This is a genomic window from Salipiger thiooxidans, assembly GCF_900102075.1.
GTDB lineage: Bacteria > Pseudomonadota > Alphaproteobacteria > Rhodobacterales > Rhodobacteraceae > Salipiger > Salipiger thiooxidans.
Genome location: NZ_FNAV01000007.1, coordinates 1 through 55,377 on the forward strand (window position 1 = coordinate 1; position 55,377 = coordinate 55,377).

Genomic DNA, 55,377 nt, shown 5'->3' on the forward strand with positions numbered 1-55,377 from the left:
ACCAGTCGCAGCAGACTTTCGACGAACCCGGTTGTCTGCCGGAGCGCCATGCCGAACAAAACCTTCATCGAAAGGCACGTCTGGATAGCGGCATCGCTGTAGGTCTGCTGTCGGCCACCCCGGCCTGTCGCCGCGCCATCCCAGCTCATCTCAGGGTCGAACCAACCTCTCGTGACATTGCTGCGCAATGCACTGCCGGTCAGTGGATCGTCAGCGAACCCCGGCGCTTGAGCGCTTCGTTATAGGCTGGCCAGTTCCTGGTCCTGTAGGTCGCGGGTATGGGTCTGCTCATGCATCCCGGCTACCACGCTGGATTCACGAGATGAATCCCTCACGCGATTTGTGCAACAGAGCCGGTTCGCTATGTACAGGGGAGCGGGCAAGTTCCCGAGCGGGCTGCGATCACGCCTCCTGACGCTCCCGGCCGAGGCTGTGTGAAAACTCGAGGTTCAGGTATACTGCCTTCACCAAGTGGAGGTTGGAATGTCGGGCTATATTAAAGCAGTGGACCGGGAACAGACGACCATGTTCCCGGATCGGCTGGAGGACTGGATCTGCGACGACCATCCGGTTCGGGTGATGGATGCTTTCATCGACGCGCTCGACTTTGTCGCTTCCGATTTCAACCGTTGTGCGCCTGCTCAGACCGGGCGGCCTGGCTACCATCCGGCCGTGCTCCTCAAGCTTTTCATCTACGGTTACATGAACCGGGTGGCGTCCAGCAGGCGACTCGAGAAAGAGGCCGGGCGCAATGTCGAGGTCATGTGGCTGACAGGCAGGCTGGTGCCAGACCACAAGACGATCGCTGATTTTCGGAAAGAGAACGGGCCCGCGATCCGCAAGAGTTGCACCGGGTTTGTCGAACTCTGCCGCCAGATCGGCGTGGTGGCCGCCGGGACAGTGGCCATTGATGGCAGCAAGATGAAGGCGGTGAACAACCACGACCGGAATTTCACGGCGGGCAAGGTTCAGCTTCGGATCACTCACCTCGAGCAAAGCGCGGCCCGGTATCTCGAGGAAATGGACAGAACCGACCGGCGAGAGCAGTCCGAGCGAAAACTCCGCAAGATCGAGCGGCTGAAGGAGAAACTGTCCAGGATCCGCCAGGAAGTCCAACGCCTCCAGGGGATTGCCACTCAGCTGAAAGAAACACCAGAGGGCCAGATATCACTGACCGATCCCGACGCGAGATCGATGGCAACCTACGGCAAGGGCGCAGCTGGCTCCCATGGCGAAGATGGCCAAGACAGCCTTGCAGACGGAAAGCCTGAACGCCATCTCTGACCGGGGCTACTTCAACAGCCCTGAACTGCTTGCCTGCGAAGAGGCCGGGATCACCGCGACGGTCCCGCGACCGGAGACATCGGGCAACCGCAAGAGGGGCATGTTCGTGAAGGCCGACTTCTTTTACGACGCCGCCAGCGACACCTATACCTGTCCAGCCGGCAAGGTTCTGACCTACCGCTATACGCGGAAGGAAAACGGTTTGATGCACCGACGCTACTGGCAAAACGATTGCCAGTTCTGTCCGCTAAGCGCGCGCTGCACGACGGGGAAAGAGCGCCGCATAACGCGCTGGGAGCACGAACATCTGATCGAGAAGATGTGCGAGCGCATGGACAAGACCCCGGGCTTGATGCGCACCCGGCGCTGCACGGTCGAGCATCCGTTCGGCACGATCAAAGCTGCGATGGGCGCTACCCACTTCCAGATGCGGAGGCTCCGGAACGTGCGCACCGAGATGGCGCTGCACGTCCTCGCCTACAACATCAAGCGCGTGATGAACATCATCGGGTCAAGGGCGCTTCTGGAAGGGATCAGACTGTGAAAACGGTCTAATTCGGCCCTGAGCAAGAGCAACACGCCCCTCACTGCCGGAGAGCACGCCACCAGAACGCGATCTGAGCCAGAATGAGAAAGCTCGACTGAACTCCGGCCCTCCGACGAGTACAGCAGTTCCCAGAGGCCCCGAGCTTCCGTTTCCACACAGCCTCGGCCCTGATCTGCCGTTCAAGTCCACACCCGTTGAGGCGGTGCAGCTTTACCGAACCAGATGGGGTGGATGGCTCCCGCTCCCCGGCGTCGCAATGCGCCATAGTGCAGGTGTCAGAATCTGCGATCGAGAGGAGCTACCCCATGCAGGTTACCACTGTCGGCCTCGACCTGGCCAAGACCATCTTCCACGTCCACGGAGTGACAGAAGGCGGCGAAGTGGCCTTCAACCGACCTTTGCGCCGAGCGCAGGTTCTGGGTTTTTTCGAGAGACTGTCGCCCTGCCTCATCGGCATCGAAGCCTGCGCATCGAGCCACCACTGGGGCCGTGAGCTTTCGAAGCTGGGTCTCACAGTCCGGTTGATGCCGCCAATGTACGTCAAACCCTACGTGAAACGGGGCAAGTCCGATGCGGTCGATGCAGAAGCCATTTGCGAGGCCGTGACGCGGCCGACGATGCGGTTTGTCGAGATCAAGTCCGAGGACCAGCAGGCGCTTCTCTCCTTGCATCGCGCACGGGACTTCGTGGTTCGACAGCGCACTCAGTTGATCAACATGCTTCGGAGCCGGCCCGCGGAGTTCGGCATCGCCATCGCTCGGGGCGTGGCGCGGGCCATCGATTTTGCGAAGGGGATCATCGATGGCAAGCAGTCCGGACTCCCCGAGCTCGCCCAGGACGTTCTGCGGGGTCTCAGCCGTCAGCGGGTCGAGCTCCACAACCGCCTTCGCTGGTACGAGATCACGATGCGCATTCAGGCTCGTCTCAGCCGCCAGGCGCAACTCTTGCAGACCATTCCCGGCGTCGGACCGGTGACCGCCTCGGCCGTGGCCGCCACGATTGGGTCCGGTCACCAGTTCAAGAGTGGTCGGAAATGTGCGTCATTCCGACGGAACAGGGCTGGTAAGACGTTGGGGCGGTCGGCCACGCGCCGTCCCCCCCCCAAAGCGAACTGCGGCGATGCTGGATCACATCGGTGGCGGTCGCATCGGGGCGGACGGCGATATTTTCGACGAATGCGAACGTCTGATGATCTGGCGCCATCTCAACAAAGCCTGATGGAGGGGATGAATAGCCCCGATGACCCGGGCAACCTCACGTTGATCGGGAACCCGCCTTCAATACGATGATCCTCGACCTGGACAGCCTGTGCCGTATTTTCGAGGAGGAAAGACCGAAAGACGATGGTCCTGACGTTGGCCATAACCGGCGAGCGGGCTTCCGGACGGCAAAAGTGGTGTCTCTTATGAGCCCAGTTCCTTGGCCACCAGGTTGGTCCAGTACGAGACACCAAACGGTATCAGTGCGTCGTTGAAGTCATACTTCGGCGTATGAACGAATACCGCATCGGGACCGTCACCGTTGCCGATCATGACATATGCACCTGGGACCTTTTCCAGCATGAAGGAAAAATCCTCGGACCCGCCGGCACGGGGAGCTTCCGGATCAACCATGTCTTCGCCAACAACCTCGGTCGCCGCGGCAACCGCCTGCTGAACTTCCTCAGCAGTATTGACGAGTGGCGGATACCGACGCGTGTAGATCAACCGGGCGGTCACCCCGTATGGCGCGGCGCAGCTTTCGGCAAAGGCGCCGATGCCGCGCTCGAGGGTATCGCGGATCGGAGCGCGGTACGAGCGTGCCGTGCCGCGCACGACGACCCTGGAGGGTATGATGTTGGGGCTTCCGTAGTCGCCGGCATCGATATGCCCGACTGAAATCACTGCCGCATCGGCTGCGGGGACCTGACGCGACACGATTTGCGCCAGCGAAGCGATGAACTGTCCCGCCGGGATCGTGGGATCGGTCGCCATGTGGGGCATGGCACCATGGCCGCCGCTGCCTTCGAAGATCACTTCCCATGTGTCACCCGCGGCCATGAACGACCCTGTCCGGGTCTGCACGCGTCCAAGGGGTTCTTTCGGCGCGTTGTGAACGCCATATACCGCGTCACAGGGGAAAAGATCGAACAACCCATCCTCGATCATCACCCGAGCCCCGCCAAGCCCCTCTTCCGCAGGCTGGAAGATGAAATGCACGGTGCCCGCGAAATCAGGATCTGCGGCAAGAAGCTCGGCAGCCCCAAGAAGCATCGTCGTATGTCCGTCGTGACCGCAGGCATGCATCTTGCCCGGCACCTCGGAAGCGTAGGGGAGCCCTGTCTGCTCCTCGATATGCAGGGCGTCCATATCGGCGCGCAGCGCGATCACCCTTTGACCGGGACGGTTGCCTTTCAGCGTTCCGACGACGCCTGTCCCGCCAAGCCCGCGATGGATCTCGATGCCCATGTCTGTCAGTCGCTGAGCAACGATATCGGATGTGCGGAATTCCTCGAAGGCCGTTTCGGGATGGCGGTGGATATCGCGACGCAGTTCGGTCAGGCGGTCGATGAAATCGGTATCGGCGCGAAGCGCCTCAGGCGTGATCTTGGGCATTCGGCTCTCTTGGCTGGTCATCCGACTGCATGGAGGCAAGGGCGCATGCGCAGCGTGCGATCCCGTGCAGGAAGATGGCAATGATAAAGATCGGCACGGTTATGGCGACGAAGATCGTCGCCATGTCGAAAGTTTCGGCCGTGGTGTAGAGGTTGCGCGTCAGGAAAGACCGGGCCGGATTCAGGCCGGGCCCGTAGAAGCAGTAGAACAGGATCGGCCCGAGGAACACGAGCACGGCAGCCCCCCGCAGCAGCGCGCCCAAGGCCAAGATCGGCCTCGGGAAGGTCGCGGGGAGCTTGACCAGTTTCGGGTCGAATCCGGCACGAAACGATATGGACGCCCCCAGCAGGCCAACCCACACCATGGCGTAGCGCGCGGCCTCTTCCGTCCAGGCGGGAGGCGCGGCAAAACCGTAGCGTGCCACGACCTGGAGCACGATGAAGCAAACCATCAGGACCAGGCAGACGAGGGCAATCAGTCGCAGGACGCGGTCGACGCCGAGGCTGAGCCGATCGAGAAAGAGTGCAAGGGATCTCATGTGAGGCTCCGGCAAGGATGAAGGGCCATTAAAGGCAGGGCTGGCGCCCTGCCCCGACGGGTCAATCGGCATATTGCGAGATGAAATCGACGTCGTCTTGCGGCACGATCTGGTTCCAGACCGAGCGGGACGCCGCGACGAACTTGTCGCGCTCGCCCTCTTTCAAGGGCGTGATCTCGATGCCGCCGTCCTGAATGGTCTGCTCGAAATAGGGAACCTGCTCCAGCGCCCATTCACGGTTCACCGAGATGCCCTCGGCGATGGCGTCATCGACCCAGCCCCGCTCTTCCTCGGTCAGGAAGCTGTACCAGTCGTCCGACAGCATGATGACCTTGGGAACAGGCCCCGCGTCCAGGGGCGTGAAATAGTCGAGCAGTTCGACCTGTCCCGCCGCCACGACAGTCGAGGGCGGGTTGAAATGTCCCACGGCCACACCGGTCTGAAGCGCGTTCGGGGTCTCGGCCCAGCTGACAACCGTGGGCTTGGCGCCCCAGGCCGACATGTAGGTCACCTGGTCGCCGTTCTGGGCACGAAGACGCATGTCTTTCAGGTCCGCCAGTGTCGTCACCGGCTTTTCCGTGTTGAACAGGCCAAGGGTGCCCCCGCGCATGGCGAAACCCGCCACACGGACGCCAAGCCGCGACGCCTCCTCGTTGATCCTGTCGAGCGCCCCGCTCTCCTCGACCATGCGATCGAAAGAGGCCTCATCCGAGCTCAGGAAGGGCAGGAAGAGGGTCGAGGCCCACTTGGACGCCTTCATCAGGGACCCGCCATTGCCGATGTTGACCTCGATCAGCCCCTGGCTGGTCTGGTCGAAACGATCGCTTTCCTTGCCAAGAGTGTTCGAAGGGTGAACGGTCACATCGACGCCATGCTGGGCCATGCTTTCCGCAAAGGCATGGATGAAGACGTATTCGGCGTCGTTCTTCAGATCCTCTGTCCCGGCGAAGGCGACGACCACGTCATCCATGGCCATGGCGGCGGTCCCGGTCAGCGCGGCAAGGCTGACGGAGGCGGCGAGAAGTGTCTTTTTCATTGGTTCTCTCCTGTTGGTTTGGTCAGTTCATGAGGCCGAGGTATCGCGGCAGGGTCAGCGAAATCGCCGGGACGTAGATCAGCACCCCCAGCAGGATCAGCTCGACGATCAGGAAAGGCATGGTCGCGCGCACGAGCCGCCAGTATCCGATGTCGACCACCGTCGAGAGGATCAGCAGCACGCCGCCCAGCGGCGGGGTCAGCAGGCCCACGGTCAGGTTGAAACCTACCAGGATGCCCATGTGGACGGGGTCCACCCCAAGCGCGATGGCCGGGGGGATCAGCAAGGGCCCCAGCAGCGCGACCGCGGCCTTCACGTCCATCACCATGCCCGCCGCAAGGAAGATCAGGTTCAGGACGATCATGTAGCCGGTGGCACCCAGGCCGACTTCTCCGATCAGCTCGGCCAGCTTGCGCGGCAGCTGTTCGACCGAGGTGAGGTAGCCGAAGGTCGCCACCGCGACGAGGATGATGAAGACGGCCCCCGACAGCATCACGGTGCGGCTCAGCGCCTCGTGCACGTCCCGCAGGGTCAGCTTGCCGTAGAACATCCCCACAGCCAGCGCCGCGACGCAGGCCACGCCCGCCGCCTCGGCCGGTGTCATGAAGCCGAACAGGATACCCGACAGGATGATGACCGGCAGCGACAGTGCGGGAAGCGCCTGGAAAAGCGAGGACCAGAACGGGGGGATCTCGGATCCCTTGCCACCGGGGTGCCCGTACCGATGTGCCATGATCGCATTGACGATCATCAGAACCCCAGCCAGCATCAGCCCCGGCACGACACCCGCGGCAAAAAGCGCCACGACAGAGGTGTTCAGCAGCGCGCCGTAGAAGATCAGGATGATCGACGGCGGGATGATCGGGCCGATGATCGAGGAAGCGGCCGTGATGGCCGTGGCGTAGTCGCGCGAATACCCTTGGCGCTCCATCTCCGGCACCAGAGTGTTTCCAAGCGCTGCGGCATCAGCCGTCGCCGATCCCGAGATGCCGGCAAAGAAGACCGACGTTGCGATGTTCACATGCGCCATTCCCCCCTTGAACCTGCCCAGCATCGACAGGGAAAAACGGATAAGCGCCTGCGTCACCCCGCCCCGGTTCATCAGTTCGCCGGTCAGGATGAAGAGGGGCATCGCCAGGAAGGCGAAGACGTCGAGCTGGCTCATCGCCCGCTGGGGCAGCGCCGCGAGGTATCGCGCCTGGTCCTGCACGACAAAGCCCACGATCGTTGCCCCCCCGACGAAATAGGCGATGGCAGAGCCCGAAAGCAGCGTCGCGAAGAGAAAGAGGAAAGGTAGGATCGGCATCTGAGTCTCCTTTCCGGGGAGACAATTGAACCGACGACCCATAGGCAATACAATAAATATTGCCCATCCTATACGTATTAGCTATGGCTCTCACTGACCGGCCACGACAATTTGCTGTCGGCTCGTGGTGATCAGGCGCCGCATACGCGCATGAGCGAGCCCCGCGTCAGGTCTCGGAAACCGAAAATGACCAATAATTGTGCGCATCGGAACGACACATGGACCGCATGAATCTGCATAGACTTCAGGTCTTCCGCACCGTTTTCGAGACTGCCAGCGTCAGCGCCGCGGCCCGGAGCATGCGACTGTCGCAACCCACTGTCAGCCGCCACCTTCAGATTTTCGAAGACGAACTTGGGTTTGTCCTGTTCCGGAACAACGCCGGTCGGCTTCATCCCACCTGGGAAGCGCAGCGCCTCTATGCAGAGAGCGGCGGGCTTTTCGACAGACTGAGCCAGGTCGAACAATCGGTCGAATCCATCCGGAGAGGCCAGCAGGATGCGCTCCATATCATGGCAACGGCGGCCCTCTCCCATTCCGTCCTTCCCCAGGCGGTCGGAAAGCTCTACCGGCACTTTCCGGAACTTGAGATCGTCGTGGATTCCGGTCGCCAGAGCCAGCAGCTACCGGCCCTCCGCGAGGGCGCGATCGATCTCGGTGTAGGGGGCGTCTGGGAAAATCGGCCAGAGCTTCAGCAGTGGGTCATCGGAAAAGTGCCCCTCGTCGCCATGGTGCCCCATGATCACCCGCGCGCGGAGAGCGAAGCCTTTGATCTCGAATGGCTGGAAGGCGAAGACTTCGTCAGTCACAACAGCCATGCCCCCCTTGGGTCAATTGTAGAAACGGAACTCAGGACACGCGGGATCACACCGCGTCGCCGACTGACTGCGCTGAGCATCCCCTTCGCCGTCGCGCTCGCCAGGGGTGCGCGCGTCTGCACCGTGATAGATCATCTCTCGGCAATCGGGATCAACGACGACGGCATGCGCGTGCTGCCGCTGTCCAGTGCTCTTACGCTGGATCTTGGGATCACCCAGCTTGCGACAAGTCCCGACCGAACCCCCGTCCGCGCATTTGTTGACGCCATGCGATCTGCCTATGCCGCCTCTCTTTCGGGCATGATCCGATAGCCGCGCGTTGTAGCTTGGCTTGGAAGTGCTAGGCTCGGGGCAAATGTATTGGTCGTTCCCCGCATCCCAGTCAAAGTCGGCGCGGGTCCAGGTCCCGTCGCTGCGCCCCGATTTGTCGAAGACGGGAATGTGCGGGATAATCTCGCGCTCGACCAGCCAACCCAGCATCGGCCCGGTGCCGTAGGCCGTGTGGGCGATCAGGCGCTCGGGGTGCGGGTCGAGTGATCCGGGACCCGGTCACTCAGATCCAGGCGGCAAAACCACCGATACGCCAGGTTCAGATGCACCTCCTCGCAGAGCTGCCGCTCGGACCGGAGACCGAAGCAATAGCCAACCGATCAGCAACTCGGGATCCACCGACGGGCGCCCGGTATGGCTGTAGAAATCGGAAAGGTAGGCGCGGAGGCCGGACAGGTCCACGAACCGGTCGATGGAGCGCAGGAGGTGGTTCTGCGGGACATGATCCTCGAGCGAGAACTCGTAGAACAGCGCCGGTTGCGCCTCCTGCCGAGGTCCCATCATCGTCGATCCTCCCACCCATTGCGGGAATTGGATCAGCCGACGGCCCTGCGATCAAGCGCGAGTTTTTCAACGAAATAGGCTCAAAGCGGTCATTGCTCCAATGTTCGAAGGGTCGAACTAACGACCGATCCTGCAAGGAACCTTCGGCACTGCACCGGGCCTTTTCGTTCCGCAATGTCCCGCCGGCTCAGCCCAGACTCGCGCGGCCGCCGGTAAAGACCACATTGTCCGCCCCTGTCCGGGCCTCGAACAGATGCCCGGCGTCGTCCTTCCACAAGCTGACACTCAGCGTGTCGCCCGGATAGACTGGGCGTGTGAACCGGCCGGACAGCGCGTTGAGCGCGCCGGGATCGTCCGGGCAGAACGCCTCGATCACGGCGCGGCCCATCATCCCGAAGGTGCAAAGCCCGTGCAGGATGGGACGCTCGAACCCGACCGCCCTGGCCCGTTCGGGATCGGCATGAAGCGGGTTCATGTCGCCGCTCAGCCGATAGATCAATGCGGCCTGCGGCAGGGTCGGCAGGACGATCTCTGCATCCGGCGCGCGCTCGGGCAGGGTCCAGGCGTCGCGCGGCGGGGCCTCGCCGCCGAACCCGCCGTCGCCGCGCAGGGCATAGGTCGCCACCATCCGCGCAACGACCGTGCCGTCTTGGTCCGCAATGACCCGCTCCACGTCGCAAACCGCGCCCTTCTCGGCGCCTTTGTCGTAAAGCCCGACGACCCGGGAGGTCGAGGTGAGCGGCGTGCCCAGCGGCACCGGACGCTCCAGGTGCAGGGCCTGCGCCCCGTGGACGAGCTTGCGGAAATCGAGCCCCGCATCCGCGAACCACGGCCCGGGAGAGCCGAGGACGACCGGCATCGTCGGAAAGACCGCCAGGGCCTTTTCATAGACATGGCGCAGCTGGCGCGGGTCCAGCGGGTCGGACCCGATGCCCAGCCCGAGGGCATAGAGCATCGCATCCTTCTCGGTGACCTCGAAGCGCGGCGCGGGAAAGTCGTAGGTCCTGACCCGTTCGGGATCCAATGGCATGACAGCGCCTCCTTACAGCTTCTCGGTCAGTTCCGGCACTGCGGTGAAAAGATCGGCCACCAGGCCGTAATCCGCGACCTGGAAGATCGGCGCCTCTTCGTCCTTGTTGATCGCCACGATCACCTTGCTGTCCTTCATGCCGGCCAGGTGCTGGATCGCCCCCGAGATACCGACTGCGATATAGAGGTCCGGCGCCACGACCTTGCCGGTCTGGCCCACCTGCCAGTCGTTCGGCGCATAGCCCGAATCGACCGCCGCGCGGGACGCGCCCATCGCCGCGCCCAGCTTGTCCGCCAGCGCCTCGATGATCTTGAAATCCTCTTCCGAGCCCACGCCGCGCCCGCCCGAGACCACGATCCCGGCCGAGGTCAGCTCGGGGCGGTCGCTGACGGCCACCTTGTCCTCGACCCAGGACGACAGGTCCGACGACGCGCCGCCGATGGTCTCGACCGGGGCCGAGTTGCCCGTGCCGGCCGCGTCGAAGGTCGAGGTGCGGAACGTGATCACCTTCTTCGCATCGCCCGTCTTCACGGTCTGGATCGCGTTGCCGGCGTAGATCGGCCGCTCGAAGGTCGATGCGTCCACCACGCCCGACACGTCCGACAGCACCATCACGTCCAGCAGCGCGGCGACGCGCGGCATGACGTTTTTCGCATCGGTCGTGGCCGGGGCAACGATATGTTCATAATCACCGGCCAGGCTGACGATCAGGTCCGCCGTGGCCTCGGCCAGGCGATGCGACAGGCCGGCATCCTCGGCGACCAGAACCTTGGCGACACCCTCGATCGTCGCCGCTTCGGCGCCCGCTGCGGCGGCCGACCCACCGGCGCACAGCACGGTCACGTCGCCAAGCGCCTTGGCCGCCGACACGGCCTTGGCCGTGGCGTCCATCGACAACGCGCCGTCATTCACTTCGGCAAGCAGGAGAACAGCCATCACACGAGTCCCTTCTCTTTGAGTTTCGCCACCAGCGTGTCCACATCAGGCACCATCTCGCCGGCCTGGCGGGCGGCGGGTTCCGACGTCTTCACGATCTCGAGCCGCGGCGCCACGTCGACGCCCAGATCGGCCGCGGTCTTTTCATCCAGCGGCTTTTTCTTGGCCTTCATGATGTTCGGCAGCGAGGCATAGCGCGGCTCGTTCAGACGCAGGTCGACGGTCACGACCGCCGGAATCTTTACCTTGATCGTCTGCAGGCCGCCATCGACCTCGCGGGTCACGACCGCGCTGTCGCCGTCGACGCTGAGTTCCGACGCAAAGGTCGCCTGGGACCAGCCCAGCAGCGCCGAAAGCATCTGTCCGGTGGCGTTCATGTCATTGTCGATGGCCTGCTTGCCGCAGAGCACCAGGCCGGGCTGTTGCTCGTCGACGATCGCCTTGAGGATCTTGGCCACGGCCAGCGGTTCGATATCGGTGTGCACATCGTCTGACGCGATCACCAGGATCGCCCGGTCCGCGCCCATGGCCAACGCGGTCCGCAGGGTTTCCTGAGCCTGCTTGACGCCGACGCTGACAGCGACGATCTCTTCCGCCTTGCCGACTTCCCTCAGCCGGATGGCCTCTTCGACGGCAATCTCGTCGAATGGGTTCATCGACATCTTCACGTTCGCAAGATCGACACCGGAGCCATCGGATTTCACCTTGGCCTTCATGTTGTAGTCGATCACGCGCTTTACGGGCACGAGCACCTTCATCGCAGACTTCCTTTCCTGTCACATGGACACGAGACGAGTGCTAATGTCAATGGTCCTACCTTTCAACCAGAAAAGCACCCCGACCCCGATCAAAGTGCCAAAGTGCGCGCCACCGCGACCAGCGCCGGGGCCTCGGACCCTTCGAGTTCCATCAGGAAGGTGCGGCAGATCATCAGACCGCCGCGCTCGTCATGCGCCTCGTCGACACTCATGTGCAGCCGCAGGCGCGAACCCACGGGGACCGGCGCGGGGTAGCGCACCTTGTCGTAGCCGTAGTTGAAGGCGCGCCCATGGGCGGACATGCGAAAGATCTGCTTGGACAGGCCGGGCACCAGCGACAGCGTGTAAAGCCCATGCGCGATGGTCTTGCCGCCCGGCAATTCGCGGGCGGCCCGTTCGATATCCACGTGATACCAGTTGTCGTCCAGCGTCAACTCGGCGAACCGGTCGATGGTCTCTTGCGTCACCTCGACCCAATCGCTGGGCGACAGCGTGGCGCCGACATGGTCGCGCAGGTCGTGAAGCGTCTTGATCTCAAGCATCTGTGGTCCCGTGCTCAATCGCGCAGCATTTCGCGCGCGATGGTGTTCTTCTGGATTTCGCTGGCGCCTTCGTAGATCCGCGTCACCCGCACATCGCGGTACAGCCGCTCGACCCGCTGGCCGCGCACATATCCCGCGCCGCCGAAAATCTGCAGCGCGGTGTCCACCGTCCGGCAGGCCGTCTCGCTGCAGAACAGCTTGGCCATGGCGCAAAGCGACCGGCTCACCTCGCCCCGGTCATAGCGCCAGGCGGCATCGAGCATCAGCAGGCGCGCGGCGCGCATCTCGGTCGCCATGTCGGCCAGCATGTGCTGCACGGCCTGGAAATCCGACAGGGTGCCGCCAAAGGCCGGCCGCTCGTGCGCGTAACGCCGCGCCTCTTCCAACGCCATCTCGCCCATGCCCAGAGAGGTCCCCGCGATGGCGAGCCGCCCGGCATTCAGCCCGTGCATGAGGTAGGACAGGCCCTTGCCTTCCTCGCCGATCAGCGCCTCGGCCGGCAGGTCCACGTCGTCAAAGGCCAGCTCGGCCACGCCCGGCGTATGGTGCCCCATCAGCTCGAGGATCCCGGCGAGCTTGTAGCCCGGCGCATCGGCGGGCACGAGGAACAGCGAAATCCCGTCCCTGGCGCCCTTGCTGCGGTCGGTATAGGCGGCGACGACCGCCTGCCCCGCCTTGATCCCATTCGAGACATAGGTCTTGTAGCCGTTCAGGCGCCAGCCATCGCCCGTGCGCTCGGCGCGGGTGCGGATCGCCGAGACATCCGATCCGCAATGCGGCTCGGACAGGCAGAAGGCCATGACCAGATCGCCGGCGATCACCGCCGGCAGGGTCGCCTGACGCTGCGCCTCGGTGCCGAAATCCTCAATGATCTTGGTCTGCGGACCTTGCGAGGATTTCACGTCCGCCCAGAACTGGACCGGCAGATGAGCCAGCTCGGCCTGGATGCAGCAGATCTCGAGCATTCCGAGGCCCATGCCACCGTTCTCTTCGCGAAAGGCCAGCGAAAAGAACCCGTTGTCGCGGAACACCTTGCGCACCGCCGCCGGCACTTTGCCGGTCTTCTGGAATTCGGGTTCGTGCGGCATCAGATCGCTGACCATCTTCCGCGTGGTTTCGATCAATGCCGCTGCATCGTCCGGGAGTTCAAAGTCCAAGGTCTTCTCCTTTTCCTTCGCATTTGCGCATGTCCAGTTTCGCCACAGGAAACCAAATCGGACGAGGGTGAACCAATACCAATATCGTCTTGTTCGGTTCAACGATCCGCGCCGGGTGCGTCCGTGCCCGGGATCGGGCGCGTGCGTCCGACCAAACTTGACCGTCAGCTTGCAGAATGACGCGGCGTTCCGCCCATGCCTGCGGCTCTCGGGCCGGGGCTTGCCCCAAGTCGGCCCACGTGATCCTGGCCGCGAATTTCGGAAAGGTGCAGCGTCCGCGCCGGAATGTCCTTTTGGTCTGCGGCGGGGTCACGCGGCTGATCGCGGGCATCAATGCCGAACGTCCGGGCTATGCCGCGCCAGACATTCGGCCGGGCCCTGTCCGAATTTCAGGGTCTGCAGCGGAAATCTGCAGGAATGGCGATGGAGGCGTCCGGCAAGGTGCCGAATGTGGGCGGCTTCGGGGCCATCGGGCCGGTGTCGACCGTGGCCGGCGTCGCCCGAGGCCCCTCCCGCGCCGGGGGCTTTTGTGTTTGGTCCGCACTGACTTTCGATCAGGTCCCGCCTGTGGCACGCTCTGTTAGTGTCGCGTTGCCCTTAATTCTGAGACGCGGCGCGTTTAGCGTCGGCTTGGTGCGACAGGCGATCCTGCCACCTGCCAGTCAGCTTCGCCAGGAATTGAGGGCTCTCGGTTGGGATCACGAACAAGCCGTCACGATAATTTCGGACGGGGAACCAGCCCTGCCAAACCTCGTCCGCAATGCCGTCGGTGGGAAGGTCCGCCACATCCTCGACTGGTGGCATATCTCGATGCACATTCAGCCTGTCGAGAACGCCGTAAAGGGCCCGCTGCAGAGCAGGAGTCTCTCCGGCATTCCAGTGCCGTTCAAACGTCCGGCCAAAACGCTGCGATGGTACCTGTGGCATGGAATAGTTCTTACGGCCACGACCAGTCTGCAATGGATGAGGGTCGATTGCGCGCGGCTGGTTACAGATGACCGCGTGGAGACTGAAGCGGCTCGGCGCGTGCAAGTTCGGTGCCGAGACCTCTATTCCTACCTTGCGAACAACATGGACAGCCTGACCGACTATGGTCGGCGGTACCGCACGGGTCTTCCGAGTTCTTCGTCCCGGGCTGAGGGCTGCGTGGGTGACATCGGCAACACCCGCATGGGAAAGCGACGTCGCATGTGATGGTCACCCAAGGGAGCCCACCGGGTGGCTGTTGTCCGCGCCGCCGTTCTCGACGGTCGGCTAACCGGAGCCTACCAAAGAGCAGCCGCATGCCCCCAAGTTTTGCCCACGCCCTTCACCGGCTGCCGCGTTGCCCTTAAATCGGCTCTGCCTCAATCTGTGTGGCGGAATGGTAGCATTCTCGCGCGCAACATTTCTGGCCCGGCTCGGCCGTACATGGCGCGTTTGAGAGTCTTCAGGCGATTGATCTGACCTTCTGCCTGGCCGTTACTCTACGGCATCTCGATGGCGTTTTTGACTGTCTCGAAGTCACGGTTCAAGCTGCGGGCGAAGCGCACGATGGGCGTGAGGTCGGTTTCGATCGCGTCGTCGATCCATGCAGGGAGCGGGTCTGCCTGGCGGCCACGCAGGATACCGTTGAACCGCATGGCGAGACTTCGCATCGTTCCGAAGGAGGGCGCGCCGATCTTGAGCGCGTCAACTTTCTGCGCCTGATCCGGGGTGAGCTTTCCGCGGGGTTTGATGCACAGCGCGGCCGCAATGACCGGGGAAATCGCGTGCCCCGTTTCCGGGTCTTGCACCGGCTCCGGAATCTGGTGTTCCAAGGCGGGCCCCATCGTTTGCTTTTCAGTTCTGCGCCAAACCGCCAACAGACGCTGCAAATGCGACTGGCTCCCCTCGTAACCACGCTCTTGGATCAGACGGAACAGGGTGCTGCCAATTCGAATGCCGTCCTTCCAGCTTTGGCGAAGGTACTCTTCAAAGTACCACGGCGATGTCGGCTTCAAAGCGGCCCGCCTGCGGTGCGGTGGTGTCTCGAACTGCAGCCATTTCGCGATGCTGCGACGCGGGAATGGGTCGGCTACCACGCGCCAAGTCGCGTCGAGGCACTGCCTCTCGGGACATTGCTTACGCAATGTCCTGTCGGCCAGGGGATGAACCGCATGAAGCTCTTGGGCGATTGTCTCATGTCGCGCGATCCCGACCGCCAGATCGCCGAAATCCAGATCCGCATCGCCATCATGAACCGCTGCTCGGCCCTCGGAAGGGCCGAAATCAAAGCTCTGGCCTGAAACCAGCGGGAAACGGCGCTGAACGCCAGCCGGCAGCCGGTAAGCGGAGCAGGGGCGAAGGTGGAGCCCGGGACCACAAATGTATGCTCTGCGGCATCCCTACCCCGCCTCGGATTCGCATAAGCGCCAATCTGCAAGACCGCTCGGTGCCCGGGAAAGCCAGTACCCGTCTAGCGCGTCAGCAGACGGGGACCCCGCAGGAGGCGAGAAGAAGAGAGAACTCTCGAGACCTTTATAGAGCAAACTCGGCGAAAGGGGTGCTCAGACCCTCGACAGCTCATCGATTGCATCAGAACGGATCGAGGTAATGTGCTTGCGCAGGACCTCGTCCACCTGCTCCCAGTCGACCTTTCGCAAGCCTTCGACGATCGCAACGTGCTGGTCGAAGCTGTCCTCGCGCCGCTGTTTGAACCTTGCGTTCAGTGCGGTTCGAATGGTCGCGATGCGCGCCTCGACCAGATCGAAGGCATTCTGCACGAGGTTGTTGCCACAGAAGTCGAAGAAGAGGTTGTGGAACTCGGTGTCGATACGCACGTATCCGATTTCGTCGCCCGCCTGCATCCGCTCGCGCATCCGCTCCACCGCGTCAGACAGTGCCACGAGAAAGCCCTCGCGGTCGGCCGCCATCGAAAGCCGGAGCGCCTCGCGCTCCAGCATGAGCCGATAGTCGCAAATCTCGGCCACATCGGCCGCCGTGGGCTGAAACACAAAACTGCCGCGCTTCGGCTTGATGGTGACCAGACCGGTGAACTGAAGCGCGTTGAGCGCGTCGCGCACCGGCGATCTGCTGACCCCGAAGGCGTTGGCCAGCTTGTCCTCCGAGATATTCTCGCCGAACTTGTAGTGGCCATCGATGATCGCTTCGCGCAGCCGTTCGACGACGATCTCGGTCAACGTCTTCGGTTGTTCGATCTGCATCTTCCGGTTCACGCTCATTAGGGTCGCCTTGTTCTCGGGCGCCCGCCGGCGCAACCCCGACGTCTTAGCACGCGGGGCAATGTCAGGAAATCCGGCCTTACGCGAGATCTGCCAGCTGCTCGTCGCGGACTGCTGCAGCGTCACAGGCGGCGCCGATGAGGAAAGACACGTCGTTGACGCCGGCCACGAGGGTGAATCCGCGTGCGCGCAGGTCGGCCCAGTCCCGCCCGCCACCGCAGACGGTTGCCAGCAGCGCGCCGGCCCCGGTCACCGCCCGTTCGACCTCGGCAAAGGCCGCCTGCGGGGTTGCATGCTCCATCTGCTCCATGTTGCCGAGGGTTGCCGCAAGGTCATTGGGGCCGAGGAAGATCCCGTCCACGCCTTCCACCGCGCAGATGCCCGGCAGCGCGTCGATGCTCTCGCGGGTCTCGCATTGCACGAACAGAAGCATGTCCTCGTTTGCCGTGCGCACCGCATAGTCCGGCCGCGTGCCGTAGTCCGAGCCGCGCACGATCGGCGCCGCGTAACCACGCCCCACTCCACCTGTGCCGCGCACCGGGTAGCGGCAGGAGGCGGCAATGCCGCGCGCCTGCTCGACGCTGTTCACCATGGGAACGACGATCGACCGGAAACCGCGGTCGAGCACCTTCTTTAGCGTTGTGTCGGACCCGTCGGGTACGCGCAGGATCACCTCGCCGCCCGCCGCCTCGACAGCGCGGGCCACCGCCACCCAGGTCTCGAGATCGCCGATGCCGTGCTCGCCGTCGATCAGCACCGCCGGCCAGCCGTGGCGCACGAAGATCTCGGCGATGTCCGGGTGGCCCAGCTCGGCCCAGGCGGCGGCGACGAACTCGCCCTTCTGCAGGCGGGATTTCAGAGCGTTCATGCGTCGGTCTTTCCGGTTGCGGGCGTGTCGATGACCTTGCCCGGGTTGAGCAGCCCCTGCGGATCCAGCGCGGCCTTGATGCGGGCCATCAGCGCGAGTTCCTTCTCGGACCGGGTGTAGGAGAGGTAGGGTTTCTTCAGCAGGCCGATGCCATGCTCGGCCGAGATCGTTCCGCCGAAGTCGCGCACCGTGTCGTAGACAACCGCGCTGATGCGTTTCATCGGCGGCTGCGCCTGTGCGCGGTCGAGTGCCACAATGTGCAGGTTGCCGTCGCCGATATGGCCGTAATAGACCGACAGCGCCTCGGGCATATCCTCTTTCAGCCGCGCCCGGCAGGCATCGGCGAATTCGTTCATCCTGGTCTGCGGCAGGCCGATGTCGAAGGCGCAATGCGGCCCCAGTACAGTCTGGAACTCGGCGCAGGCATCCCGCACGTCCCAGAAGGACTGCACGTCGCCGAGGCTCTGCGAGATGGCGGCATCGGCGATGATGCCCGCCTCGAAGGCTCCCTCGATCCATGACATGAATCGCGGCCCGTCGATATCCTCGTCGAGGCCCTGCGCCTCGAGCAGCACGTACATCGCATGGGTGCCTTCGAGCGGGCTGCGCGCGCCGACCTCCCCGGTGACCACCTGCCAGTAGTCGGGCCACATCACCTCGAAAGCCGAAAGCATTGGGCCCAGACCGCGCCGGGCCGCTGCCAGCAACCTGAGGACGTCCTCGTAGGACGAAAGGCCACAGAGCGCCGCGTTGACGCAGCCCGGTTTCGGGTGCATCCGCAGCACCGCGCGGGTCACGATGCCCAGCGTGCCCTCGGAGCCGATGAAGAGCTGCTTTAGATCATAGCCAGCGTTGTTCTTCAGCATCTTGTTGAGACCGTCGATCAACGTTCCGTCCGGCAGCGCATATTCGAGTCCCAGCACCATCTCGCGCGTCATGCCGTAGCGGATCACCCGGTTGCCGCCGGCGTTGGTGCCGATATTGCCGCCGATCTGGCACGACCCGCGCGCGCCGAGGTCGAGCGGAATGAAGAAACCCGCCTCGTCGGCCGCCTTTTGGATCACCTCGAGCGGCGTGCCGGCGCGCACCGTCATGGTCGCCGCCGCGGGGTCGATCTCCTCGATCCCGGCCAACCTCTCGAGCGACATGGCGACGCAGCCTGCCACCGGGTGCGCGCCCCCGGCAAGGCCCGTCAGCCCGCCCTGCGCGACCATCGGCACACCGTGTTCGGCGCAGATCCTGACCGCCTCGGCGACGCCCTCGGGGCTGTCGGGGCGCACCACCGCCAGCGGCGCGACTGCCGGCAGGAAACTGGTGTCATGCAGATTCCGCGCAGGCACGTCATCTCCGGTGAACAGCGCGGCACCGGGGAAGGCCTCGGCGAGGGCGGCAAGGCAGGAAGCTGTGTCGAGAGGCATGGTCGCTCCGGTCGATGGGACTGGGATAGGGAATTCAGGGAAACCGGCCCGCGCGGGAGGACGGCGCGCCGGTTTCATGTCCGGCCCTCAGGCCGGACGTGTTCAGGAGCCGCCGCGAACCTTTTCGAGTTCCGCCAGCAGTCGGTCGAGGTTTTCCTGTCCGACCGAGTCGGCGGCCGCGTCGTAGACCGGGCCGACCAGTTCCCGCAGCTTGTCCGTCTCGGCCGCGGGCATCTCGTTGATCTCCATGCCTTCGGAGGTCAGCAGCTCCGCGGCCTCGCCGACGGCTGCACGCGAGCGGGCGATCTGGGCATTCCTGGCCTCGGCGGCGCAAGAGGACACCAGCGCCTGCTCGTCGGCGTTGAGCCCCTCCCAGACCTGCAACGACATCAGCACCGGTGTGGGCGAATAGGCATGGCGGGTCAGCGTCAGGTACTTCTGCACCTCGTAGAACTTGCTCGCCTCGATCAGTGGCAGCGGATTCTCCTGGCCGTCAACCGCGCCAGTCTCGAGCGCGGTGAAGACCTCGCCGAAGGCCATCGGCACGGGGTTCGCGCCGAGGCGCCGGAAGGTATCGAGGAAGATCGGGTTCTGCATCACGCGGAAGTTCAGGCCCTCGAAGTCCGACACGGCATTCAGCGGACGCTTGGAGTTGGTGGCGTTGCGGAATCCGTTCTCCCAGATCGACAGCAGCACGAGGTCATGCGCGGGCATCTTCTCGGCCAGGTAGTCGAAGTAGGGGCCGGTCATGATGGCATCCACTTCCTCGTCATTGGCAAAGACGAAGGGCAGTGAGAACACCCCCATGGCAGGTTCGATGCCGGCAATCGCGGCGGCGCCGGTGACCACCATCTCGATCGAGCCGGAACGCACCGACTGCGTGGCCTCGGCGTCGTCGCCGAGCTGACCCGAGTAGAAGCCGCGCAGCTTCATCGACCCGTCCGAGCCATTGGCGAGGCATTCGGACATGGCGTCGACACCGGCGGCCACGGGGTGATCCTTGGACGCGCCGTTCGACACCTTGAAGGTGTGGCGGCCGTAATCGGCCGCAAGTGCCGGGCTGGTCAGGGCGGTCGCCGCGAGAACGACGGCCGCAAGGGTCTTGAACTTGAACGTCATGGTAGGTCTCCTCCTAGGTGAAACGGGGTCGGTCAGCGCAGCCAGTTGAGCGGCGTCAGAACGAGTTGCGGGAACAGCACGAGCAGGATCAGCACGGTGACCTGCGCGATCAGGAAGGGTGCGGCGCCCTTGGCCACCTTGTGCAGCGGCACGCCGGACACGCCTGCCGAGACGCTCAGCACGATGCCGACGGGCGGCGTGACGAGGCCGATGGCGCAGTTGATGACGAAGAGGACGCCGAAATACACCGGGTCGATCCCCGCCTCCTCGACCACCGGCAGGAGCACCGGCGCGAGGATCAGGATGGTCGGCCCCATGTCCAGCATCGTGCCGATCATCAGCACCAGCGCCATGATCACGATCAGCAGCAGCGTCGGGCTGTCCACCAGTGGACCGACGAGGTCCAGAACGGTGCCCGACAGGTCGGCGATGGTGATGAACCACGCGGTGGCCAGCGCCGCGGCCGCCAGCATCATCACCACCGAGGTGGTCAGCGCCGCGTCCCGGAACACGCCGAACAGGTCGCTGAACTTGAGCTCCCGGTGTACCACCATCCCGACGAAGATGGCGTATACCGCAGCGATCACGGCGGCCTCGGTCGGGGTGACCACGCCGAAGCGGATGCCGCCGAGGATGATCACCGGCATGCCCAGCGACCACAGCGCTTTGCGGGTCTCTTCCAGCCGCACGCCCCAGCCCTGTCGCGGCCGCGGCTGCACGTTGTCGCGGCGAGCCACGATCAGCCAAGCGATGATCGCCCCGAGCCCCATCATCACGCCGGGCACGATGCCGGCCAGGAACAGCTGGGTGATCGACAGGTTCGTGGCCACGGCAAAGATGATGTAGGCGATCGACGGCGGGATGATCGGGGCGATCACGCCGCCCGAGGCCATGAGCCCGACCGAACGCGCCTCGTCATGGCCCGACTGTTTCATCATCGGCAGCATGATCGCGATCAGCGCCGCGCTGTCCGCCGCCGCCGAGCCCGACAGCGAGGCCAGGATGATCGCGGCAAAGATCGCCACCACGCCGAGCCCGCCGCGCACGTGACCGACGAAGGCCATAGCGAAGCCGATGATCCGCCGCGACATGCCGCCGGCGTTCATCAACTCGCCGGCCAGCAGGAAGAACGGGATCGCGAGAAGCGAGAAATTGTTGGCGCCGACCACCATCCGCTGCGAGATCACCTGCGGGTCGAAGAGGTCCATCTGCAAGCCCATGGCCGCGGCGCAGATGATCAGAGCAAAGGCGACGGGGACACCGATGCTCAGGCTGACGCCCAGCGTCAGGATGAACAGGAGAAGGGTCATTCGTGCACCTCGATCTCGCTTTTCGCGACAGTCGGCTGCCCCGGCGCTCCGCTCAGGCGGCCGGTGGCATAGCCCAGCATCCGCAACCCGGCCATCAGGCCAACCAGCGCAGACATCGGGATCAGCACGCCGAAGACCCAGATCATCGGCATGCGGGTGACGGGAGCGATGTTCGTCGCATTGACGTGGAACTGCTGGAGCGTGCCCACGAGGATCAGGATGCAGACCCCCAGCACCGCGCCGTTGGCGATGGTCAGCAGCACCCGGCGCACCGGAGCGCTGACCGTCGCCACCACCAGATCGAAGCCCATGTGCATGTTGCGCCGCATCGCCACGATGGCGCCGATGAAGATCAGCCAGACGAAGAAGAAGCGCGAGAGCTCCTCGCTGACGTCGATGCCCGACCCGAACCCGTAGCGCAGCACGACATTGGCAAAGACCATGAGCGTCATGCCTGCCAGCAGGACCACGAGCGCGCATTCGAGAGCCTTGAAGAAATAGTCGATCAGTCTCACCGCCGGCCTCCCGCGATCCGGATGATTTCTCCCGTGGTGTAGGCCGCGTCGAAAAGCAGCCACTCCGTCGCCTCTGCCACTTCGTCTGGGCTGCCCATGCGCTGCATCGGGATGCCCTCGGCGGCCCTGGCGCGCGCGGCGGCGTCGGCCATCACCGCCTCCTGGATCGGCGTGTCGATGATGCCCGGGGCCAGTGCGTTCACGCGCACCTCCGGCGCGAAATCCCGGGCCATGGCACGGGTCAGCGCGATGATCGCCCCTTTCGAGGCCCCGTAGCTGGCGAAGCCCGGCGCGCCGCCGTTCTCTCCGGCGATCGAGGCCATGTTGACGATGGCCGCCGTGGAATGGGGGCGGCGCGCGGCGATGAAGCACGAGGCCACCTGCATGAACCCCGTGACGTTGATTGCCAGCACCCGCGCGATCTCGGACGGGTCAAGGTCGCCCCAATCCATCTGCCGCCCAAGGATGCCCGCGTTGTTGACGAGATGACTGACCCCCTCGAGCGAAGCCGCCGCCCCTGTCACCGCCCGCACGTCGGAAACATCCACCTGCCGGACCTCGGCGCTGTCGCCAAGCTCGTCCTGCGCGGCTTGCAGCGCCGCGGCCGAGATGTCCCACAGGATTGCCCGCATGCCGCGGGCCACCACCCGCCTTGCCACTGCGAGGCCGATGCCCGAGCCTGCACCTGTGATAAGCACTTTTGCCGTCATGTCGCCTCTTTCATTCGCCGTGGCGGTGGGCAAAGGCCTGATGCGCCTGCAGGTCCACCATGTCGCAGAACTCCGCGTAGCTGAGCGCCGCGCCGCCACCGGGCCGACCGTCGGACTTCAGCCGTGCCATCGCGTCCGCCGTCGCCCGCGCTGCGGCAAACAGGCCGCTCACGGCATACATGACGACGGAGAAGCCCATCTCGCGCACCTCGTCGACGGTCAGCTGCGCCGCATCGGTGCCATCCACGAGGCTCAGAACCTTCGGCCCCTCGACGCGGGTGGCGATCTGCTCGACCTCGGCGCGGGTCTTGACCCCGTCGACGAAGACGAGATCGACACCGGTGTCGCGGTAGCGCGCGGCGCGGCTCACCGCCTCGTCCATCCCCTGCCCCGGCAGCGCGTCGGTGCGCCCGATCAGGCAGATGTCCTCCGAACCGCGTGCCTCGACTGCGGCGCTGAGCCTGGCTGCGGCCTCCTCGGCCGGCACGAGCCGGATGCCAGACAACTGGCCGCAGCGTTTCGGGCTGACCTGATCCTCGATGTGCATGGCCGCGACGCCACCCTGCAGGTATTCGCGCACCGTGCGGGCCACGTTGAGCGCCCCGCCGTAGCCGGTGTCGGCATCGGCGATCACCGGGATGTCGACCGCCCGCACCATGGCGCGTGCATGGTCGGCCATCTCGGTCTGCGTCATCAGCCCAAGATCGGGCTTGCCAAGCCGCATCGCCGTCGCCCCGAGCCCGGTCATGTAGACCGCGTCGAACCCCTGGGCCTGGACGATCCGGGCCGTCAGGGCGTCGGCGGCGCCGGGCGCCACGGTGAAGAGGCCCTGCTCAAGGCGGGCACGCAACAGGTTTTTGCGGGTCATCTTTCCTCCTCGGGCTCAGGCTCTGCCTCCTCAGGCGCCTGACCGTCTACCGCTGATGTGTAACATGTTACATGTAAGGCTTGTCAAGCGGGCAGAGTGTGTCGCGTGCTTCGAAGTTTTGGCGCCCAGCTTTAGGCGCATCCATTTGACAGAAGTTGACGCCTTCGCTGCGCCTCGCCATGGCCGACGCCACGAGCCCGTGAGCCAGATGCAAGCGCGGAACCTCTAAGGACGGCCGAGGGCACGTCGCGTAGCACCTCAAGTTGGCGCAGACTCTACATCACGGTGAGGGATGTCGCCGGGGGCAGGTCATCATATTCTTGCTTCGAGCCGTTGGAGTGGGTTTATTTCCGGCAGCGGATTTCACTCTCGCTGAACGGCGGCGAGACATCAGGTTTCCTGACCGTCTGGCCGTCTGGCCTCTGCCGGATGCGCTGCGCAAGCACTGGAATCACTCGGTATCGGCGCGCTCCGCCTTGGAAAACTCTTCTGGAAGTTTGGTGATCTGCACGTTCTGATAGGCATAGGGTATCTCGATCCCGGCGGCATCGAAGCGCTTTTTAACGGCTTCCAGAAGGGCATTCCTGACCCCCGCCGCGACGCCCGAGTCCGCACACCAGACACGCAGACTGAAGTCGACGCTCGACGCGCCCAGATTGGTGACGGGGCATCCGACAACCTCTTCGATGTCCGGAAGCCCGGCCGCGACCTCGAGGATGACGGCGCGCGCCGCGTCGATGTCGACGTCATAGCCGATCGAGATCGGCACGACCGCCATGGTCCGCGCCTCACGGGCCGACAGGTTGACCATCGTGGTGTTCGAGATCGACGCGTTCGAGATGATCACCCGGCGGTTGTCGTAGGTTTTGAGGACCGTATACCCAAGCGAAACGTCCTCCACCGTCCCCGTTTCTACCCCGGTCGGGGCGCTGATCTGAAGTTTGTCGCCAAGGCGAAACGGACGATAGAAGATCAGGCTGAACCCGGCGACAAAGTTCGACAGCGTGGATTGCGCCGCCAGACCGAAGACGACGGAGGCGACCGAAACGCTGGCCAGAAGCGCCGTCGCCAGCCGATCCAGCGCCGGGATCATATGTGCGTAGAGCATCAGGATCAGGATCCAGACGAAGGCGCTGGCGACCTTCGACAGGAACGCCACGGACATGCGGTCGAGCCGGTTGTCGTGGTCGCGCGCGACGACGACACGGATCCCTTGCCGAAGCAGATGCGACAAAAGCAGGCCTGCCAAAACGAAGAACGCGAGGATGATCAGCGCACCCGACCATGTGCCAGGGTGTACATGGGACGCCCAGGGCTGAAGGTTCTTCCAATTCATTTCATGTCTCCCGAGATCAGATCGCAACCACCTCAGGCCTAATATGCAAATGCGCAGGTCGCGGGCCAGCGGGCAAACTTGTCATGAATGTAATTCCCGCAACAGGCTCGTTGCAGCCTGCCCTGTCAGAGATTGCCCAACCACCCCTTGCCCGACATGACCTCTGAAAGGAAATCCCATGAAACGCTCCCTCTTCACCGTCGCAGCGGCGCTTTGCCTGTCCTCGGCCACGCTGGCCGCCGCGCAGGATCTCGACTGCCCCGAACCTGCGGCGGTCTTCACCGCAGCGGACGCGGGCGCTTTCGATCTGCCGAAGCTGGCGCGGGACGTCGGCTCCGCAGAATTGGACGGAGACGCGCTCGGCAAAATTGTCGGACAGATCCGGTCGGACTACCCCGAGGCCACGGATGCCGAGGTTGCCGACATCATGATCACGGCTTTCTGCACCTATCTCAACACCGATACGCCCGCCGATCACCGAAGCGAAGAGCATGTCTCTGCCTTCGAGCAGCAAGCCTACGACGCGGTGTTCAACGGCCCCGCGCCGGAAAGCTACCCGCGACAGGGTTGGCTCTACGGCAATTGAACAACGCATCGGGGCCTGCCTGGGGAACCAACCCACGGCGGCCACGTTTGCCGTACGCCTCACCAACCTGAGAAAGATACGAATGCCTCTCGTACGAATTGATATGATCGAAGGCCGGTCGGACGAGCAGCTCCAGCTTTTGCTGGACACCATCCAAGGCTGCGTTGTCGAGGCTTTCGGGGTGCCGGAAACCGACCGCTATCAGATCGTCCACGAACACAAACCGGGCCGGATGGTGTTTCTTGATACCGGACTCGGCTTTACCCGGAGTGACGAGGTGATTTCGGTTCAGTTCTTTACGAGCCCCCGAACCCATGTTGAGAAGATCAAGGTCTATCGGCTTCTGTCCGAGCGCCTTGAGCACACCTGCGGCCTCGATCCCAACGACCTTCTGATTTCCGTCTTCACCAACCGGGAGGAAGACTGGAGTTTCGCCAGAGGCGAGGCGCAATATGTAACGGGTCGTCTGCCATAAGGCAGTGAAACTCAGCCGCACCGGGGAAATCACGCCCGGTCGCCGCCCGCTGCAAATCTCAATTCAACCCGCCACCAAACGTGGCGGGTTTTTATTTTGGATCAGTGGCTTGGTGAACCTGTCGCAAATGTAAACTTGCAGAAAAGCCAGCGCAGGACTGCGCTTCTATCTGTTCCTCAACGACACACAACGCTGCTTGAAGGAACGAACACGATGGCCCCCAAAGAACTGAATGCGCTGGTCCTTCAAGGCGGCGGAGCACTGGGCGCCTATCAGGCCGGAGCGTTCTCTGCGCTCGACAAAGCCAGGTTCTCCTTCGACTGGGTCGCAGGTATTTCAATTGGCGCGATCAATGCCGCGCTCATCTGCGGCAACAGTCAGAAAGACCGCATCCCGGCTCTCGAAGCATTCTGGAACAGGATCACGACCACCCGGCCGGCTCTTGCGCCATTCTGGACCCTTGCCGGACGTCATGCGGTTTCCGAAATGGCCGCCGCCGAAGTCATGATGGCCGGGGCACCGGGCTTCTTCCGGCCCCGCTTCCCCAGCACAGTCTGGCCGCTCGGCCCGAAGCCTGCGCTGAGCATCTATGACACGTCCCCGCTTGAGGCGACGCTGATCGAACTGGTGGATTTCGACCTTCTCAACGATCACGGCCCGCGTCTCAGCATCGGGGCGACCGATGTGGAAACCGGCAACTTCACCTATTTCGACAGCCGCACCACCCGCATCGACGTCCGGCACATTATGGCGAGCGGAGCCCTGCCGCCGGGCTTCCCGCCGGTCGAGATCGACGGGCGGTATTACTGGGATGGCGGCCTCGTGTCGAACACGCCGCTCCAATACGTCATGGAGCAGGCGGAAGGCGACCAACCGCTCTGTGTCCTGCAGATCGACCTCTTCAATGCCAGGGGCACCGTGCCGACCGATGTGCTGGACGTGCAGCAGCGCGAGAAGGACATCCGCTATTCGAGCCGCACCCGGCTGACCACCGACCGTTACCGCGAATTGCACGCACTTCGCGTGGCGGCCGATCGGCTGGCGGCGAAGCTGCCTGAAGATCTCAGGGATGATGAGGACCTTGCGCTGTTACGCGCCGCAGGCCCCTCCTGCCCTGTCACGCTTGTCCACCTGATCCACCGCAAGGAAGGGTTCGAGGGCAGCGGCAAGGACTACGAATTCTCACGTCAGTCGATGTCGGACCATTGGGCCGCAGGCCAGAAGGACGTCACGCGGACACTCACTCATCCCTCATGGACATCCCGCGTTGTCGGGACCGACGGCCTGCAGGTCTTCGATCTTGGAACGCAAGGAAAATAAGGAGTTTCGACATGAACAAGTCCGACCTCATCTCCACCGCCTTCGCAATGCCCCTCACCAGCCCGTCCTACCCCAAAGGGCCGTACAAGTTCGTGAATCGCGAGTTCCTCACGATCACCTACCGCACGGACATGGAGGCCCTGCGCCGCGTCGTGCCGGAGCCGCTGGAGATCCCCGAGCCGCTGGTGAAATACGAATTCATCCGCATGCCAGACAGCACCGGCTTCGGTGACTACACCGAAAGCGGTCAGGTGATCCCAGTGACCCTGGACGGTGTCGCGGGCGGCTACGTCCACTCGATGTTCCTCAACGATGACGCGCCCATCGCGGGCGGCCGCGAAATCTGGGGCTTCCCCAAAAAGCTCGCCGACCCGTCGCTGCGGGTAGAGAAAGACACGCTCGTCGGCACGCTCGACGTGGGCTCGGTCCGGGTTGCGACTGGAACGATGGGCTACAAGCACCGCGAGCTGGACCACGCGAAGGTGCTCAAGGGCTTCGACGCCCCGAATTTCATGCTCAAGATCATCCCGCATGTCGATTGCACGCCGCGCATCTGCGAGCTGGTCCGCTACTACACCATAGACGTGACGCTCAAAGGCGCCTGGGAAGGTCCGGCGGGGCTGGAGCTGCACCGACACGCACTGGCGCCCGTGGCCGATCTGCCGGTGCGCGAAGTCGTCTCGGCCGTCCACCTGCTGACCGACCTGACGCTCGGGCTGGGGGAAGTCGTCCACGACTACCTCGCTCCGAAAGGATGAACACCATGGCCATCGCGACGCGTCACACCATCGCCACCAGGCTGGTTCACGCAGGCTTGGCGCTTGCAGTCGTCACGCAGCTTTTCTCCAGCCTCGTGATGCAGCCCGAAGAGGACGGCCACGCGGGCAACCTTGCCTTCGAGATCCATGAATACGGCGGGCTGGCCGCCTTTGCCTTCATCGTGATCTTCTGGTTCGTGCTGACCGCGCGCCGCCGGGGCACGCCTGTGGGAATGCTGTTCCCATGGTTTTCGGGCACGCGGCTCTTGGCGCTTCGGGACGACACCAAAAGGCACCTCGCCGCGTTGCGCCGGTTCCGGCTGCCGTCCCACAACGGTGCCAGCCCCTTTGCCAGTGCCGTTCACGGATTGGGCATCCTGCTGATCACCGCGATGGCGGCATCGGGTGCGCTTTACTACGTCATCGGCGAGGGCAACCCCGACGCCGGCGGCTTGGTGGGCGTCGCGATGTCAATTCACAAAGCTCTGGCGAACCTCGCCTGGGCCTACCTGATCGGCCACGCCAGCCTGGCTCTGATCCAGCATCACTTCACCGAATTCAACCTGCGCGAAATGTGGTCCTTCCGCAGCGCGTCCAAATAAGGAACCTGAACGATGAACCTCAAAGACAAAGTCTGCATCATCACCGGCGCCGCCAGCGGAATCGGGCATGGGATCGCGAAACGCTACGTCGCCGACGGAGCGAAGGTCGTCATCGCCGACCTCAAGCTCGACGCCGCCCAGAAGACCGCCGACGAGCTCTCCGCCGAAGGGCCGGGCGAAGCCATGGCGGTCGAGATGAACGTCACCGACGAGGCGCAGGTCAACGACGGCGTCGCCAAGGTCATCGAGACATGGGGCAAGATCGACGTGCTGGTGTCCAACGCGGGCGTGCAGATCGTCCACCCGCTCGAAGATTTCCCCTTCGATGACTGGAAGAAGCTTCTGTCGATCCACCTGGACGGCGCGTTTCTCACCTCGAAGGCTGTCATGCCGCATATGCAGAAGGCCGGCTCGGGCTCGATCATCTTCATGGGGTCGGTGCACTCGAAAGAAGCGAGCCCGCTCAAATCGGCCTACGTCACCGCCAAGCACGGTCTTCTCGGCCTTGCCCGCGTGATCTCCAAGGAAGGCGCCAAGCACGGCATCCGCGCCAACGTGATCTGCCCCGGCTTCGTCAAGACACCGCTCGTCGAAAAGCAGATCCCCGAACAGGCGCGCGACCTCGGCATCTCGGAAGAGGAGGTCGTCAACAAGATCATGCTGGGCGAGACCGTCGATCAGGAATTCACCACCATCGAGGACGTGGCCGAAGTCGCCCATGTCTTCGCCGCCTTCCCCACCAATGCCCTCACCGGCCAGTCGCTGGTCGTCAGCCACGGCTGGTACATGAACTGACCCGCTGTCGAGAAAGGAATGATCCGATGGAAAACCAAGACCTTCACGCCCGTCTGGACGCGCTAGGCAGGAAGATCCACGCCACGGAACAGAGGCTGCGCGAAAAGGCGCATCTCTATCACGACTCCACGCATCTGACCGCGAAAGAGCTGAAGCAAAGCTATCGCAATCTTCAGGCCCGCCTGAACGGCGAGATCGCCGAAGCCGAGGCGCAGGGCCACCACGTGAGCGACCTCGAACGCTCCGTGCAGCAGTGGCTCGACAGCATCGACACCACCCACATCGGATCAAACTGACAATCCTCCAAACCCTGAGAAAGGAGACCGCCATGTCCGAACTTATCGTCATCGGCTACGACACAGCCGAAAGAGCCGAGGAAGCCCGCGCAGACCTAATGAAAATGGCGCAGGAATACCTTGTCGACGTCGCCGATGCGGTTGTGGCCGTCGCAGACAGCGACGGCACCATCAAGCTGAACCAGATGGTCAACCTCTGGACCGCCGGGGCGACCGGCGGCGCGTTCTGGGGTCTGCTTGTCGGCATGATCTTCTTCAACCCGCTCCTGGGCGTCGCGGTTGGTGCCGGCGCCGGCGCGCTTTCGGGCGCCCTTACAGACTACGGTATCAACGACGACTTCATGAAGGAGGTGGCCGGAATCCTGCAACCGGGTCAGGCCGCGCTGTTCATGATGATGCGGCGCGAAGCCTCTGACAAAGTCGTGGTGCGCCTCGGCGAACATGGCGGACGGGTGCTGCGCACCAACCTCGACACGGATGCCGAAAACCGTCTGCGGCGCGCCTTCGACGACGCGCACAAGGCGGAGGTGGGCGCATCCGCGCCTGAACAGGCATGACGACCGTGGTCTTCGTTCAGCCTCTTCTGGCGCTCATCGCGGGCATCCTGATCCTGATCGCTCCGAAGCTTCTGAACTATGTCATCGCTGCCTATCTGATCCTTTTCGGACTGGCCGGGCTCTTTCCTCACCTCTTCGGCGCGTGAACGCCAATCATCCAAGGCTGCGGACCCCTTCGCCGGGGTCCGCCCGGTTCCGACAGGTCTCCACATGAAACACCTCAAAGCCATCGTTCTCGTCGCCGCCATCGCCCTTGCGGGCGGCGGTCTTTGGGTCTGGTGGCAACACGAACGGATCCATCCCTCGACCGATGACGCATACCTGAAGGCCAACGTGCTGACGATCGCGCCGCAGGTCGGCGGGCGCGTCTCCGAGGTGGCCGTCGCCGAGAACGCGCATGTGTCGGCCGGCGATCTGCTCTTCACGATCGACGCCGCCGAACTCGAGGCGACGGTTCGGTCGGCGCAGGCAAATCTTGATCGGGCCCGGCAGCAGACGACTGCGGCGATCACGGACCTCTCCGCGGCCTCGGCAAACGTCGACAGTGCGCGGGCCGCCCTGTCGGAAGCACAGGATGCCTACGGACGGACAGAGAAACTCTTCACCATGGGCGACGTGCCACAGGCCGCGCGCGACCAGGCTGCCATGACGCGTGACCAGGCGCAGGCTGCATTCGACAGCGCAAATGCCGCGCTGGCGGCGTCGCGCGAGCAGGCCGGCGCGCCGGGTGACGACAACCCGGCCGTGCGCGCTGCAGAGGCGCAGCTCACGCTGGCGCAGATCAATCTCAACCATGCCCGCGTAACGGCACCGGTGTCCGGCTGGATCGCCAACCTCGACGTCCGGCCCGGCGCGCTGGTGTCCCCGAACGCGCCGCTTTTCTCCCTCGTCGAAGACGGCGACTGGTGGATCGACGCGAACTTCAAGGAGACCGACCTCGAGCGACTGCGCCCCGGCCAGCCTGTGAACATCGACATCGACATGTATCCCGGCGTGACGCTGACCGGCACGCTGCAAAGCCTCGGCGCGGGCGCGGGCGCGGTGTTTTCCCTCCTGCCGCCGCAGAACGCGAGCGGCAACTGGGTGAAGGTCACGCAGCGTTTCCCCGTCCGCATCGCCATCGACACGAGACCGGACGACCCTGATCTGCAACTGCGCGTCGGCGCGAGCACGACCGTGACCGTCGACACCTCCGGACTGGACACGCGCAAATGACTGGAACGGCGGCGACCGGCACCCCCATCCGCGAGGGCGTCAAATGGACGATCGTGCTCGCCGTCGTGCTGACGGCGGTACTCGAGGTGCTCGACAGCACCATCGTCAACGTCGCCCTGCCGCAAATCCAGGCGGCCTTCGGGATCACCAACGACCAGACGGTCTGGATCCTGACGAGTTACATCGTCGCCTCGGTCGTCGTCATGCCGCTCACCGGCTTTTTCGTCCGCATGGTCGGGCGGCGGCGGCTCATCATCTCGGCCATCACGGGTTTCGCCGCCTTCTCCGCGCTCTGCGGGCTGTCGTGGAGCGTCGAAGTCATGGTCGCCTGCCGCCTCGGCCAAGGCATCTTCGGCGCTTTCCTCATTCCGCTTTCGCAGTCCATCCTCTTCGACAGCTTCCCCAAAGAGAAGCGTGGCCAGGCGATGGCTTTCTTCGGCCTCGGCGTCGTTGTGGCCCCCGTGCTCGGGCCGACCATCGGCGCGCTCCTGACCGAGTATTTCTCGTGGCGGGCCGTGTTCTATGTGAACCTGCCCATTGCCGGTTTCGCGCTTGCGATGATGTCGGGCGAGCTGAAGTCCGAAGACACCAAGACGCTGAAGGTCGACTGGTCCGGGCTTGCGCTCATGGTCGGGGCAATCGCCTCGCTGCAACTGATGCTCGACCTTGGGGAAAGCCGGGACTGGTTCACATCTCACCTGATCCAGATCGCGGCCATTACGCTGGTCTGTTGCGGCATGGCGTTCGTGCTGCGCGGGATCGGGAGAGCCGACAACATCATCGACTTCTCGCTCTTCCGCGACCGCAGTTTCACCGGCGCGAATGTGGCGATCCTCGGCTTCGGGGTCGCAATGTTCGGCTCCATCGCGATTCTGCCACTCTTCGTGCAGGGCCTGCTGGGCTACCCTGTTCTGGATGCCGGCATGCTGTTCATTCCACGCGGTATCGCGGCTGGCTTTTCGATGGTCCTGACCGGATCGGTCCTCGTCACGCGCTTCGATCCGCGCAAGCTGCTTGTTCTGGGACTTGTGCTGACCGGGACGGGCAACGTGCTGCTTGGGATGCTGAACCTGAATGCCGGGTTCTGGGACCTCGCCCTGCCCGGCATCGTGTCTGGCCTCGGGATGGGCCTCTTCTTCGTGCCGATGTCCACGCTCGCGTTCCAGAACATCGGCCCGGAGAAACAGGACGAGGCCTCTGGGATCTACGGCGTCACCCGCTCGCTCGGGTCGTCGGTGGGTATCGCACTGGTGGGCTGGCAGGTGGCGAGCCGGATGCAGTTCCACTACGCGATGCTGGCCTCGGGGATCTCGCCCTTCGACGAGGCCGCACGCGCCTATCTTGCGCCCCTCGGGCTGACGCCAACCTCGGCTGAGGGCGCGGCGCAGATTGCCGGTCTCATTCGGCAGCAGGCAAGCCTGCTGGCGTTCCAGGATGCCTTCTGGCTGACCGGCGTGGCGGCGTTTCTGATGCTCCCGGTGGTGCTGATCCTGCAAAGGCCCACGGCGGGGACCGACCCCGCAAAGGCTCATTGAAGCTACATCCGAGTGGCGAGGTTCCCCATGATCCAGAGCGTGCCAAACGCCATGATGGCGAGGAGCAGCACGGTGAAGAGGATCAGTTGCAGGTCTTCCCGCTTCTGACGCGACAGGTCGATATGCAGGAAGAACCGCAGGTGGACTGCGATCTGCGCCACGGCAAGCACCGCGATGGTGATGGCGAGCGTCCTTCCCTGCATCAGGCCCCAGTGGACCAGCGCAAACGGGACAAGCGTCAGCGTCAGGGCCAGCCCGAAGCCTACGAGGTACATCCGCGTTTCACGTTGCCGATCGGTCATGGCATCAGCCCTCCAAGATAGACGATGGAAAAGACCGCGACCCAGATAAGATCGAGGCAGTGCCAGAAGAGACCCAGCCGCAGAAGGCGTGTCTTGACCGCCGGAACAAGGCCAAGCGTCGCCATCTGCGCCAGCATGACGACGATCCAGAGGCATCCGGCCGCCAAATGAAGCCCGTGAAGCGGCACCAGCCCCCAGAACGCCGACCAGTAGCCGCTCCGTTGCGGCACCGCACCGACCTCGATCATGTGGGCGAAGTCGCGCATCTCCAGCGTCAGGAAGCCGAGGCCGAGGAACAGGGACACCGCAAGCCATCGCGCGATGGCCCTGCGCCCGTCTTCGTGACGCAGCGCCAGCGTGGCAAAGCCGAAGGTCAGGCTGCTGGCGAGAAGGATGACGGTCTGCGCGAAGACGCTGCCAAGGTCGAAAGCCTCCGCCGGTCCGGTGCCGCCCGCCATCCCCATCGGGTTCGCAGCCGTCAGGTAGGATGCGAAGACCAGACCGAAGATCACCACATCGCTCATCAGGAATATCCAGAACCCGAAGACGACCGCTTCGGCACCGCTGTGCGCCTTGCCGTGATGGTCGCCAAGGTTGAGTCCGGGATGAAGATTGCCGCCGCTCATTCCGCAGGCTCCGCTCTGGCCGGGCGTTCCGGAATGGCAAGGCCCGCGTTGCGTTCGTGAGTCTCGTCGAGACGGTTCACCGCGCCCGCGACGCCCACCCGGGCGAGCCAGGCGCGATGGTCGGCCGCGATCTCAGCGGCGGGTATGATATGCGTCGTCTCGGTGTGGAACGTGCGCCCGATCAGAGCGGCCACCATCGCGCAAAAGGACAGAGCCGCCAGCCACCAGATCCAGAACACAAGCGCCAGTCCAAGCGCGGTGGCGCAAACGCAGACGATCAGGCCGATGGCCGTATTGTTCGGCATCTCGATATCCTCGTATGCCTCCGGCTCGGCATAGGCGCGACCCGTGGCCTTGGCGTCGGTGAACTCGTCGCGTTGCGTGACCTGCGGGATCACCGCGAAATTGTACGCGGGCGGCGGCGACGGGATCGACCATTCGAGCGACCGGCCGTTCCACGGGTCTCCCAGCGGCGCGGCCAACCGGTCGCGCTGCCGGATGCTTACCCAGAGCTGGATGCAGATGCAGGTGAGCGCGGACAGGATCAGCGCGGCGCCGAAAAACGCGAGCCACATGAAGGGCTGGAACGATGGGTCGCTGAAAGTGACGGACCGGCGCGGCATCCCCTGAAGTCCCAGCCAGTAGAGCGGCAGGAAGGTGAAGGAAAACCCGGCGATCCACAGCAGCGCCGCCCGCCGGCCCCATCCTTCGTGAAGCCGGAAACCGAACGCCTTGGGGAACCAGTAGTGATAGGCCGCAAGCAGACCAAACAGCACGCCGGGAATAATCACATTGTGGAAATGCGCCACGAGGAAAAGCGTGTTGTGCACCTGGTAGCTGATCACCGGGTTGGCCAGCATCACGCCGGTCAGCCCGCCGACCGTGAACAGGTAGAAGAAACCGACGACGTAGATCATCGGCACTGTCATGCGGATGCGGCCCCGGAAGATCGTCGCGACCCAGTTGTAGATCTTCACGCCCGTGGGGATCGCGATGGCCATCGAGGCAATGCCGAAGGCGGCGTTGACATTGGCGCTCTGGCCCATCGTGAAGAAGTGGTGCAGCCAGACGCAGAAGCTTAGGACGGCAATCGCCATGGTGGCATAGACCATCGACATGTAGCCGTAGATGCGCTTGCCCGAGAAGGTCGGGACGATCTCGGAGAACATGCCATAACAGGGAATGATGAGCAGGTAGACCTCCGGATGGCCGAAAAGCCAGAAGAGGTTGACGTAGTTCATCATGTTGCCGCCAAGGTCATTGGTGAAGAAATGGAAATCGAGGTACCGGTCGGCGGCCAGCATCAGCGCGGCCACTGTCAGGGGCGGCAGGGCGAAGATCATGATGATCGAGGCGCAGATCACCGTCCAGCAGAAGATCGGCATTCGAAGGAAGCTCATCCCCGGCGCGCGCCCCTTGTAGATCGTGACAGCGAAGTTGATGCCCGAGAGCGTGGTGCCGATGCCCGCGAGGACGATGGACCAGATCCAGTAATCCGGCCCCGGTCCGGGCTGGAAATCGGCACCGGTATAGGGCGGGTAATTGGCCCAGCCGCCGGTCGAGAACTCGCCCACCACGAGGGAGAGCATCACCAGCGCCGCCCCCGTCGCCGTCAATCCGAGGCTGATCTGGTTCATCACCGGAAACGCCATGTCCCGCGCTCCGATCTGAAGCGGCAGGACGTAGTTGATGACGCCGGCGATAAACGGCATCGCCACGAAGAAGATCATGATCGTGCCATGCGTGCTGAACAGCTCGGAAAAATGGTCGGGCGTCAGGAAGCCGCCATGAAGGCCGAACGCCTGTTGCGTGCGCATCAAGACGCCTTCGATGACGCCGCGCGTCAGCATGACGAGCGCCAGAACGCAGTACATTATACCGATGCGCTTGTGATCGACGCTGGTGAGCCAGACGCGCAGAAGCGGCGCCCAGAGGCGGAACCAGGTCAGGATGACGAGAACGGCAAGCCCGCCGAGCACCACCGCCATCGCCGCCCCTGCCCCGATGAGCTCACTGACGGTCGGGTTGTCGAAGGCGCGGACGAACGCGAAAGACGACAAGTCGAGACGGCCGAAGATAGGATCGGTCATTGTGTCTGCTCCCCTGCCCTGGCGTTCGGATCGTACCCGACCGCGCCCGGCTGCCCCGCGGGCGGAACGGCACCACCGGACGTATAGCGGCGCAGGATGGCGCCAAAGAGATCGCCTTCGACCGACGAGAAGTGGATCGCATCCACCGGACCGCCCGCCCCGCCCATCTCTGCGCGCGCTTCGGCCCCCGTCGAGGCCTGCGCGAGGCGGGCGTAGCCCTCGGCGGTGAGCGGCGCGCCATCCGCTTTGACATTGCGGATCCAGGCGTCGAAAGCCTCCTGCGTCATCGCGATGGCCTGAAACTTCTGCGCCGGAAAGCCGGTGCCGTTGAACTGCGTGTTCTCACCCTCGAAAACCCCTGGCGCCTCGGCGAGGATGTGCAACCGCGTTCGCATTCCCGGCATGGCGTAGATTTGCCCCGCGAGCGACGAAATCAGCAAGGATTGCATCACAGTGTCGGTGGTCAGGTCGAGCGCGACCGAAGTGTTCTCGGGGAACGCCAGTTGGTTCACGGTGGCGATGCCGAGGTCGGGGTAGATAAACAGCCATTTCCAGTCGAGACCCACCACCTGCACCCGGAGTGGCGGGTTGTCGGACGCGAGGGTCTTCGTCGGGTCGAGTTCGTGCGTCGTGCGGTAAAGCTGCACCGACAGGACCGCCACGATGATGAGCGGCACGCCCCACATAAGACTTTCGAGGATCGAAGATCTCTCCCAGTCGGGGGTGTAGCGGGCCTTCTCGTTCCGGTAACGGTACCGCCAGAGCAGCAAGGGCACGAGCACGAACACGGGCAGTATGGCGATCATCGTCCATCCAATGATGTGGAAGAACTCCGCGCGCTGCGCCGCCGCGACCGGGCCGCCGGGTATCAGAAACGTGTCGCGCGAACCGCTGCATGCCGCGAGGGCAAGGTTAATCGCGATTGCCGATGGCGTCCTTACGTCGCGAAATGTCATTGCCGTCCGCCCCGATGGTGTGTCTCCTCGGTTTTCTCTGGCGCCGTCGTGACCTCTGGAATGCGCAGAAGGGCGGAGCCCTTCGCAAGCTGTCCGACGCAGGCGCCGATCACGAGCGCGATGACATGCCCGGCATCGGCCAGCGGCTCCGGCGCGATGGCGTACTTGATGGCCACGAGCAAGAGGATCGTCGCGATGGTGAACAGGCCAAATCGCCAGTGCGCGGCAAGAAGACCGATCAGTCCGAATCCGCCGAGCGACATCCCGACATCGGTCGTCTGCGCCAACACAGCGAGGCCGGGTATCGACGCAATGGCGGCAAGAAGCGTGATCGTAGAGGCGAAATCAAGCGCGAAGAAAAGAGCAGCGGCGCGGAGGCTGCCGAAAAGCCACTCGGTCAGACCGATGACGGTTGCCGCGAACGCCAGTTGCCGCATCAGCATGGGCAGATCGTGCGACAGGAAGATGGCAGTTACGAAGCGCCACGGGTTTCCGTCCTGTAGCGCGCCGAGACCGATCCCGCGCACATTCAGAACGCCCGGGTCAAGGTGGCCCGAGAACGTCCCCGAAGCGGCATTTGCCGCGACCATCACCGCCAGAAACGCAAGCGTGAACGGCACCCGCCGCAGACTGTTCGGCTTAGGGCGCGACATGGATGGCAAAGCTCCCCAGCAGCACGAACAGCGTCATGACGAGCATCAGCAGAAGAGCTTCCGCCGGTCCGTCGTCATCGGGCAGGTGCTCATCGCGATCAATTCTCTTGCGCACATGCCGCATCCGCAGCCAGGCGGTCAGCACGACCGTAACGCCAGCGCCGAGCATGATATACGACGCCCAGTGCGGCGCGGACGTCTCGCCCAGTCGCGAGGCGGCGAGCCCGAAGCCGACAATGGCGACGGCGGTCCGGACCCAGGAGAGGAACGTGCGCTCGTTGGAGGCGTGGGCTTCAAAGTTCACGATCATGCGCGGGCCTCCCTATTTCATCAGTCCGCGGAGGCCGCCGGAGACGAGCACGTTGACCTCGTAAAGGATTCGTGGCGCGGCAAGTCCACCCGGACAGGCGAGGTAATTGGGCGTCCAGGCCGGATCGAACTTCTCCTTGAAGGCCCGCAGCCCCTCGAAGCGGTAGAAATGCTCGCCGTGTTCGTAGATGAACCCGCCGATCCGGTTCCAAAGCGGCGCAAGCTCGCGGTTCTCGACGCCTGAGAAGGGCGCGGCCCCCAGTGACATCCAGTGAAAGCCCTCTGCCGCGCCCCAGAGCATCATCTCGGCAAAGAGCGCATCCATAGCGAAATGCGGGGCGTCTGGCAGATACCGCATGAGGTCGAGCGACAGCTCGTGCCGGTTGGCGCCCCGGAAGAGGTTGGCGAAGGCGACGATCTTGCCGTCGGGATTGCGCAGGACAGCCACGTCGAAGTTGCGCATGTAGTCGTCGGTGAAGGCGCCGAGCGAGAAACCCTTCTCCTCCCCCTGCTTCTGGGCGAGCCAGGCGTCCGAGATCTGCTTGAGGTTCGGCAGGATCGCCTGCGCGTCAGCCTGCGACACGACTTCGAACACGAACCCGTCCCGCGCGGCGCGATTGCGCGCCTGCCGCAGGTCCTTGCGCTTGGAGCCGTCGAGCGTGAAGCCACGCAGATCGACGCGCGCGACCTCTCCGATCTTGAGGAGCGACAGACCGAGGTCGAGGTAAGTCGGCAGATAAGCGGGCGAGACGGAGTAGAACGCCACCCGCTTGCCCTCACGATAGGCCTTTTCGCGGAGCGCCCAGATCAGGGCCGTCCCGGCCTTCGCGTCGCCGACAGGGTCCCCTTGGGAGATCAGCGATTTGCCCGTGTCCGCATAGGCGACGAAGGCGCTTTCGTCCTCCGACAGCAGGAATTGCTTGTCGCCGGTCAGGGCGATGTTGGCCTCGGTATCCTCGCTTTCGGCCACCAGCCGCCGCACGGCATCGGGAATGCCGTTGTTCCCCCGAACCGTTGCGCGGTGACTGATAAGCGAATTGACCAGCACCGCCGCGAGGACGATGGCCACGACGAGACTGGCGCGCAGGAAGCGCGGCGCATCGCCGTTCCAGCTGAACTGCCACCAGAGGCTGTTGCGGTAGTCCACATGATCGTAGGCGAAAAGCCCGACCCAGAGGACTGCGGCGGCGAGCACAAGAACGCTGAGGAGCCATCTCCTGTCCAGCCGGAAAAGCGAGACGTCTTCGGCGCGGTAGAAGGCCGGACGCAGCAGCCCCAGCACCGCGAAAGCGGCGATCATCGACAGGGCTTCGATCCAGTCGAGCCCCTTGGCCAGCGATACCGCGAACCCCACGGCGATGAGGACCATCGCAAAGAGCCAGGCGCGGTAGAGCTTGCGGTAAAGTCCGGCGGCGATGACGATCAGCAGGACACCGGCGAGGCTTCCCGCGAGGTGCGATACCTCCACCACGCCAAGCGGGAGAACGTCGCGCAAAATCTCCAGCCGCGAGCCCTCGGCGGGCAGGTTGCCGGACACAAGAAGCACGGCACCTGCGAACACGGCCAAGGCCGACGCGAGGACCGGCACAACGGGTTTGATCGAGCGCCACAGCACGCCAGACGTTGACGTGAGCCGCCCGCGACTGGCCATCGCCGCGGTGATCGCGAGCCCGCTGCCGGCGATGGCAAAGGGCAGGACGGTGTAGACGAGCCGGTACAGCAGCAGCGATGCCAGAACGTCCGACCGGCCAGAGGCCCCGAGACCCGCGATGATGGTCGCCTCGAAGACGCCCAAGCCCCCGGGCGAATGGCTGAGGATGCCAAGCCCCACGGCGGCGAAGAACACCGCCGCGAAAAAGGGCAGGTTTGGCACGATGTCAGCCGGCAAGAGGACGTAAAGCGTCAGGGCCGCACCCGAGACATCGAGAAGCCCGGCAAGCGTCAGCCCGCAGGCCTGTAGAGGCCCCGGGAGTTCGATGCTGTACCCGCCGGTTTTCAACCGCCGCTGGCCCGTAGCAAGCCACAGGAGATAGCCGCACAGAGCGACGAGCAGGGCAACCCCGAGCGACGTCTCGATGGCGGGCGCGATGTTGACGACCGAACTCAATCCCGCGGGATGAAGTGTCAGCAAGGCGCCGAACGCCAGGATCAGAGCGGATACGAACCCGGACCACGAGATCGCCAGGATCGCGCCGATCGTCACCAGGTCGAGACCGAAGGCGGAGTAGACCCTGTACCGGACGGCCGTGCCCGTAATGTACGACACCCCGAGCAAGCCGGTTATCGCATAGCCCGCTGCCCCGGTGACCGATGGCACCAGAGCGGGCATCCTGCCCGGCGCGACGGCCCGCATGGCGAGAAGATCGTAGAACGCTATGCCGATAAAGCTCAGAACGGTGCAGCCAAGTGCAGCCAGAAGAACCGTCGGTTTGGTAGCCGCGAGATCGGCCTTCACGTCGGTCCACCGCACATGGCTCGCCAGTTTGTGCAGCACGACCACGGCAATGACGCCGATGACGATCGGGATCGCGATCTTTAGCGCGGGATGCTCTGTCACGCGAAGCGCGCGCGAGACCAGTGTCCGAGGCTCATGCTCTGCCATTGATGCCCTCCTCGAGCAAGTCGATCTGGATCTGCTGCATCTCTGCAAGTCTCTCCCATTGATGCGCCAGCTGGTGGTCGATCTTCTCGTGAAGCAGGCGGATTTCCAGCTCCGACTTCAGATTGACCCTGTAATCATTCTCGGCCCGTACCCTGTCCTTCGCATCCTTTCGGCGCTGGCTCATCATGATGATCGGCGCCTGAAATGCCGCCACGCAGGACAAGAGCAGGTTCAGAAGGATGAACGGGTAAGGATCGAAGGGTCTGGGTCCGAGGAGCAGCGCGTTGGAGGTCATCCACACAATGAGCAGGACGAGGAAGCCCAGAATGAAGCCCCAGCTTCCGCCGAACTCCGACACCTTGTCGGCAAGCCTTTCTCCGGCGGTCACGCGCTCGGATATTTCCTCTTCAGGGTTGCGCGAGATCGGCTGGCCCGCTTCGAGGCTTGCGATGACCTGCCGGTCCAGATCGCCAAGCTCTCCGCGCTCGCCTTCGAGCAGGCGCTCGACATAGACACGCCGGAACCGGGCCAGATCGGTCTTGCAGATGTGCTTGCCATCGGCCCAGCCCGGCGCCTCCTTTGCGATCATGTCCGACACGCTTGGACGCACGCTTATCCAAGGGCGCAAGGCCGTTGCGGGGAACGTCCGCCCGCAGACGTGGCAGGCGGACTGAGAGCCGGCGTCGTCGATCGTGTCAGTCATGTCCGCCCAGACCCTTCGCCGGGCTTGCCAGCATGACAAGCGACAGACCTGTCGACAGGAAGTTCAGGCCCATCATCAGGCCAAGCGTCCAGCCTGCGGTCCATGGCCAGCCGAACAGGATGACGACGCCCGCAACGAAAGAACACAGCCCGCTGAAGACCAGCCATCCCCAGTTTGCGACCTGATCGCTGCTGCGCAACCCGAAGAGGATCGACAGGATGCCTTCCATCAGGAAGGACAGCATCATCAAGACGGTGAGCACGGCGATACCCGCGCGGGTGAACAGGACGAAGGCGGCACCGACGAGGAACAGAAGTCCGAAGGTCACAAAGCCGTAGCGCCACTCGGGCGTGGGCCGTATGGCCCAGGAAAACCACAGACCGACTGCGCCCCAGATCGTCAGCATCCAGGCGACGAGGAGCTCGACCCCGATGGTGGCGACGTGGGGTAGCAGAATGGCGAGGGATCCGATGACGGCCAGCGTGATGCCGACCAATCTCAGATTGCCAGCGCCGAACGGTGCACGCGCCGACCGCCCCGACGCTTTCGGATTTGTCAGATACGTCTGCATTGCAATCGCTCCCAAAGCTTCGGCCGGTCTGACCGGCCTCGGTCCATCGATAAGACCACGCGCTCTCCCGAAAATCGCGCGAATCTTACATCGGCGCAAAGAACCCTCTTTCGCTGGAAACGGAGCCTCGATTCTCGTTACATGCCCGCAAGGAGACCATGACCGATGAAAATCCTGCTTGCGGAAGATGACGCCAAGATTGCCGACTATATCGTCGCCGGCCTTTCCGAAAACGGGCATTCGGTCGAGCACGTTTCCGATGGGCGGGATGCCCTGAGCTATTGCCTGTACAACGACTGTGACCTCGCGATCCTCGACCGCATGCTGCCGGGCATGGATGGGCTGTCTGTGCTCAAGGCTTTGCGCGCATCGCAGAAGACCCTGCCCGTTCTATTTCTGACCGCACTGGGGCAAGTCGATGACAGGGTGGAGGGTCTGGCGGCTGGCGGGGATGACTATCTGACCAAGCCGTTCCATTTCTCCGAACTCGTAGCCAGGATCGACGCGATCGTCCGCCGCAAGTCGGAGAAAAAGGTCGAGCCGGTGCTGACGGTGCACGACCTGACGCTTGACCTGCTGTCGCGCACCGCCACGCGGCAAGGCAATGTCATCGAGTTGCACGCCAAGGAGTTCAGCATCCTCGAAATCCTGATGCGCAACGCGGGCCGGGTCGTGACCCGCACGCTGCTTCTCGAGCGGGTCTGGAACTTCAACTTTGAGCCCAACACCACCGTCGTCGAAACCCATATGAGTCGCCTCAGGGCCAAGGTCGACAGGCCCTTCGATACGCCCCTGATCCACACCATCCGCAACACCGGGTATTCGATGCATGGACCGCGGTGACGTCCTTTCGGGCGCCGCGTTCACGGCGGTTCTGCGCTCAGCCATGGCCTTCGTGGTGGTGCTGGTGCTGGTGGGCTGGGCGGCGCTGGCCTACGTCGAGCGCAGCCTGACCGCAGAGCTGAGCGACGATGTGCTGCAACGCTGGAACATCATCGCCACCGATCACGAAAACGAAGGGTCCGACCATGTGGTGGAGACCATCTCCAAGGTGGCGCGGCTGTCGTCGAACGGGCACCATGTTGCGGCGCTGTTCGCGCCGTCGGGCGCGCTCGTCGCCGGCAACCTCAAGACCCGGCCCGTGGGCAGCGGCCTGCAGGTCGGGCCCATGGATCACGCCACACCTTCGCTCGACGGAATGGCAGCGGATTACGTCTACTACGCGGGCCCGCTGGGCGGGAATGTGCTTGTCGTCGGGCAGCGGCTGGACCTGCTTTACCAGACGAAAATCCTGATTTTCCGCTCCCTTACCCTGAGCGGCTTCTTCATCGTCCTGACCATGCTGTCGGTGGGGTATTACCTGAGCAACCAGAGCCTGCGGCGGCTGCGGGACATTGAAAGCGCCCTGTCACGGACCAGCGATGGCGACATGGCTGTGCGCATCCCCTACCATGGCGGCACCACGCAGATCGACCGGATCGCGCTGCAACTGAACCACCATCTCGACCGGCTTTCGCGCATGGTCGCCACCACTCGCAACACCGCCGCCGCCGCCGCTCACGATCTGAAATCGCCCCTGGGCCGGGCCTATCTTTCGCTGGGCAAGGCCATGGAAAAGGTGGAGGCTGGCGAAGACCCGGGCCTTGAGCTTGCCGATACGCAGGACGAGTTGGAGGCCATGCGGGTGATCTTCGATTCCTATCTGCAACTGTCCCGCATCGAGGCGGGGGGCGACGGGCTTCTGACCGCGGACGTGGATCTCGCGGCGCTTGCGGGCGACCTTGCCGAGACCTTCGCCCTGATCGCTGAGGACGCAGGTCAGAGCCTGACGTTCACGGTGGAGGCAGGGCAGGACTACGGCATCCGGGGCGATGCCCAGATGTTGCAACAAATGGTGGTCAACCTGCTGCAGAACGCCGTGACACACGGCCCTGAGGGCAACCGCATCACGGCGGGACTTGGCCGGTCGGACGGGCGCGTGCTGTTTACGGTGGCGGACTGCGGCCCGGGCATTCCCCAGGCTTCCATGCAGCGCGTCTTCGAGCCGTTCCACCGCCTCGACCCCAGCCGTTCGAAGCCCGGCAGCGGGTTGGGGCTGGCGCTGGTGCGCGCGATTGCCGAAAGGCACAACGGGGCTGTGACCCTGCAGAACGCCAAGCCGGGGCTGATCGTGGAGGTAAGCCTGCCTGCGCTGGCGCCCTAGGTTTTGCCGCCCCGGCCAATATCAACCCGGACCCGTCGGCCCCTTCGATGTTCGAACCGGTGCATGGGGCGGCTCCGGATATGGCGGGCCGGAACATCGCCAACCCGATCGCAGCCATCTGGTCCGGCGCACAGATGCTCGAGCACCATCGAGGCGGCCACCGGGCAGAGCATCGGCATCCGTCGGCTGCGGGGCACGGCGCGACTAAGGCCGTGATGATCGATGCTACGTACCTGAAGGCTCGCCGAACGGCGTCCAGCTTGGGCGTGAAAACGCGGGGCGCGGTCGACTGAATGGACGAACCAAAGGGTTTGAGGGATTAAGAAACGGTCCGGGGGACCGTGCCGCCCGAAAACGGAACACGAAGCTGCACGCCAAGATGCTCGCAAGCGAACGCCAATAGTGGCCCTCCGGCACCCCAGGAGTCGCGCATTTTTCATCCAGAGAGACAATGATTGACGCTCCACCGCTTGGACTTCCGCTTCGGGGCAGGCATAGAACGCTGTATCGCCGGGCGGTTTTCCCGGCCCTCAGGAGGAGGACGCAGCGTGAAGTTCGTCGGGCGGATTGCCGCCATCATTTGCTTGATCAACACCGTGGTCGGGACGGTCATGTCCTGGCTGGCGGTCGGTATCGTGATCGTCTGTTTTACCGTTGTGGTACAGCGTTATGCCTTTGCCGTCAGCCACGTCTGGCTTCAGGATCTCTACATCTGGCTCAACGGCGCGATGTTCACCGCAGTGGCAGGCTTTGCCCTCCTGCGCGACAATCATGTACGCGTCGACATCTTCTACCGCCCAGCTTCTGCGCAGAAAAAAGCGCTGATCGACCTGCTGGGCGTGGTCATTTTCCTGTTCCCTGCCATGTGGGTGGTCTGGGCCTACGCGTGGCCTTTCGTGCTGCGTTCATGGAGCTACGGTGAAGGCTCTGCCAATGTCGGCGGTATGCCTGGACTTTATGTGCTGAAGACCTTCATCCTCGTCTTCGCCGCGCTGGTTGCGCTGCAGGGTCTGGCCATGCTCCTGCGCTCGATCCTCGTGCTTGCGGGCCGCGACGAGCTTGTCCCGGATCGCATCCGTTATGGCCGCAAGGAAGATCCCACTCATCCCACGGAGGCCGTCTGATGGACCCCGTCCTCATCGGAGAACTTCTCTCCGGCCTCATGTTCGTAGGCATCATCGGCTTTCTGCTGTTGGGCTTCCCGGTGGCCTTCACCCTCGCGGGGACGTCCCTGATCTTCGGCGCCGTTGGCATGTACTTCGGGGTTTTCGATCCCTCCAACTTCGGCTCGCTGGCGAACCGCTACATTGGTTACATGACCAACGAGGTGCTGGTGGCAGTCCCTCTCTTCGTGTTCATGGGGGTGATGCTCGAACGATCGCAGATCGCCGAGCAGCTCCTCATGACCATGGGCAAACTCTTCGGCAACATGCGCGGTGGCCTTGCGATTTCCGTGGTGATCGTGGGCGCAATGCTGGCGGCCTCGACCGGCGTGGTCGGGGCCACGGTGGTGACCATGGGTCTGATCTCGCTACCGGCCATGATGCGCGCCGGCTACAAACCGACGCTGGCCACGGGCGTGATCTGCGCCTCGGGGACGCTGGGCCAGATCATCCCGCCGTCGACCGTCCTGATCTTCATGGGTGACATGCTTTCGGGGATCAATGCCCAGGTGCAGATGGCCAAGGGCAACTTCGCCCCCAGCCCAGTCTCGGTCGGCGACCTCTTCGCGGGGGCCATGCTGCCGGGCGTGCTTCTTGTGCTTCTCTACATCGGATACGTGATCTTCAAGGCGATCGTCGATCCCGAGAGTTGCCCCGCAACCCCCGTTCCGCCTGAGGAAAAGGCCGAGCTGAAGCGCGAGATCGTCACGGCACTTCTGCCACCCTTGTTGCTGATCCTGGCGGTGCTGGGCTCGATCCTCGGGGGCATCGCGACGCCGACCGAGGCAGCCTCGGTGGGCGCCGTGGGGGCCACACTTCTGGCCGCATTCCGGTGGAAGCTGACCTGGAGGATCGTGCACGAGACGGCAATCCAGACCGCCACCATCACGAGCATGGTCTTCATCATTCTCTTCGGTGCTGCGGTCTTCTCGGTCGTGTTCCGGATGATGGGGGGCGACAACCTCGTGCACGAGTTCCTGACCGGTCTGCCGGGGGGGCCGCTGATGGCGGTCGCCGCAGTCATGGCGATCATGTTCGTGCTGGGCTTCATTCTCGACACCTTCGAGATCATCTTCATCGTGATCCCGATCACGGCGCCGGTCCTGCTGGCCATGGACATCAGCCCGGTCTGGCTTGGCGTCATGGTCGGGGTAAACCTGCAGACCTCGTTCCTGACGCCCCCCTTCGGCTTCGCGCTGTTCTACCTGCGCGGCGTGGCGCCCGACAGCGTGCCGACCTCAGCCATCTACAAGGGCATCCTGCCCTTTGTGCTGCTGCAAATCCTGGCAATCGCGATGCTCTTCGCCTTCCCGGGCGTGGTCACCTGGCTCCCCGGCCTCATCGGAGGCTGAGCCCGCCGGGACACAGGTGCCGCAGGTGAAAAACGAAAGGGCCCGGACATCGTCCGGGCCCTTCTGTTTCGACGAAGGGATATCCTTCAAAGCGTGAAGTAGCGGGCCCGCGCCTGGATGAAGCTCAGGTCGTTGCCCTCGGTGCGAGTGCGCATCATGTTCAGCGATTCGATGAAGTGCTCGGTGACCTTGCGGGTCATCTCGTCGCCGCTGTCGCGCAACTCGGCGATGATCTCCATCGCGGCCCCTGCCCCGGCTTCGAGAATCTCCTCGGGGAACTGACGAACCTGAACGCCGTGATCTTCGACAAGAGTCTTGAGCGCGCGCGGATCGTTTGCCACGAAATCGGAGGAGACGCTGTCATATTCCGCCTGGCAGACATCGCGAACGATGGCCTGAAGATCGTCGGGCAGTTCCTGGAACTTGGCCTTGTCGACCACGAGCTCGGTCGCGAGACCCGGCTCCACGAAGGACGGGAAATAGTAGTTCTTCGCCACCTGATGGAAGCCGAGCGCCAGGTCGTTGTAGGGGCCGACGAATTCGGCCGCATCCAGCGCACCCGACTGCAGCGCCTGGAAAATCTCTCCCGCGGCCATGTTCGTCACCGTGGCACCCAGTTTCTCCCAGACACGACCGCCCAGACCGGGCGTACGGAAGCGCAAGCCTTTGAGGCTGTCGAGACCGGTCAATTCCTCACGGAACCAGCCCCCCGCCTGGGTGCCGGTATTGCCAGACAGGAAGGCCTGTACCCCGAACTGGTCATAAACCTCATCCCAAAGCTCCTGCCCGCCGAGGTGACGCACCCAGGCTGCGAGTTCACCGGCCGTCATACCGTAAGGCACACCGGTGAAGTAGTTCAGGGCGGTGGACTTGTTTTGCCAATAATAGGCGGCGCCATGGCTCATTTCGGCGGTGCCGTCGATCACCGCATCCAGAGACTGCAGAGGCGGCACCATCTCGCCGGCAGAGTAGACCTGAACGGTGAGGCGGCCACCAGATGCGGCGGTGATCCGGTCTGCCATGCGCTGTGCACCGACACCCAGACCAGGAAAGTTCTTTGGCCATGTTGTGACCATACGCCAGGTGATACGGTCCTGCGCGACAGCTGGGCTGGCCAGCGCTGCGGCGCCGGCGCCCGCCAGGGCACCACGGCGAATGAAAGAACGACGATCCATGTTTCCTCCCGAAAATTTGATGGGTCTTTTCCACGGGTTCCAGACGTATCCGGACCGCTTCGGACGACATCAATACAGCAGGAGAGGCGACAGTCCAGTGCGGACGGCATGTAGCTCATCTCGTTAGAAAGATGCACATCTCCTCAAGAGAGAAGGGTCGCGATGACAATGGTTTCTTACCGGGCCTGCCGAAATCCTGCGGCTAGCAAACTGGATCTGGGTTCTTCAGTGGCGCCAACGAGTTTGTCCATTCGGGCTGGCTCCGGCTGACCAACTCCCCCGCCACGAGAGCCCCATCGACAGAAAGGCCGCGCACCCAGACAGAGCACGGCCCCACTCGGTCCGCCTCCGGCGCAGTTGGAGCAACGCGGCCACGGTCAGCCCTGACTGGCGCCAGCGCGAAGACGTGTTTCCAGAGCCGCGGTTTGATGCCTGGGCGACCGCCCTGCTCTGGCTTGGATTCCCACAAGCGCCAATGTGATGCTGCCGAGTGGAAATTCCAATTGTGCGCGCTCCGACTTCAGCCCCGGAGCGGATAGATAGCGACATGCTTCCCAGTAGGAGAGCGTTTTTCAGAGCAATCCTGCGAGAGAACCTCGTGTCTCTCCGCCGCTGAAAACTAATCCAGCTCCGCCCGTACTTCTATTCCTTTGCATTGCCCGGCAAAAGGTGACGGGCGATGGTCTTGACCTCGATTAGATGCGCCTTCACCGCAGCCAGAGCGGCCTCCGAATCGCTATTGGTGATCGCATTGCAGATCGCCTGCATGTGCTCCGGCCCCTGCATGTCGCGCTCGTCGCTGGTCAGGGTGAGGACGCGCAGCCGTGAGATTCGGCCGTTCAGCCGCTGGACGATCTCCCACGCGATGTTGTGACGTGCGCCTTCGAAAATCAGCGCGTAGAACCGGGTTGCTGCCTTGAAGAGCGCGCCCGGAGCCTGATCGTGGCCCGCCCTCTGCAACTCAGCCAGAGCCTCCTTCAGGCGCTGTGCAAGCTCCGGCGTCATGTTGCGCGCGCAGGCCATGGCGGCGTCGGTCTCGAGCTTAAGGCGGATGTCGTAGATCTGCCGGGCGTCCTCCCAGCTCATCTCGGCGACGATCGGGCCGCGATTGGGCACATGGGTCACCAGACCTTCTGCATGTCGAAACGACATTGATCGAGGGCGGGAAGGCCTCGCCGACCCCGCTCAAGATGATCGCCGCCGTCGCGGTGCTGCGGAATCCCTGGGCAGGGATGGGGTTCGTCGAAGACCTGCGCCCGGCGATCCTCGACACGGCCCCTGAACTCGGCGCTCTGCTGACAGCGATGGTGCTGGAGGCCGCCGGGGGCGGCGACCGGGTCGAAGGCTACGGCAAGGCCGCCATGGTCGGCATCAATGGCGAAGTCGGGCACGCCTCGGGGCTGATCCACACGCTGCGGTTCGGAAACCATTTCCGCGAGGCGGTCGGGGCGAAATCCTATCTCGCTTTCACAAACACTCGTGGCCCCGCCAATGCCTCGCTGCAGATTCCGCTGATGGACAAGAACGACGGCGGGCGGCGCAGCCACTACCTGACGATTCAGCTCTCGGTGGCCGATGCTCCGGGCCCAGACGAGATCGTCGTAGGGCTTGGCGCCTCGATCGGCGGACGGCCGCACCATCGTATCGGCGACCGCTATCAGGATCTGAAGGAGTTGGGGCATGACGTTGAAAACCCTGCTTCTGTCTGACGACAGCGCGCGCCTGGCGCAGACGCAAGTCTGGCCGCCGTTGCGAAACTTCGAGGCCATCGCCGCCTCGACCGCCGCGACGAGATCAGCGTCATCGAAGACGATGAAGGATGCGTTTCCGCCAAGCTCTGGCGACATTTTTTTGAGCGTCGGGGCGCATTGCCCGGCAAGCAGCGAGCGCCCCACCCGGGTTCTACCGGTGAAGCTGGGCCTGCGCACAACGGGCGAGGCGGTGAGCGCGCCACCGATGACCTCGGGACGGCCGGTCAGCACGTTAAACACACCCGCGGGGAAGCCTGCACGCTCGCCCAGGACGCAAAGCGCCAGCGCCGAACATGGCGTGAAATCAGACGGTTCGATCGCCATTGTGCCGCCCGCCGAGAGACCCGTCACGGAAGCCGCGGAATTAGAGCGTCCGGGGACAAGGGTGCCTTGGTCAGCCGCCGAATTGTGCAACAGAGCCGCCCGGACCCTGCGATGAACTGCGGCGCGCTGCATGGGTTGGGCGGGCATTTCTGCCCGCCCTGATCTACCCTCAGCTGGGAAGGTACTCCGCGCTCCAGCTTTCGCTGAGCTGTCCGGATTTCAGCATCCTTTCGATGGCCGCGTCGGAGTAACCCAGCTCGCTCAGGATGGCTCGGGTGGACGTGCCGAACTTCTCCGTCGGTGAGAGGGCAAAGACCTTCCCGCGCGTCGGGCGCACCGCGTAGGGATCAAGCTGGATCACCTCGTGCCCGCTGGGGTGGTCAACGTACTGCGAAAACGAATAGCTGCCCCGCTCGGTGCCGGGCGTACCGTCCGGCTCCCGCATATTCTCGGAGCGAAGAGCATCGATGTTGTTGCAGAGCGCACAGCCGATGTCTGCCGCACGCAGGCGCGCGATCCACTCCGTGGCGGGATGCATCTGGAATGCACCTGCCAGGTAGGCTGCGCGATCCTCTTCCGCAAGGTCGGGGAGGTCGGACAAGTCTTCGACATTCCGGAATCGCGGCAGGTCGGCTTCATAGGCACACAGCAGGATATAGACGCCGGAGGCCGTACTGTAGAAACGACTGAGAGAGTCGTAACCGTTGGCCTCTGGCCCCGAGGGTTCATCGAAGAGCCCCCTGCCCCGGAAGTCATAAGCGAAAGGCACCTGCAACAGCCCGCTGTTGGCAGAGAGCGACGTCCGCCCGCGCCCGATACGGCCAAAGCGATTCTTCTGATACAGGGCGGCAGCGACCGCCAGAGCACCGCCGAAACCGCACATGACGTCGATCGTGCCAACGTGGGCATGCTCTTCGGGCCGATCCATTGCGCCGCCAAACCGCAGCATGATCCCTGTGATCGCCTGCACGAGGTCGTCATAGCCGATGTAATCAGTGCGCGTTCCGCGCCGCACGCCGCTGAAACAATCCAGCTTGCAGAAGATCGCCTCGGGGTTCAGCTTGCGCAGACTGTCGGCGTCGAGGCCCATGCGCTTGATCTGGCTGTCCGGCGCATTCCAGAAGATCACGTCGACCGATTTCACCAGGTCCTCGAAGACCTTGCGGCCGTGCTCGGATTTCACGTCGGCAAGGATCGACTTCTTCCCCCGCCCCTGGCTAAGCCCGTAGACCACCGTGTTCCAGCTGTCGTAGAGCGGCGTGGCCGGGTCGATCTTGATCACCTCGGCGCCGAACCGCGCGAGATAGCTGGCCGAATGCGGGCCGGCGATGACATTGCACATGTCCAGAACGCGAACCCCCGACAACCAGCCTTCCTGCTCGATGCCATCTTCCACATCCGGAATCTCGGTACGCAGCTTTTGCAGGGTCTTCAGCGCCTCGTCGAACTCCACCCAGCGGCGCGGGGCCGGGCTCAGTGCCTCTTCGCCGCTCTCTTCCATCCAGACCACCGGACCGGGCTGAATCATCTCGCCGTACTCCGGATCCCAGACGTCAATCATCAGTCCGGACGTCTCGGCATATTCGTCGTTGATCCACTCCTGCAGCCAGCGCTGCGGCGCGCCGGGGATTCCCGCTCGACCGAACATGCGCTTCCATTCATGCGAGGTGCGGGTCATGAACACCTCTTTCATCCGCGCGGCGATCTTGTCGGCCCAGAGCTTCGGCATGGGGTAGACCCCGAGCGATGTATCGGACTTCCATTCCGACTGGGGCTTGTAGGTGTCGTCTTCTTCCTGAAGACCCTCCTCGATCATCTCGTCATAAAGGCCAAGCACCTCGAGGCAGCGTCGGGCGTGGTTCTTGTGGCTGGGGCAGACGACATAGAACCCACGTCCATCCTTGCACATGTAGCTCCGGAAGAACGGGTCGAGCAGCTCCTGCAGGTCCTGGTACGACACGTTCATCGGCAGACCTTCGACGCGGCGCCGTTCGATTTCGATCTCGCGCTGCGTCAGGTAGCGCGCCGGCATGTCGGAGACCTTGATGGAATTATAGCAAAGCCCCTCCATCACCGCCGCCGCCAGCGGCACCTCGATCTGGTCGCCGAGGCCGGTCAACTGTCGCGATTGCAGTGCAAGTACAGTTGCCGACGCCGCAATCTGCGATGCGTAGGCAGAAGAGAGAGGCAATGGCGAGAAGGAAGGATTGAGACCCATCAACACGCGGTTGAGCCCCATGTCCGTGAATACGCCGGAACTGGCCGCGACGACACTTTCGAACGCGCGCTGCTCACGGCGTTCAAGATCGTTGGACGCAAAGCCAGGTATGGACACCGTGATGAGTTCAGGTCGCTCCTCGCGCATGGCCGCAAAGTCGATACCCAGCGCGGCGAGTTTGCCAGGTCGGAAATTCTCGACAAGAATGTCCGCCTCGGCGCACAGCGCGCGCGCCTTGGCCAGGCCGTCGTCGGACTTGAGGTCAAGCTTCACGATCAGCTTGTTGCGCATCAGGGTCGCGTTGGCGGGGCTGTCCCACATGGGGCCTTCCGGCGGGTCGATATGCACGACCGTCGCGCCCAGATCGCCCAGCAGCATCGCCACGGCGGGTCCGGCGATGTACTGCCCGAAATCCACAACTTTCACCCCGGTGAGAGGCAGATTTGAGAAGGATGTGCGCATGGTTCCTCCAAGATGGGACGCGCGTGTCATTGTCCGGCCAAGATCCAGCGTGCCGCCTTCTCGGCGATCATCAGCGTCGGAGAGTTGGTGTTGCCGCTCGTGATCTCCGGCATAATGCTGGCATCGACGACCCGCAGCCCCGCCACTCCCTTGACCCGCAGGTGCGGATCCAGAACGGCGGTGTCGTCATCCTTGCTCCCCATTTTCACCGTACCGACCGGATGGAAAATCGTGTTGGCGATGTCCCCGGCCAGCTTGGCAAGCTCCTCGTCGCTCTGGTACTGAATGCCAGGCTTGAATTCCTCGGGCTTGTAGTTCGCCAAAGCAGGCTGCGACATGATGCGGCGGACCTGTCGCAGACTGTCGGCGGCCACCTTTCGGTCATCTTCGGTGGCCAGATAGTTCGGCGAAATCTTCGGCGCATCGCGGAAGCTGGCAGAGCCGATGCGCACGCTTCCCCTGCTGCTCGGGTTGAGGTTGCAGACGCTGACCGTCATCGCTGGAAAGGCGTGCAGCGGCTCCCCGAAAGCGTCGAGGCTGAGCGGCTGAACGTGATACTCGAGGTTCGCGTGGGGCCGCGTCTTGTCTGATCGGGTGAACGCGCCGAGCTGGCTCGGCGCCATGCTCATTGGGCCAGAGCGCTTGAAAGCATATTCCGCGCCTATCGCCGCCTTGCCGAAAAGGGTGCTGGCGAGTGCGTTGAGCGTTCGCGTGCCATTGACTTTGTAGACCGCGCGGATCTGCAGGTGATCTTGCAGGTTTTCGCCGACGGGAGCGTCCCGCAGCACCTTGATGCCGTGCTCGCGCAGCACCTCTGCGGGACCGATCCCCGAGAGCTGGAGGATCTGCGGCGAATTGATCGCCCCGGCCGACACGATCGTCTCGCGTCGGGCCGTCACGCTGAGCGCCCTGCCCTTGTGATGGACCAGCGCGCCGGAGCACCGCACCCCGCCGTCGGCATCCGTCTCGAAGAGCAGATTTTCGACCTGGGCCTCTGTCCAGACCGTCAGGTTCCGCCGTTGCTTCGCCGGTTTCAAGAACGCCTTGGAGGTGTTCCAGCGCCAGCCCGACCGCTGGTTGACATCAAAGTAACCGACGCCCGAATTGTCACCGCTGTTGAAATCGTCTGTCTTCTCGATCCCCGCCTGCACCGCAGCATCGGCGAAACTGTCGAGAATGTCCCAGCGCAAACGCTGTTTTTCGACACGCCACTCGCCGCCATGTCCGTGCATGTCGGAAAAGCGTTCATTGTCGCCCACTTGAGGATCGGCGCCATGGTCCAGCTTGTAGTGATCCTCATGCGCCATGAAATCGCGCAGCGCGCCATTCCACGACCAGTCCTCTTCACCGGTCAGCTCGGCCCAATTGTCGTAATCGCGCGCCTGGCCGCGCATGTAGATCATGCCGTTGATCGAAGAACATCCGCCGAGGGTCTTGCCGCGGGGATAGCGCAGGCTGCGACCGTTCAAACCCTGGTCGGCCTCGGTGTTGTACATCCAGTCGGTGCGAGGGTTGCCAATGCAGTAGAGATATCCGACAGGCACATGGATCCAAGCGTAGTTGTCCGGCTTGCCAGCCTCCAGCAACAGGACCCGGTTGCCCGGTTCGGCGCTGAGTCGATTGGCCAAGAGGCATCCGGCAGACCCGCCTCCGATGACGATGAAGTCGAAGTTTGTCGTGCTCGCGGCCATGTCCTCTCCCCTATGTGCCGGGCGAAGGAGAGCCATCTCGCGCAGCGTCCGCGGCGTCCATCCCTTCGGGCAACGCGGCCTCCCAACCCATCAGCGCCTTACTGTCTAGACAGAGTCCAAAAACATTCCAAATGACATAACTCTCTGACTGATATTAGTATCTGTAATATGCAGAGATTCACCAGCCTCAACAGTATTCTAGCCTTCGTAACCGTCGCGCGGGAGGGGAGCGTCTCGCGTGCGGCGGAGGTCCTGAATCTCACTCAGCCTGCGATCAGCCACCAGATCAAGCGGCTGGGCGAAGAGACCGGCGTCAGCTTTTTTAAGCGGACCCCCCACGGCGTTGAGCTGACCCGCGACGGCGCGGCCCTCTTGCCCAAGGCAGAGAGCGTTCTGTCGGCGATGGCGGAGTTCCGTCAAAGTGCCAGCAGGCAGATCGGTCAGATCTCAGGCGCGCTACGCATCGGCACGATCGTCGATCCGGAGTTCATACGGCTCGGTCCTCTGCTGAACCAACTGGGCGAAGCACATCCCGGCATCACCACGGAATTGGTCCATGGCATTAGCGGTGAAATTCTTGAAAAGCTGAGGCGGGGCCAGATTGACGCCGGATTTTACCTTGCAGCACCGGAAGCGGTCGATGCGCTCGTCTCGGCTGAGCGCATGCGGTCACGCGTTCTCGTCATGTTCGATTATCGTATCATCGCGCCCGCAGGGTGGGAAACCAAGGTGTCGAACGCAGACTGGCGCGACCTGGCCAAGCTGCCGTGGATCGGCACAAGTACAGCCTCCGTCCACAATCGGCTGCTGCGCAGGATTTTTTCGGAACACGGCTGCGCGCAAAACGTCGTTGCCCTGGTCGATCATGAGGCGTCGATGCTGGAAATGGTGCGCGCCGGGGTCGGTCTGTGCCTATGCCGGGAATCCATCGCGCGCGCGCAACAGATATCCTGCGGCCTCAGCATTTGTGAAACCCACAGTGTCCCCGCATGCCTGGTAATGCTGTCGGCGGAGTCGCGACGCTCCTCGCCGGTTGTTGCAGCGCTTTTTAATCAACTTGCCGCGGTCTGGGGGTGACGGTGAGGCGCTTGAGACTTTCTGCGCTATGGAGAGCGACTCGCCGTTACAACTCCTCCTAGGAAAACGCGCTGGCACGGCAATGCTCTGCCAGCGCGCTCCCGACCGACCCGCTGTTCGCTGACAAGGTGCCGGTGATGCCGTGGCGACCCTCCTCAGGCCGATCGCCCTGACGGGAAAGAACGCCCTCGTCGCCGGGCAAGAGGAAGGCGGCCGCACCCGGGGCGGCATCGCCTCACTCAACAAAGTACGAGCTACCGGGTTTATCCCTTTCTTTGTGCAT

52 protein-coding genes and 8 pseudogenes (1 of these 60 only partly in view) are annotated in these 55,377 nt (G+C 63.6%); 24 read left to right on the forward strand and 36 right to left on the reverse strand.

The features are described from left to right. Positions 1–292: pseudogene (locus BLQ77_RS11460) on the reverse strand (transposase); the annotation flags it as partial. A 191-nt stretch (positions 293–483) separates the two neighbouring features. Between BLQ77_RS11460 and BLQ77_RS11465 the strand changes: the two are divergent. After that, positions 484–1,828: pseudogene (locus tag BLQ77_RS11465) on the forward strand (transposase). A gap of 308 nt (positions 1,829–2,136) precedes the next feature. Continuing rightward, positions 2,137–3,120: an IS110 family RNA-guided transposase gene (locus tag BLQ77_RS11470; RefSeq protein ID WP_242661690.1), complete on the forward strand. Its 984-nt coding sequence runs from the start codon at positions 2,137–2,139 to the stop codon at positions 3,118–3,120. A 114-nt stretch (positions 3,121–3,234) separates the two neighbouring features. Here the strand turns inward: BLQ77_RS11470 and BLQ77_RS11475 are convergent, their stop codons facing one another. From BLQ77_RS11475 to BLQ77_RS11490, 4 genes are all read right to left on the reverse strand, one after another. Continuing rightward, complete coding sequence (locus BLQ77_RS11475; protein ID WP_089959132.1) at positions 3,235–4,425, reverse strand: amidohydrolase; 1,191 nt, start codon at positions 4,423–4,425, stop codon at positions 3,235–3,237. After that, positions 4,406–4,963: a TRAP transporter small permease gene (locus BLQ77_RS11480; protein ID WP_089959135.1), complete on the reverse strand. Its 558-nt coding sequence runs from the start codon at positions 4,961–4,963 to the stop codon at positions 4,406–4,408. Before BLQ77_RS11480 ends, BLQ77_RS11475 begins: the two co-directional genes overlap by 20 nt. Before the next feature lie 61 nt (positions 4,964–5,024). Next, complete coding sequence (locus tag BLQ77_RS11485; RefSeq protein WP_089959138.1) at positions 5,025–5,999, reverse strand: TRAP transporter substrate-binding protein; 975 nt, start codon at positions 5,997–5,999, stop codon at positions 5,025–5,027. Positions 6,000–6,021: 22 nt separating this feature from the next. Further along, positions 6,022–7,305, reverse strand: coding sequence for a TRAP transporter large permease (locus BLQ77_RS11490; protein ID WP_089959141.1), 1,284 nt, complete (start codon positions 7,303–7,305; stop codon positions 6,022–6,024). 218 nt (positions 7,306–7,523) lie between these two features. On the opposite strand from BLQ77_RS11490, the gene BLQ77_RS11495 reads away from it, so the two are divergent. Further along, positions 7,524–8,435, forward strand: a complete 912-nt coding sequence (locus BLQ77_RS11495) for a LysR family transcriptional regulator (protein WP_089959145.1) — start codon at positions 7,524–7,526, stop codon at positions 8,433–8,435. A gap of 197 nt (positions 8,436–8,632) precedes the next feature. Here the strand turns inward: BLQ77_RS11495 and BLQ77_RS29320 are convergent. The 6 genes and pseudogenes from BLQ77_RS29320 to BLQ77_RS11525 form a co-directional block, all read right to left on the reverse strand. Next, positions 8,633–8,957: pseudogene (locus tag BLQ77_RS29320) on the reverse strand (transposase). A gap of 187 nt (positions 8,958–9,144) precedes the next feature. Then, positions 9,145–9,987: a MaoC/PaaZ C-terminal domain-containing protein gene (locus BLQ77_RS11505; protein ID WP_089959149.1), complete on the reverse strand. Its 843-nt coding sequence runs from the start codon at positions 9,985–9,987 to the stop codon at positions 9,145–9,147. A 12-nt stretch (positions 9,988–9,999) separates the two neighbouring features. Continuing rightward, complete coding sequence (locus BLQ77_RS11510) at positions 10,000–10,923, reverse strand: electron transfer flavoprotein subunit alpha/FixB family protein (RefSeq protein ID WP_089959152.1); 924 nt, start codon at positions 10,921–10,923, stop codon at positions 10,000–10,002. Then, complete coding sequence (locus BLQ77_RS11515) at positions 10,923–11,681, reverse strand: electron transfer flavoprotein subunit beta/FixA family protein (protein ID WP_089959156.1); 759 nt, start codon at positions 11,679–11,681, stop codon at positions 10,923–10,925. The genes BLQ77_RS11510 and BLQ77_RS11515 overlap by 1 nt, the downstream gene beginning before the upstream one ends. An 89-nt stretch (positions 11,682–11,770) precedes the next feature. Continuing rightward, positions 11,771–12,223, reverse strand: coding sequence for a MaoC family dehydratase (locus BLQ77_RS11520; protein ID WP_089959160.1), 453 nt, complete (start codon positions 12,221–12,223; stop codon positions 11,771–11,773). A 14-nt stretch (positions 12,224–12,237) separates the two neighbouring features. Further along, positions 12,238–13,380: an acyl-CoA dehydrogenase family protein gene (locus BLQ77_RS11525; RefSeq protein WP_089959163.1), complete on the reverse strand. Its 1,143-nt coding sequence runs from the start codon at positions 13,378–13,380 to the stop codon at positions 12,238–12,240. Positions 13,381–14,007: 627 nt separating this feature from the next. Here BLQ77_RS11525 and BLQ77_RS11530 point away from each other — a divergent pair. Continuing rightward, a pseudogene (locus tag BLQ77_RS11530) lies at positions 14,008–14,661 on the forward strand (ISKra4 family transposase); the annotation flags it as partial. Between the two features lie 185 nt (positions 14,662–14,846). On the opposite strand, the gene BLQ77_RS11535 reads toward BLQ77_RS11530, so the two are convergent. Next, positions 14,847–15,362 (reverse strand): transposase, encoded by a 516-nt coding sequence (locus tag BLQ77_RS11535; RefSeq protein WP_131822008.1) that lies wholly within the window; start codon positions 15,360–15,362, stop codon positions 14,847–14,849. Between the two features lie 51 nt (positions 15,363–15,413). On the opposite strand from BLQ77_RS11535, the pseudogene BLQ77_RS29840 reads away from it, so the two are divergent. Next, positions 15,414–15,647, forward strand: a pseudogene (locus BLQ77_RS29840) (hypothetical protein); the annotation flags it as partial. 261 nt (positions 15,648–15,908) lie between these two features. Here BLQ77_RS29840 and BLQ77_RS11540 read toward each other — a convergent pair. From BLQ77_RS11540 to BLQ77_RS11580, 9 genes are all read right to left on the reverse strand, one after another. Next, a complete protein-coding gene (locus BLQ77_RS11540) occupies positions 15,909–16,565 on the reverse strand; it encodes a GntR family transcriptional regulator (RefSeq protein ID WP_110476895.1) in 657 nt (218 codons plus the stop codon). A gap of 97 nt (positions 16,566–16,662) precedes the next feature. Next, entirely contained in the window at positions 16,663–17,451 is a 789-nt protein-coding gene (locus BLQ77_RS11545) for an HpcH/HpaI aldolase family protein (RefSeq protein WP_089959170.1), read from the reverse strand. Continuing rightward, the gene (locus BLQ77_RS11550) at positions 17,448–18,869 is read right to left on the reverse strand and encodes an FAD-binding oxidoreductase (RefSeq protein WP_089959173.1); all 1,422 of its coding nucleotides are present in this window, start codon (positions 18,867–18,869) and stop codon (positions 17,448–17,450) included. Before BLQ77_RS11550 ends, BLQ77_RS11545 begins: the two co-directional genes overlap by 4 nt. A 102-nt stretch (positions 18,870–18,971) precedes the next feature. Continuing rightward, the gene (locus tag BLQ77_RS11555; protein WP_089959177.1) at positions 18,972–19,988 is read right to left on the reverse strand and encodes a DctP family TRAP transporter solute-binding subunit; all 1,017 of its coding nucleotides are present in this window, start codon (positions 19,986–19,988) and stop codon (positions 18,972–18,974) included. A 32-nt stretch (positions 19,989–20,020) separates the two neighbouring features. Continuing rightward, on the reverse strand, positions 20,021–21,298 hold the full coding sequence (locus BLQ77_RS11560; protein ID WP_089959181.1) for a TRAP transporter large permease: 1,278 nt from the start codon (positions 21,296–21,298) through the stop codon (positions 20,021–20,023). Next, on the reverse strand, positions 21,295–21,813 hold the full coding sequence (locus BLQ77_RS11565) for a TRAP transporter small permease (protein WP_008888047.1): 519 nt from the start codon (positions 21,811–21,813) through the stop codon (positions 21,295–21,297). The genes BLQ77_RS11560 and BLQ77_RS11565 overlap by 4 nt, the downstream gene beginning before the upstream one ends. Further along, positions 21,810–22,523: an SDR family NAD(P)-dependent oxidoreductase gene (locus tag BLQ77_RS11570; protein WP_089959184.1), complete on the reverse strand. Its 714-nt coding sequence runs from the start codon at positions 22,521–22,523 to the stop codon at positions 21,810–21,812. Before BLQ77_RS11570 ends, BLQ77_RS11565 begins: the two co-directional genes overlap by 4 nt. 10 nt (positions 22,524–22,533) lie before the next feature. Beyond that, the gene (locus BLQ77_RS11575) at positions 22,534–23,391 is read right to left on the reverse strand and encodes an isocitrate lyase/PEP mutase family protein (protein WP_008888175.1); all 858 of its coding nucleotides are present in this window, start codon (positions 23,389–23,391) and stop codon (positions 22,534–22,536) included. 451 nt (positions 23,392–23,842) lie between these two features. Next, the gene (locus tag BLQ77_RS11580; protein WP_089959186.1) at positions 23,843–24,727 is read right to left on the reverse strand and encodes a mechanosensitive ion channel family protein; all 885 of its coding nucleotides are present in this window, start codon (positions 24,725–24,727) and stop codon (positions 23,843–23,845) included. A 178-nt stretch (positions 24,728–24,905) separates the two neighbouring features. Here BLQ77_RS11580 and BLQ77_RS11585 point away from each other — a divergent pair, with 178 nt between their 5' ends. The 11 genes from BLQ77_RS11585 (at position 24,906) to BLQ77_RS11635 (ending at position 32,866) form a co-directional block, all read left to right on the forward strand. Beyond that, positions 24,906–25,313, forward strand: coding sequence for a hypothetical protein (locus tag BLQ77_RS11585; protein WP_089959191.1), 408 nt, complete (start codon positions 24,906–24,908; stop codon positions 25,311–25,313). An 82-nt stretch (positions 25,314–25,395) separates the two neighbouring features. Further along, positions 25,396–25,788, forward strand: a complete 393-nt coding sequence (locus tag BLQ77_RS11590) for a tautomerase family protein (protein WP_089959194.1) — start codon at positions 25,396–25,398, stop codon at positions 25,786–25,788. A gap of 213 nt (positions 25,789–26,001) precedes the next feature. Beyond that, complete coding sequence (locus tag BLQ77_RS11595) at positions 26,002–27,108, forward strand: DUF3734 domain-containing protein (protein ID WP_089959196.1); 1,107 nt, start codon at positions 26,002–26,004, stop codon at positions 27,106–27,108. An 11-nt stretch (positions 27,109–27,119) separates the two neighbouring features. After that, complete coding sequence (locus tag BLQ77_RS11600; RefSeq protein ID WP_008888299.1) at positions 27,120–27,866, forward strand: acetoacetate decarboxylase; 747 nt, start codon at positions 27,120–27,122, stop codon at positions 27,864–27,866. A 5-nt stretch (positions 27,867–27,871) separates the two neighbouring features. Continuing rightward, on the forward strand, positions 27,872–28,468 hold the full coding sequence (locus tag BLQ77_RS11605) for a cytochrome b/b6 domain-containing protein (RefSeq protein ID WP_089959199.1): 597 nt from the start codon (positions 27,872–27,874) through the stop codon (positions 28,466–28,468). Positions 28,469–28,480: 12 nt separating this feature from the next. Then, a complete protein-coding gene (locus BLQ77_RS11610) occupies positions 28,481–29,263 on the forward strand; it encodes a 3-hydroxybutyrate dehydrogenase (protein ID WP_008888203.1) in 783 nt (260 codons plus the stop codon). 26 nt (positions 29,264–29,289) lie between these two features. After that, a complete protein-coding gene (locus BLQ77_RS11615) occupies positions 29,290–29,559 on the forward strand; it encodes a hypothetical protein (protein WP_008888192.1) in 270 nt (89 codons plus the stop codon). Between the two features lie 32 nt (positions 29,560–29,591). Next, positions 29,592–30,116 carry a DUF1269 domain-containing protein gene (locus BLQ77_RS11620; protein ID WP_089959201.1) on the forward strand — a complete coding sequence of 175 codons (525 nt, stop codon included), beginning with the start codon at positions 29,592–29,594 and terminating at the stop codon, positions 30,114–30,116. Continuing rightward, positions 30,113–30,262: a DUF3096 domain-containing protein gene (locus tag BLQ77_RS11625; RefSeq protein WP_083791917.1), complete on the forward strand. Its 150-nt coding sequence runs from the start codon at positions 30,113–30,115 to the stop codon at positions 30,260–30,262. Before BLQ77_RS11620 ends, BLQ77_RS11625 begins: the two co-directional genes overlap by 4 nt. Positions 30,263–30,326: 64 nt before the next feature. After that, a complete protein-coding gene (locus BLQ77_RS11630) occupies positions 30,327–31,331 on the forward strand; it encodes an HlyD family secretion protein (protein ID WP_089959204.1) in 1,005 nt (334 codons plus the stop codon). After that, positions 31,328–32,866, forward strand: coding sequence for a DHA2 family efflux MFS transporter permease subunit (locus BLQ77_RS11635; protein ID WP_089959207.1), 1,539 nt, complete (start codon positions 31,328–31,330; stop codon positions 32,864–32,866). Before BLQ77_RS11630 ends, BLQ77_RS11635 begins: the two co-directional genes overlap by 4 nt. Before the next feature lie 2 nt (positions 32,867–32,868). On the opposite strand, the gene cyoD is transcribed toward BLQ77_RS11635, so the two are convergent. The 9 genes from cyoD to BLQ77_RS11680 are packed head-to-tail and all read right to left on the reverse strand — an operon-like array spanning position 32,869 to position 41,678. Continuing rightward, positions 32,869–33,168 carry a cytochrome o ubiquinol oxidase subunit IV gene (gene cyoD / locus BLQ77_RS11640; protein WP_008888170.1) on the reverse strand — a complete coding sequence of 100 codons (300 nt, stop codon included), beginning with the start codon at positions 33,166–33,168 and terminating at the stop codon, positions 32,869–32,871. Beyond that, positions 33,165–33,794, reverse strand: a complete 630-nt coding sequence (locus tag BLQ77_RS11645) for a cytochrome c oxidase subunit 3 (protein ID WP_089959209.1) — start codon at positions 33,792–33,794, stop codon at positions 33,165–33,167. The genes cyoD and BLQ77_RS11645 overlap by 4 nt, the downstream gene beginning before the upstream one ends. Beyond that, positions 33,791–35,884 carry a cbb3-type cytochrome c oxidase subunit I gene (locus BLQ77_RS11650; RefSeq protein WP_089959212.1) on the reverse strand — a complete coding sequence of 698 codons (2,094 nt, stop codon included), beginning with the start codon at positions 35,882–35,884 and terminating at the stop codon, positions 33,791–33,793. Before BLQ77_RS11650 ends, BLQ77_RS11645 begins: the two co-directional genes overlap by 4 nt. After that, entirely contained in the window at positions 35,881–36,840 is a 960-nt protein-coding gene (locus tag BLQ77_RS11655) for a cytochrome ubiquinol oxidase subunit II (protein WP_242661693.1), read from the reverse strand. Before BLQ77_RS11655 ends, BLQ77_RS11650 begins: the two co-directional genes overlap by 4 nt. After that, positions 36,837–37,493, reverse strand: a complete 657-nt coding sequence (locus BLQ77_RS11660; RefSeq protein WP_242661694.1) for a hypothetical protein — start codon at positions 37,491–37,493, stop codon at positions 36,837–36,839. The genes BLQ77_RS11655 and BLQ77_RS11660 overlap by 4 nt, the downstream gene beginning before the upstream one ends. Beyond that, positions 37,480–37,803, reverse strand: a complete 324-nt coding sequence (locus tag BLQ77_RS11665; protein WP_008888294.1) for a YidH family protein — start codon at positions 37,801–37,803, stop codon at positions 37,480–37,482. The genes BLQ77_RS11660 and BLQ77_RS11665 overlap by 14 nt, the downstream gene beginning before the upstream one ends. Before the next feature lie 12 nt (positions 37,804–37,815). After that, on the reverse strand, positions 37,816–40,404 hold the full coding sequence (gene mprF / locus BLQ77_RS11670; RefSeq protein ID WP_089959215.1) for a bifunctional lysylphosphatidylglycerol flippase/synthetase MprF: 2,589 nt from the start codon (positions 40,402–40,404) through the stop codon (positions 37,816–37,818). Then, positions 40,391–41,107, reverse strand: a complete 717-nt coding sequence (locus BLQ77_RS11675; RefSeq protein WP_242661695.1) for a DUF1003 domain-containing protein — start codon at positions 41,105–41,107, stop codon at positions 40,391–40,393. The genes mprF and BLQ77_RS11675 overlap by 14 nt, the downstream gene beginning before the upstream one ends. Continuing rightward, positions 41,100–41,678, reverse strand: a complete 579-nt coding sequence (locus tag BLQ77_RS11680) for an HdeD family acid-resistance protein (RefSeq protein ID WP_008888190.1) — start codon at positions 41,676–41,678, stop codon at positions 41,100–41,102. The genes BLQ77_RS11675 and BLQ77_RS11680 overlap by 8 nt, the downstream gene beginning before the upstream one ends. Before the next feature lie 165 nt (positions 41,679–41,843). On the opposite strand from BLQ77_RS11680, the gene BLQ77_RS11685 reads away from it, so the two are divergent. From BLQ77_RS11685 to BLQ77_RS11705, 6 genes and pseudogenes are all read left to right on the forward strand, one after another. Continuing rightward, on the forward strand, positions 41,844–42,521 hold the full coding sequence (locus BLQ77_RS11685; protein ID WP_008888264.1) for a response regulator: 678 nt from the start codon (positions 41,844–41,846) through the stop codon (positions 42,519–42,521). Next, a complete protein-coding gene (locus tag BLQ77_RS11690) occupies positions 42,508–43,881 on the forward strand; it encodes a HAMP domain-containing sensor histidine kinase (RefSeq protein WP_089959219.1) in 1,374 nt (457 codons plus the stop codon). The genes BLQ77_RS11685 and BLQ77_RS11690 overlap by 14 nt, the downstream gene beginning before the upstream one ends. Then, a pseudogene (locus BLQ77_RS28150) lies at positions 43,863–44,027 on the forward strand (isocitrate/isopropylmalate family dehydrogenase); the annotation flags it as partial. The gene BLQ77_RS11690 and the pseudogene BLQ77_RS28150, both read left to right, overlap by 19 nt. Before the next feature lie 39 nt (positions 44,028–44,066). After that, positions 44,067–44,257 (forward strand): annotated as a pseudogene (locus BLQ77_RS29845) (hypothetical protein); the annotation flags it as partial. Between the two features lie 172 nt (positions 44,258–44,429). Next, a complete protein-coding gene (locus BLQ77_RS11700; RefSeq protein ID WP_089959222.1) occupies positions 44,430–45,005 on the forward strand; it encodes a TRAP transporter small permease subunit in 576 nt (191 codons plus the stop codon). Then, positions 45,005–46,396 (forward strand): TRAP transporter large permease, encoded by a 1,392-nt coding sequence (locus tag BLQ77_RS11705; RefSeq protein WP_008888238.1) that lies wholly within the window; start codon positions 45,005–45,007, stop codon positions 46,394–46,396. The genes BLQ77_RS11700 and BLQ77_RS11705 overlap by 1 nt, the downstream gene beginning before the upstream one ends. Before the next feature lie 86 nt (positions 46,397–46,482). On the opposite strand, the gene BLQ77_RS11710 is transcribed toward BLQ77_RS11705, so the two are convergent. Together BLQ77_RS11710 and BLQ77_RS11715 are read right to left on the reverse strand one after the other, a co-directional pair. After that, a complete protein-coding gene (locus BLQ77_RS11710) occupies positions 46,483–47,571 on the reverse strand; it encodes a TRAP transporter substrate-binding protein (RefSeq protein WP_089959225.1) in 1,089 nt (362 codons plus the stop codon). 642 nt (positions 47,572–48,213) lie between these two features. Then, a complete protein-coding gene (locus tag BLQ77_RS11715) occupies positions 48,214–48,696 on the reverse strand; it encodes a GntR family transcriptional regulator (RefSeq protein WP_242661696.1) in 483 nt (160 codons plus the stop codon). A gap of 65 nt (positions 48,697–48,761) precedes the next feature. Between BLQ77_RS11715 and BLQ77_RS11720 the strand changes: the two genes are divergently transcribed. After that, positions 48,762–49,280 (forward strand): amino acid synthesis family protein, encoded by a 519-nt coding sequence (locus tag BLQ77_RS11720; RefSeq protein WP_242661709.1) that lies wholly within the window; start codon positions 48,762–48,764, stop codon positions 49,278–49,280. Positions 49,281–49,289: 9 nt separating this feature from the next. Here BLQ77_RS11720 and BLQ77_RS11725 read toward each other — a convergent pair. From BLQ77_RS11725 to BLQ77_RS11735, 3 genes and pseudogenes are all read right to left on the reverse strand, one after another. Then, positions 49,290–49,664 (reverse strand): annotated as a pseudogene (locus tag BLQ77_RS11725) (aldehyde dehydrogenase family protein); the annotation flags it as partial. A gap of 151 nt (positions 49,665–49,815) precedes the next feature. Continuing rightward, positions 49,816–52,326 carry a CoA transferase gene (locus tag BLQ77_RS11730; protein WP_089959230.1) on the reverse strand — a complete coding sequence of 837 codons (2,511 nt, stop codon included), beginning with the start codon at positions 52,324–52,326 and terminating at the stop codon, positions 49,816–49,818. Positions 52,327–52,352: 26 nt separating this feature from the next. Further along, complete coding sequence (locus BLQ77_RS11735) at positions 52,353–54,017, reverse strand: GMC family oxidoreductase (RefSeq protein ID WP_089959233.1); 1,665 nt, start codon at positions 54,015–54,017, stop codon at positions 52,353–52,355. Between the two features lie 168 nt (positions 54,018–54,185). On the opposite strand from BLQ77_RS11735, the gene BLQ77_RS11740 reads away from it, so the two are divergent. Then, the gene (locus tag BLQ77_RS11740) at positions 54,186–55,094 is read left to right on the forward strand and encodes a LysR family transcriptional regulator (protein WP_089959235.1); all 909 of its coding nucleotides are present in this window, start codon (positions 54,186–54,188) and stop codon (positions 55,092–55,094) included. Between the two features lie 263 nt (positions 55,095–55,357). Here the strand turns inward: BLQ77_RS11740 and tcuB are convergent, their stop codons facing one another. Continuing rightward, positions 55,358–55,377 carry the 3' end of a tricarballylate utilization 4Fe-4S protein TcuB gene (gene tcuB, locus BLQ77_RS11745; protein ID WP_089959239.1) on the reverse strand. It continues 1,042 nt past the right edge of the window, so the window shows 20 of its 1,062 coding nt (coding positions 1,043–1,062); its start codon lies beyond the right edge, outside the window — the gene reads right to left on this strand; it ends in the stop codon at positions 55,358–55,360.

What these genes read in the sequence shown, in the direction of transcription:
- BLQ77_RS11730 (WP_089959230.1), bottom strand. Translation starts at nt 52,326, where the DNA reads ATGCGCACATCCTTCTCAAATCTGCCTCTCACCGGGGTGAAAGTTGTG.
- BLQ77_RS11510 (WP_089959152.1), bottom strand. Translation starts at nt 10,923, where the DNA reads ATGGCTGTTCTCCTGCTTGCCGAAGTGAATGACGGCGCGTTGTCGATG.
- BLQ77_RS11705 (WP_008888238.1), top strand. Translation starts at nt 45,005, where the DNA reads ATGGACCCCGTCCTCATCGGAGAACTTCTCTCCGGCCTCATGTTCGTA.
- cyoD (WP_008888170.1), bottom strand. Translation starts at nt 33,168, where the DNA reads ATGACCGATCGGCAACGTGAAACGCGGATGTACCTCGTAGGCTTCGGG.
- BLQ77_RS11665 (WP_008888294.1), bottom strand. Translation starts at nt 37,803, where the DNA reads ATGATCGTGAACTTTGAAGCCCACGCCTCCAACGAGCGCACGTTCCTC.
- BLQ77_RS11475 (WP_089959132.1), bottom strand. Translation starts at nt 4,425, where the DNA reads ATGCCCAAGATCACGCCTGAGGCGCTTCGCGCCGATACCGATTTCATC.
- BLQ77_RS11560 (WP_089959181.1), bottom strand. Translation starts at nt 21,298, where the DNA reads ATGACCCTTCTCCTGTTCATCCTGACGCTGGGCGTCAGCCTGAGCATC.
- BLQ77_RS11690 (WP_089959219.1), top strand. Translation starts at nt 42,508, where the DNA reads ATGGACCGCGGTGACGTCCTTTCGGGCGCCGCGTTCACGGCGGTTCTG.
- BLQ77_RS11680 (WP_008888190.1), bottom strand. Translation starts at nt 41,678, where the DNA reads ATGCAGACGTATCTGACAAATCCGAAAGCGTCGGGGCGGTCGGCGCGT.
- BLQ77_RS11585 (WP_089959191.1), top strand. Translation starts at nt 24,906, where the DNA reads ATGAAACGCTCCCTCTTCACCGTCGCAGCGGCGCTTTGCCTGTCCTCG.
- BLQ77_RS11595 (WP_089959196.1), top strand. Translation starts at nt 26,002, where the DNA reads ATGGCCCCCAAAGAACTGAATGCGCTGGTCCTTCAAGGCGGCGGAGCA.
- BLQ77_RS11470 (WP_242661690.1), top strand. Translation starts at nt 2,137, where the DNA reads ATGCAGGTTACCACTGTCGGCCTCGACCTGGCCAAGACCATCTTCCAC.
- BLQ77_RS11675 (WP_242661695.1), bottom strand. Translation starts at nt 41,107, where the DNA reads ATGACTGACACGATCGACGACGCCGGCTCTCAGTCCGCCTGCCACGTC.
- BLQ77_RS11630 (WP_089959204.1), top strand. Translation starts at nt 30,327, where the DNA reads ATGAAACACCTCAAAGCCATCGTTCTCGTCGCCGCCATCGCCCTTGCG.
- BLQ77_RS11710 (WP_089959225.1), bottom strand. Translation starts at nt 47,571, where the DNA reads ATGGATCGTCGTTCTTTCATTCGCCGTGGTGCCCTGGCGGGCGCCGGC.
- BLQ77_RS11645 (WP_089959209.1), bottom strand. Translation starts at nt 33,794, where the DNA reads ATGAGCGGCGGCAATCTTCATCCCGGACTCAACCTTGGCGACCATCAC.
- BLQ77_RS11625 (WP_083791917.1), top strand. Translation starts at nt 30,113, where the DNA reads ATGACGACCGTGGTCTTCGTTCAGCCTCTTCTGGCGCTCATCGCGGGC.
- BLQ77_RS11580 (WP_089959186.1), bottom strand. Translation starts at nt 24,727, where the DNA reads ATGAATTGGAAGAACCTTCAGCCCTGGGCGTCCCATGTACACCCTGGC.
- BLQ77_RS11570 (WP_089959184.1), bottom strand. Translation starts at nt 22,523, where the DNA reads ATGACGGCAAAAGTGCTTATCACAGGTGCAGGCTCGGGCATCGGCCTC.
- BLQ77_RS11615 (WP_008888192.1), top strand. Translation starts at nt 29,290, where the DNA reads ATGGAAAACCAAGACCTTCACGCCCGTCTGGACGCGCTAGGCAGGAAG.
- BLQ77_RS11515 (WP_089959156.1), bottom strand. Translation starts at nt 11,681, where the DNA reads ATGAAGGTGCTCGTGCCCGTAAAGCGCGTGATCGACTACAACATGAAG.
- BLQ77_RS11550 (WP_089959173.1), bottom strand. Translation starts at nt 18,869, where the DNA reads ATGCCTCTCGACACAGCTTCCTGCCTTGCCGCCCTCGCCGAGGCCTTC.
- mprF (WP_089959215.1), bottom strand. Translation starts at nt 40,404, where the DNA reads ATGGCAGAGCATGAGCCTCGGACACTGGTCTCGCGCGCGCTTCGCGTG.
- BLQ77_RS11740 (WP_089959235.1), top strand. Translation starts at nt 54,186, where the DNA reads ATGCAGAGATTCACCAGCCTCAACAGTATTCTAGCCTTCGTAACCGTC.
- BLQ77_RS11520 (WP_089959160.1), bottom strand. Translation starts at nt 12,223, where the DNA reads ATGCTTGAGATCAAGACGCTTCACGACCTGCGCGACCATGTCGGCGCC.
- BLQ77_RS11490 (WP_089959141.1), bottom strand. Translation starts at nt 7,305, where the DNA reads ATGCCGATCCTACCTTTCCTCTTTCTCTTCGCGACGCTGCTTTCGGGC.
- BLQ77_RS11480 (WP_089959135.1), bottom strand. Translation starts at nt 4,963, where the DNA reads ATGAGATCCCTTGCACTCTTTCTCGATCGGCTCAGCCTCGGCGTCGAC.
- BLQ77_RS11575 (WP_008888175.1), bottom strand. Translation starts at nt 23,391, where the DNA reads ATGACCCGCAAAAACCTGTTGCGTGCCCGCCTTGAGCAGGGCCTCTTC.
- BLQ77_RS11650 (WP_089959212.1), bottom strand. Translation starts at nt 35,884, where the DNA reads ATGACCGATCCTATCTTCGGCCGTCTCGACTTGTCGTCTTTCGCGTTC.
- BLQ77_RS11485 (WP_089959138.1), bottom strand. Translation starts at nt 5,999, where the DNA reads ATGAAAAAGACACTTCTCGCCGCCTCCGTCAGCCTTGCCGCGCTGACC.
- BLQ77_RS11600 (WP_008888299.1), top strand. Translation starts at nt 27,120, where the DNA reads ATGAACAAGTCCGACCTCATCTCCACCGCCTTCGCAATGCCCCTCACC.
- BLQ77_RS11610 (WP_008888203.1), top strand. Translation starts at nt 28,481, where the DNA reads ATGAACCTCAAAGACAAAGTCTGCATCATCACCGGCGCCGCCAGCGGA.
- BLQ77_RS11545 (WP_089959170.1), bottom strand. Translation starts at nt 17,451, where the DNA reads ATGAACGCTCTGAAATCCCGCCTGCAGAAGGGCGAGTTCGTCGCCGCC.
- BLQ77_RS11555 (WP_089959177.1), bottom strand. Translation starts at nt 19,988, where the DNA reads ATGACGTTCAAGTTCAAGACCCTTGCGGCCGTCGTTCTCGCGGCGACC.
- BLQ77_RS11655 (WP_242661693.1), bottom strand. Translation starts at nt 36,840, where the DNA reads ATGACATTTCGCGACGTAAGGACGCCATCGGCAATCGCGATTAACCTT.
- BLQ77_RS11660 (WP_242661694.1), bottom strand. Translation starts at nt 37,493, where the DNA reads ATGTCGCGCCCTAAGCCGAACAGTCTGCGGCGGGTGCCGTTCACGCTT.
- BLQ77_RS11590 (WP_089959194.1), top strand. Translation starts at nt 25,396, where the DNA reads ATGCCTCTCGTACGAATTGATATGATCGAAGGCCGGTCGGACGAGCAG.
- BLQ77_RS11505 (WP_089959149.1), bottom strand. Translation starts at nt 9,987, where the DNA reads ATGCCATTGGATCCCGAACGGGTCAGGACCTACGACTTTCCCGCGCCG.
- BLQ77_RS11685 (WP_008888264.1), top strand. Translation starts at nt 41,844, where the DNA reads ATGAAAATCCTGCTTGCGGAAGATGACGCCAAGATTGCCGACTATATC.
- BLQ77_RS11720 (WP_242661709.1), top strand. Translation starts at nt 48,762, where the DNA reads ATGATCGCCGCCGTCGCGGTGCTGCGGAATCCCTGGGCAGGGATGGGG.
- BLQ77_RS11620 (WP_089959201.1), top strand. Translation starts at nt 29,592, where the DNA reads ATGTCCGAACTTATCGTCATCGGCTACGACACAGCCGAAAGAGCCGAG.
- BLQ77_RS11495 (WP_089959145.1), top strand. Translation starts at nt 7,524, where the DNA reads ATGGACCGCATGAATCTGCATAGACTTCAGGTCTTCCGCACCGTTTTC.
- BLQ77_RS11540 (WP_110476895.1), bottom strand. Translation starts at nt 16,565, where the DNA reads ATGCAGATCGAACAACCGAAGACGTTGACCGAGATCGTCGTCGAACGG.
- BLQ77_RS11735 (WP_089959233.1), bottom strand. Translation starts at nt 54,017, where the DNA reads ATGGCCGCGAGCACGACAAACTTCGACTTCATCGTCATCGGAGGCGGG.
- BLQ77_RS11635 (WP_089959207.1), top strand. Translation starts at nt 31,328, where the DNA reads ATGACTGGAACGGCGGCGACCGGCACCCCCATCCGCGAGGGCGTCAAA.
- BLQ77_RS11605 (WP_089959199.1), top strand. Translation starts at nt 27,872, where the DNA reads ATGGCCATCGCGACGCGTCACACCATCGCCACCAGGCTGGTTCACGCA.